Origin of the sequence: Streptococcus halotolerans (assembly GCF_001598035.1) — a bacterium.
Taxonomy (GTDB): Bacteria; Bacillota; Bacilli; order Lactobacillales; family Streptococcaceae; genus Streptococcus; species Streptococcus halotolerans.
On record NZ_CP014835.1, the window covers coordinates 1,755,687 to 1,813,357 of the forward strand.

Consider the following 57,671-nt stretch of genomic DNA (forward strand, 5'->3'; position numbering starts at 1 on the left):
AAACCAGTAACGTTAGGGTCAAATATTTGGGTCGGGGGAAATGTGGTGATCAATCCAGGTGTGACGATTGGAGATAATGTTGTTATTGGTTCAGGTTCTGTTGTGACCAAAGATATTCCAAGCAATGTTGTAGCTGCAGGGAATCCTTGCCGTGTGATACGCTCGATTACGGATGCAGATAGAGACTACTGGCATAAACAGTATCAAGACTATCTTAAAGACCAGTGATGCTTATGAGAAGCATGGATGTGTGAGTTTTAGAAAGGACTTATATGGCAATCGACAAACGTAAGGTTGTTTATCAAATTTACCCAAAATCATTTAAAGACACCACAGGTAGTGGTACTGGTGACCTCAATGGGGTGACTGAAAACTTACCTTATCTGAACGAATTGGGGATTGATATGATCTGGCTCAATCCTTTTTACCCAAGCCCCCAACGTGATAATGGCTATGATGTGGCTGACTACACCGCTGTCAATCCAGATTTTGGCACGATGGCAGACTTTGAAGCTATGGTGGCGCGTGGTAAAGAGTTGGGTATTGATTTTATGTTGGATATGGTGTTAAACCACTGTTCAACGGAACATGAATGGTTCCAGAAAGCTCTAGCTGGTGATCCCTATTACCAAGATTTCTTTATCTTGCGTGATGAGCCGACTGACTGGGTTTCTAAGTTCGGTGGCAATGCTTGGGCACCGTTTGGTGATACTGGAAAATACTATCTCCACCTCTTTGATGTGACACAAGCTGACCTAAACTGGCGCAATCCCAATGTCCGTGAAGAACTCTTTAAAGTGGTTAAATTCTGGCAAAACAAAGGGGTTAAAGGTTTTCGTTTCGATGTGATTAATTTGATTGGTAAGGATGAGGTTCTTGAAGACTGTCCTATCAATGATGGAAAACCAGCTTATACTGACCGCCCTATTACGCATGATTACCTTCATGAACTCAACCAAGCTAGCTTTGGACAGGATGATTCTTTCATGACCGTTGGGGAAATGTCAGCGACAACCGTTGAAAACTGCATCCTGTACACCGCTCCAGATCGCGAAGAATTGTCAATGGCCTTTAACTTCCATCACTTAAAAGTAGATTACCAAGATGGGCAAAAATGGACTATTATGGATTTTGACTTTGTCGCACTTCGTGATCTCTTTCATTCATGGGGTGAGGGCATGAGCCAAGGCAACGGCTGGAATGCTCTGTTCTACAACAACCATGACCAACCACGTGCCCTTAATCGTTTTGTGGACATTAAGCGTTTCCGCAATGAAGGTGCAACCATGCTGGCAGCTTCTATTCACCTATCACGCGGGACACCGTACATCTACATGGGTGAAGAAATCGGGATGATTGATCCAGATTTTGAGTCAATGGCTGATTATGTGGATGTTGAGAGTCTCAATGCCTATCAAATTATGCTAGATGAGGGTAAGACACCAGAAGAAGCTTTCGCGATTATCAAAGCCAAGTCGCGTGATAATTCTCGCACACCGATGCAATGGGATGCCAGTGATAATGCTGGATTCACCACAGATACACCATGGCTCAAGGCAGGCAAATCTTACGAAACGATTAATGTGGCTAATGAAAAAAACGGTGTTATCTTCAAGTTTTATCAAGATCTTATCCGACTTCGTAAAGACATGCCGATTATTTCCGAAGGGGATTATAAGGCAGCCTATCAAGATAGCGAGTCTGTTTACGCCTTTGAGCGTGAGTTAGACGGTCAAAAACTACTTGTCCTTAACAACTTCTACGACAAGGAGGTTGAATTAGACCTGTCAGCTGATTACCAAAATGCTCAAGTCCTAATCAGCAACTATGATACTGAAACGATCGGTGAAACCGTAACCCTAAAACCCTACCAAACGATTGCGATATTGGCAAACTAGAGCTATCGATTTTGTTCAAGAAGGGATAGACCCCAGCTCAGATTGGAGAAAAATATCCAAAATGGACTTTTTCTTCAATCTTTTTTCTTTGCAACTAAAAATAAAAGGTTCCCCGAAATGTTGAAAGAAGAGTGTTTCTAAAAATTTATACTCTTCGAAAATCAAAATCAGACGTTGTTGACTTGATTCGATAAACTTCAGTTCTATCTGCATTGGCGTCGCATAATCTGCTTTTGCTTTTCATTGAGTGTTAATTATTATTTATCCTCTTGGAAAAATTCTCAAATGCCCAAATTTTTAGGGGTGGTTGACATTTAAGGCTGAGACAGAACTCAGTCTTGTGCTTTCTTGTGGCTCTTTATCAGACGCAGTGATTAAGTGGCTGATAATTCGCAGACGATATTAGCTTGTATAGCTCTGGGGCAGTGGACAGCAAAATAAAGCTCTTAGAGTAGGAGTAAGTTCTTCATTATAATCAAAGATAAGATAGACCTCTGCTAAAATAAAGTATCTATGAAACTCTTTTAAGCTTTGTAGATGACAAAGATAGTTTAATCGATTATCTTAGTTTGAAATGTTCTGCTGTTTTTTGTTCTATTGCCCTTGTCAAGTCTTGGGTAATTAAGGTATAATCTTTTTGTGAAAATAGTTACAATTTTATGAAGAGGTTTTTTATGGAAACAGATTATCAACAACAGCATCCTGAAAAGTTTGCTACATTTATTAAACGTCAACGGATTGTTTTTCTCATTTCCTTCTTTGGTTACGTCTGTGCCTATTTAGTACGCAATAATTTTAAATTGATGTCTAATAGCATAATGATTAATAATGGGTGGGACAAGGCTGATATTGCCACACTTCTGTCTTGTCTAACTGTCTCCTATGGGCTTGCTAAATTTTTCATGGGTGCCTTAGGAGATAAGGTCAGTTTACGTAAACTTTTTGCTGTTTGTTTAGGAAGCAGTGCCTTAATCTGTATTATCATTGGCTTTTTCAACACGTCCATGCTAACACTTGGTGTCCTTTTAATCCTCTGCGGTATTGTTCAAGGCGCTTTAGCACCTGCTTCACAGGCTATGATTGCTAATTTCTTCCCTAATAAAACGCGGGGAGGAGCTATTGCAGGGTGGAACATTTCTCAAAATGCAGGATCTGCTCTCCTACCAATGATGCTTGCCTTTCTAACGAGTGCTGGCTTTATCACGCCTGAAACCGGTAACATCTATATGGCCTTTTTAGTACCCGGCGTACTAGTCTTAGGGTTTGCCCTGATTTGTTGGAAACTGGGAGGTGACAATCCTGAGTCAGAAGGTCTTGATTCCTTGCGAACCATGTATGGTGATGCTGGTGAATCAAATGTGGCGACTGAGGAAGAGAAAAATTCACTCTCTTACGGTCAGTTAATTTGGAAATACGTTTTTTGTAACCCTGCCCTACTTTTGGTTGCTGCAGTCAATGTTGCCCTCTACTTTATTCGTTTTGGGATTGAAGACTGGATGCCTATTTATCTCAGTGAAGTTGCTAATTTACCAACAGAACAAGCCCAAATTGTCATATCCATTTTAGAATGGGTAGCCATCCCAGGTTCGCTTGTATTTGCTTGGTTAGCGATCAAATATCCTAATAAAATGGCGAAAATAGGAGCTATCGGTCTCTTTTCAATGACTGGTTTTGTCATTGTTTATGAACAAATGACTGCCGGTGGTCAACCCAATTACCCATTACTCCTAATCATTTCAGGGATTCTTGGCGCTTTGATCTACGGACCTCAGCTGATTGTCAATATCTTAACCATCGATTTTGTTCCTCTAAATGTTGCGGGTACTGCCATCGGTTTTGTCGGTGTTACAGCCTACCTTATTGGAAATATGGGAGCTAACTGGCTCATGCCCATTCTAGCAGATAGCTTTGGTTGGTTCTGGTCTTATATCGTTATCGCTGCTTTATCAACCTTCTCTGCTGTAGGTTACCTCATTTTGTCAAAACGTGAAGAAGAAATCATTAAAGAATAACCCCCAACATCCCAAATAGGGCAAAGTTTTTGGAAAATAATGCATCAAATCTTTACCCTACCATACAGCCTAATTTTCCTCGTCATCTGACCAATCAACAACACAGCTCCTAGAAATACTTATTTAAGTGTTTCTAGGAGTTTTTAGTTTTTGCTGAAAGAGTTGCGATGCACTATTATATGAGCTTAGCTCCAACAGTTACTTGCAAAAATGATTAAGGAAAGAATGTCTAGGATACACGACTGTTTGTGCCAAAAATCTTCTATCCTTATTTTTTGAAAAATGATGAACGATTAATTTGTGAATAACACTTAGAACTTAGAGAAGAAATTCAATTCTCTTGAAGTGGCTGAGTCACTGATGAAAAAATGGTATAATATAAACTGAGAAAAAGGCTAGAGGAGTGGATTTTGGCAGAAAGTTTAATCAAATCAAAACAGCGTGTACAACAACATGGAGAAGTTTTCACCCCTTCCTGGATGGTTCAGAAAATGTTGGATACTCCAGGTGTTAAAGAAGCTTGTGACGATATTTACGCTACTTTTTTAGAACCGGCTGCTGGAGATGGTAATTTTCTGTTAGCTATTTTAGAAAGAAAGCTCAGCGCTGTGATTGAGCAATACGACAAAAAATATTGGAAAGCCAAGTCTTTGATAGCACTGACTTCTATTTATGGCATTGAATTTCTTGAGGATAATTTAGAATTAGCGAGAGCTAAGATGTTCCTAAAGTATCTTGACTGGTTTGAGAAACATCTAGGGATTCATTTAAGCAGTAAAGATGATGTTTATCAGTCAGCAAATTACCTTATTCATAAAAATATTATCAGAGGGAATACCTTGACTAAAAAACACCCGATGACAGGTGCCCCATTAAAGTTCAGTGAATGGCATTTTAAAAATAAACAGACGACAGTGGTTGAAAAGATTGATTTTTTCTTTGCTGATTTATTTGATGAGGCTGTTAATCAGGAAGATTATATTGTGGAAGGTCAGCTAAGTTTATTTGATCTTGATGGTGACGGTACAGATGATCTCACAGTAGAGATGGAAAAAGAAGTGACATCTATCGCCATTCAAAAAGTTTACAAATTAGGAGATTAGGGTTATGGAATCAAATTTTGAATTTTTGAAATTAGATTACGATACAACAGAGCTATTTCTAACGGCTAATACTGCTGAAAAAAACTATACTCAAGAAGATTATGAGGGAGCTTTGACGAAGGCTCGCAAGTTAGCAGAAGCTCTTTCTCGAATGGTAGCGGATCAAGAATATATAGAGATTGACGAACGGGCGACCTTTCATAAGGTTCTTCAAACGGTAAAATATACGATTGATGATACCAAGGTTGTAGATTGCTTTTTTGCCATTAAAGATTTAGGAAATGACTCAGCTCATAATATTAACCCTCGATATGCTACAAAGGATAATGCTTTAAAAGCCTTAAAGCAGCTATTTTTTATCCTGGTGTGGTACATGCGAAAATACGTTGATCCTGAAATAAAGTCCTATCTTTATCAACGCTTTTTAGAACCTCAAGCTCAAGCCTTGTACCATGCGACAGAACGAAAGTTTATCTATGTTCAAACGGTCAACAATGACAGTGGCCTATTTCCAGCCTACGAAGGCACGCAAAAAATTGGGGAAGGCTCAGTAGCAGAAGATGATCTTGAAGCTGACTGGACAGCTAATAGTGATTTTTTAAGAACGGTTGCTCCAAAACGAATTAAGCAATACATGACAACCGCTGGACTCAAATTTGAGTTGGGATGGGTGGAGTTGGCTTATCGAAAAGCCAACAAAACTTGGTTTCATGATTATGATGTGCACAATATTCTTAAACGATCCGGTATCAAACAATCAGATGTTTTAGAAGGAAATGAGTGGTATCAAACGGATCTCGAAACTGCCAAAAGTGCTATAAAAGCAGTCAAGGAAGGACGAGAGTATCTTCACAGTTTGGCAGAATTGGATAAAGAAGAAGAGATTATCCTACGTCCTGAGCAGTTAGCTGCCGTTAAACAGACAGAAAAAACCTTTAAAAAGCACCAGCGGATGTTATGGAATGCCAAAATGAGATTTGGTAAAACCTTGACAGCTCTACAATTGATCAAAAATCAAGGGTTTCAAAAAGTCTTGATTATGACCCATAGACCAGTAGTAAAAGATTCCTGGTTTAAAGATTTTCAAAAAATGAAGATGTCTGATGCAAGGTATGAGTATGGCTCGGATTCTCAAGGGGCTTCATTGGCATCGCTCAAGACGGCTGACAGACCATTTTTATACTTTGCTTCCATTCAAAAACTTCGTTATAATAACGGACAAACCAATTTAAAAGACTTTTCAGAAGTTGACTGGGATTTGATCATCGTCGATGAAGCTCATGAAGGAACACAGACGGAGTTGAGTGACCGCGTTATGTCTCAGTTGATTAATGACAAGACCAAGATTTTGGAATTGTCAGGAACACCGTTTAATCTCTTAGACCAATTTGAAGATGAGCAAGTCTACACATGGGATTACACCATGGAGCAACACGCTAAAACGGAGTGGAAATACAAGCACCCTAACGAAACCAATCCCTATGAAAAATTACCGCAAGTCAATATGTTTACCTTTGACATGCGACACAAAGAAAAATTCTCAGACGAGTCGAGGTCCTTTAATTTTAGAGAATTTTTCAAGGTAAATGAAGCTGGTGAACTCGTTTATCAACAAGATGTCAATGCCTTTTTGGATAACATCACTAATTACGATAGTGAAAACCATTATCCTTTTTCAACACAAGAATACCGTAACGAACTGAGACATACGCTGTGGCTCATGCCTGGTGTCAAAGAAGCCAATGCTTTTGAAAAATTGTTAAAACAACATGCCATTTTTGGTCAAGAATATAAGATTGTGAATGTTGTTAAAGATTCGAAAAGTGATGATGGCATTGCTAGTCAAGCGGATATAGACATGGTTAGGAATGCTATTTCAGATGATCCGTCACAAACAAAAACCATCACCCTAACGGTTCGAAAGTTAACAACAGGTGTTAATATTCCTGAGTGGACGGCGGTACTCTTTTTATCAAATACGAACAGTGCCATGAATTATCTTCAAGCAGCCTTTCGTGCGCAAACCCCTTTCTCTCATGAGAAATTAGGACGCAAAGAGAACTGTTATATCTTTGATTTTGCACCGGACCGAGCCTTGTCAGTAATGGCAGAAAGTGCGCAAATCAACTCCGGTGTTGGTAAGAAGAATACGCAAGAGCAAAAGGATGCGATGACGCGTCTGTTAAACTTCATGCCTATTCTAGGGGCTTCTGGTAACGAGATGAAGCCTTACAATGTTGATAAGCTCCTAACGCAACTCAAAAAAGTTTATGCAGAAAAAGCGGTTAGATCTGGCTTTGAAGACGATAGTCTTTACAATGATAGTTTATTGACACTTGAGTCAGATGAGGTTGAAAAATTCAAAGATTTGAATGCGATTGTTGGCTCTACTTCTAAGGCTGAGGTCAAAAAAATTGTCGTCAATGAAAATGGTCTAACAGATGAGGAATATGAAAAAGGTGAGCGAGCTAAGAAGAAAAAGAAAAAAGAGCGAACTAAAGAAGAGCAAGAACTAATTGATAAGATTAGTGAGGCTAAAAAGCAACGCAAGGCGATGATTTCTATTTTACGAGGCGTATCAATCCGTATTCCAATGATGATTTACGGAATGGCTATGGATATTAGCACAGATATTACGATTAACGATTTTATCAAAGCAGTTGATGATCAGTCATGGAAAGAGTTTATGCCTAAAGGCTTCACCAAAGGGATGTTTAAAGACATCACTAAATACTATGATGCCGAAGTCTTTGTAGAAGCCGGTCGTATTATTCGTCAAAAAGCTAAATCTTTTGACAGCTTAGACTTTATTGATCGTGCCGAAGCCATAGCAGACCTTTTTGGAACCTTTAAAAATCCAGATAAGGAGACTGTTTTAACGCCTTGGCGTGTGGTTAATATGCAGTTATCAAAAGGTATCGGTGGGCTTAATTTCTTTGATGATGACTTTACATCCACAACAAATGGTGCCACCTCAAATCTTCATTGGGTAGAGCGGGATGCTACGGATGAGGTCTATAAAGACGATACGCATCTATTAGAAATTAACTCAAAAACGGGTCTATACCCCCTTCATGCAGCCATGAGTCTCTATTATAAGAAATTGATTGATAATCAGGATTATCATTTCGAAGCCGATAACGTTTATCGTGAGATTCTGGAAAAAAATATCTATGCCATCGCCAAAACACCGATGGCAAAGACGATTACCGAGCGAACATTGGCAGGTTATCGAAATTACAAGACCAATGTGACCTATATTGAAAACCTAACCGATACCCTAAAAACAGACATCGAAAAAGGTAAAAAGCTAGTTGAGGAGGCATTTAAAGACGTGAAATTTGATGTAGTGATAGGAAATCCTCCTTATCAAGAAGCGGCGAAGGGAACATCTACTAGCGATGATCCAATCTATCATTCTTTTATGGAATTGTCCTATGAGTTAGCAGATAAAGTAGTGTTAATCACACCAGCAAGATTTTTATTTAATGCAGGTAAGACTCCGAAATCATGGAATAAGAAGATGCTAGAAGATGAGCATCTTAAAGTAATTTATTTTACGCAAAAGTCAGACCAAGTATTCCCTAATACCGATATTAAAGGTGGTGTAGTAGTTACATACCATGATGGAAACGAAAAATTTGGAGCTATTGGTACGTTTACTTCCCATGAGGAATTGAGTAAAGCTTTAAAACTAGTTGAGAATAAATCAACGTTTGTGTCAATTACAGAAATAATTTACACTCAAACAAAATTTAACCTCGAAAAATTATATGAAGATTATCCTGAGTATAGAAAAATTATTGGAAGTAAAGGAAAAGATAAACGGTTAAGGAAACCTATTTTAGGTCGTCTGGATGTCTTCTCAGAAAAGGAACTTCCCGATAGTTATAAAATACTAGGTCGTTTGAATAATGAACGTGTTTACCGTTATATTCCTAGAAAGTATATAGCAGAACATGAGAACTTAATGAAATACAAAGTTATTGTGCCAGCTGCTAATGGCAGTGGGGCGATTGGCGAAGTCCTATCGACCCCCGTTATCGGGTACCCCGTTATCGGGTACACAGATACTTTCATTTCCTTTGGAGCATTTGATACAGAGAAAGAAGCACAAGCGTGTTTAAGATATATAAAAGGTAGATTTGCTCGTGGTATGCTGGGTATCTTAAAAATTACTCAAGATAATACTGCTGAAAAATGGGAGAAAGTACCTCTTTGGAATTTTTCTGATAATTCTATTATTGATTGGACAAAATCAACTGATGAGATTGACCAACAGTTATATGACTATTATGAATTTGATGATGAATTAAGAATGTTCTTTACAGAGAAAATTCAGAAGATGGATTAGAATTTGTAATTTTTCAAAATTTCACATCAAACTCTGACATTGACTGGTCACAGTCAGTGGCGGAGATTGACGTGCAGCTTTACCGAAAATATGGACTTTCTCAGGAAGAAATTGCCTTTATTGAGAGCAAGGTCAAAGCGATGGTGTAAGTGATGCTCTTCGAAAATCAAATTCAGACCGTGTTGCCTTGGTTTTATGAGTGTCGGTTATGTCTGCGTCTATGCCGTCTAGTATAAGTTGATTTTCGTTGGGGATCGTGGGGCAAGTTAGTATGGAAAGATAGATTATTAGTATATGGATAATAAAAGTAACAATAAATTTAAATTATGGTCCGATCGACTGTTAGATTTATCAAAACGAAATAGTTTACTTTCGTATAGAGAGAAAAAAGTAGGCTCAGTAATCATTGATAGGATATCTTCAGATTCGGAGAATTATGATGAGTTCTATTCACTTTACAACTCCTTTCAAGATGAGACATTCAAACTGCATTTTGCTTCTTCAAATGAAGCATCGGAAAATCAGAGAATTCTTATAAAAAAAGAGCTTACGTCACTTGAAAAAATTCGAAAAACGGATGATTCTCAATTCGAAGAATATGGCTTTCATATCACCTATCTTGTATTTGGTAGTTTAATTTGGAATGAATTTGAGTCAGACGAACTTTTAAGGACTCCTCTTGTTTTGTTACCGGTAAAAGTCGAAACGCAATTACGGAATTTGTCTTATACTGTCACTTCTAGAGACGATGACAGTATACAATTGAATCCTGTTATCTTAAAAGTATTAAAAGATCAATTTGACATTGAAATTGATGAGGAGATTGCTGATAAAAGTCTATCAACGATACTTGAAGAAATAGGGGAAAAAATTCATGGTAGGGATTGGTTTATTCAATATGAAATTATCTTAGATAATTTCAATTATCAAAACTTCGTCATTTATAAAGATATTGAGAAAAATGAAGAAAAATTTTCTGAGAACAAATTTGTAAAGTTACTACTAAATAACGGAACAAATTCTGAAGAAATGAGACAAAATTTTCTAAAAGAAATAAGTCTTGACGGTGTAGATTCTGAACAAAATTTACAGATTTTAGATGCTGATTCTAGTCAAATGGAAGCTATCTTAAGAGCACAAAGAGGGGATAGTTTTGTTTTGCAAGGACCTCCAGGAACAGGAAAAAGTCAGACTATCACTAATATAATCGCACAGTCATTAGGACTTGGAAAAAAAGTTCTATTCGTATCTGAAAAACAGGCTGCTTTGAATGTCGTTTACAATAAGTTAAAGAGTCACGGCCTTGCGCCCTTTATTCTTACCTTACATAATGCTAAAAAAAGTAAAACTACAATGAATAAGCAGTTAGGGGATAGTGTATTCTTGTTTAAAGACTTGAAATCAGTGAACAGGAACATATATTCTGAACTTGATAACATAAAGAGCGATTTATTAGATAAGACTTCTACTTTACACGATATTATTCCAGGAATTGAAACCTCTTTTTTCGATGTTCAAAGCCATTTATCAGAATTTTTAGATGTTGAGACATTAGTTTTTGATATTCCCAAAGAATTACTTAATAAGCCGATAACCTCTGCAGCAGAACTATTCTCAGAAATTTATCAATTTTCAATAGCCTGTATCGATGGCTCGCAGCATTTTTTGCATTCTTCGTGGCAGCATTTAAAGGATAATTTGAGTTTAAGCGATAGAGATCATTTAAATGTATCTATAAATAATTTGAATGGTGTGAATGATGCGTTAGAAGATACTATACAAATTATTCAAATCGAAAAAATAAAAAATCTGAAAAACAAAGAGATTAAAGAGTTTTATGTTAAATTATTAGATCTAAAGAGTAAAATGCCGGATGAGATGGCACAAGAAGTTCTTGATAGTGATTTTATTCAATTATTTGAGGTTTATGAGAGTTACCAAAAATCAGACTCTGAGTTTTCAGAACTTAGTAATCAAAAAAAATTGTTAATCCAAGACAATGATGATCTTCGTCATCAAATTTTGAACGACTTCGACGAAGCTATCTTTCAAATGTCAAATTTTGAAACCATAAATAAACGATTGAAGTTTGAATACTCGTCCAAGTTAAAACGAATCTTCAGTAAAGAATATAAAGCTATTGAAAAAGAATTTAAGCCACTTTCATCTACTTACCAAGTAGACTACGAAAGAATAGTATCCGTAGTTGACAAAATGGTTAACTATAATAAAAATAAAAAAGCTATTTCAATAATGCTACAGCAGTTGGATATGATTAATTCACAATTATCAAAACTTGAGACAAAATTGTCATCAATATTAGTTGGGGATTACCATGATAGTATTGGAATTGTTTCATGGCTAAGACAATTTGATTTATTAAAACATACTTTCAACGAGGTTCCTATTTCCTTTATTGCGGATATAATCTTTTTAAACAATAACGATTTTAAACAGTATGTGGATAGCCTAGAAAAATATTGCTCAGCTATTGAAAAACATGATTATCTAGCCGAAACGGTAGAAAAATACTTTAATATTCCTGATGGTAATTGGTATATCTTAAGTAAATTTATTAATACAATTGATTTTGATGAATATGAAGACTATATAAATTACTCTGTCTTGAAAAATAAGTTAATACGTAATTACCATTTAGAAGATTTCGTCGAAAAAATTGAATCTAAAAATTTTTCAAACGAAGAAGTGTTTAATGTTTTTAGAAAAAGATTTTACACTGCACAACTGGATGCTCTTTCCTATAATAATGAAATCCTGCAAAAAAATAGAAGTTTAAAAGATAATGAAGTAAAACGATTTAAAGAATTAGATCAGTCATATATAAAATTCTCATCTAATGATATTTACAATAGCTTGTGCCAGAGATTGCCAGATATAAATAGATTAGAAAATAATGTAGAGAAGAAAATTCTTATCAAAGAATTAAAGAAAAAGACAAAATTCCTACCAGTAAGAAAACTATTTGAGAAACTCCCTAATTTAATACCTGCCTATAAACCATGTATTATGATGTCACCTTTGACAGTTTCAAGCTATTTCTCATCAAATGATAGTTGGGATTTTGATTTAGTTATTTTTGATGAAGCGTCTCAGGTTAAAACAGAATATGCTGTTGGATCGATTGGAAGAGCAAAACAAATAATAATATCAGGAGACAGCAAGCAAATGCCACCGACATCATTTTTTGGAGTTTCAGAAGTGGTGGAAGAAGTAATTGAAGATGATGATACGAGCGATTTAGAGTCTATTTTGGATGAGCTAAGTGTTAGTTTACCTCAAATACATTTGGAGTGGCATTACAGAAGTAGTGACGAATCACTTATAGCATTTTCTAATGAGAAATTTTATAGTAATAGGCTCTTAACATTTCCTTCGGAGACTATCTCTAAACATAGCAATATTAAACATACTTATGTTGATGATGCGGTGTGGGAGAATACCCAAGGAAATAAAAAAGAGGCTCGTCAAATTGTGCAATTAGTCATTGAATATTTTAAAAATTATCCTGATAGCTCAATTGGAGTGGTTGCATTTGGGATAAGTCAATCAAGGGCAATTGAAAGTGAAATTGAGCGCTATAGAAAAGAACACCCAGAGGTAGATAACTATTTTGACGAAAACAAAAAAGAACCTTTCTTCATTAAAAATTTAGAAAATGTACAAGGAGACGAAAGAGACATCATTATCTTGAGTGTTGGATATGGAAAGCAAGAGAACGGTAAACTCTATATGAATTTTGGTCCTCTTACAAAAACAGGGGGAGAACGAAGATTAAACGTTGCTATTTCTCGTTCTAGAAAAATCATGCACGTTGTTTCATCAATTTATGGAAATGATATTAAAACTGAGGGATCGGCAAATCAGAATAGGATACTTTTTAGAGATTTTCTTTTATATGCGCAGGATGGCTCTCTAGCACAAACCGATCAAAAAATAGATGATATTGTATTTGATACTAAACTAGAACAAAGTATTTATAACTTTTTAATTGATGAAGGATATCAGGTTAAAACTAAAATTGGTACTTCTGGTTTTAAGATAGATTTAGCTGTTGTGAATCCAAATAATCCAGGAAAATATATACTAGCTATTGAATGTGATGGAAGCAACTATGCTTCTGCGAGAACGGTTAGAGATAGAGAACGGTTACGACAAGATATCTTAGAAAATAAAGGATGGAATTACTATAGAATTTGGTCGACTAACTGGGTTTATGATTATGCTAATGAAAAATCAAAATTAAAAGGACATATTGAAAAGTTATTAGAGCTTGAGCGAAATCCTGATACATCAAGAGTCGTTGAAGAAAAAAATGATACGGATTTTAGCCAGGTTTCAAAATGCGAAAGCTATAATGGATATGCAACTGCAGTACCAGTATATGATGGCTATACGCCTTATGACTTTGATACGACTGAAAATATAGTGACATTAGCTGAAATCATGTTAGCTGCTGGACATCTTTTTGTCGATGATGAAATAAAAAATTGGATGAGATACGTTAATGAAAACACCTTTAATAAAAAACGATTAACAACGGGGTATCAGGAAGTCTATTTAAAAGCTGTTGATTTACTTGAAAAAATTGGTGCAATTGATTTAAAGGGCTTTAAATTGGGACGTATTAATAAAATTGATGATGAGGAATAAAACAACTTTCTGTGAATCAGATTTTGTCTTGTATTAGAGCTTCTTAAATAGTCTATCTTCATTTTTTTATCATAATTTTATTGTTTTTAACATCCATTTATACTTTTTTCTGTTAGAATAGTTTTTAGCAATCGCTTGCTAGTAAGTGATTGACGTAAAAAAGGAGACGCATATGACACGTTTACAAGATGACTTTTTTGAAGCCGTTAATGGTGAATGGGAAAAAACAGCTGTTATCCCTGAGGACAAACCTCGTACAGGTGGTTTCTCAGATTTGGCTGATGAGATTGAAGACCTCATGTTAGAAACGACTGATGAGTGGCTAGCAGGAAACAATCTTCCAGACGATGCTATTTTGGCTAATTTTGTTAAATTCCACAAATTAGTGGCTGACTACGATGCGCGTGAAGCAGCAGGAACAGAACCTGTTCAAGCGCTCATTGAGGAGTATCACGGCTTAACTTCGTTTGCGGAGTTTGCCAAACAAATGGGTACCTACGAGATGGAAGGCAAACCCAATCTCTTGCCATTTGGTGTAGCCCCAGACTTCATGGATGCCCAAACCAATGCTCTTTGGGCACAAGCGCCAAGTCTTATCTTACCAGATACAACCTACTACACTGAAGGTAATGAAAAAGGCAAAGAGTTGTTAGCCCTATGGCGCCAATCACAAGAAGCTTTGCTACCTAAATTTGGCTTCTCAGCTGATGCCATCAAAGATATGCTCGACAAGATGCTTGATTTGGATGCCAAATTAGCCAAGTATGTTCTTTCAAGCGAGGAGTCAGCTGAGTATGTGAAACTCTATCATCCTTATGACTGGGAGGAGTTCACTAAATTAGCTCCAGAATTGCCTTTAGATAAGATCTTTACAGAGATTCTTGGTCAAGTTCCAGATAAGGTTATCGTACCAGAAGAGCGTTTCTGGACCGAATTTGCTGCGACGTATTATTCTGAAGAAAATTGGGAATGGCTCAAGGCAGAGTTGGTGTATAGCGCAGCTAACGCCTTCAATTCTTACTTAACCGATGAGATTCGTGTGCTTTCAGGTGTTTACAGTCGTGCTTTGTCAGGGACTCCACAAGCAATGGATAAGAAAAAAGCCGCTTACTATCTCGCTCAAGGATCATTCAACCAAGCCTTAGGACTTTGGTATGCTGGAGAGAAATTCTCACCAGAAGCTAAAGCAGATGTGGAAGCTAAAGTGGCAACCATGATTGATGTTTACAAAGATCGTTTATCCAACAACACTTGGTTGCAAAAAGAAACCATTGATAAGGCTATTACCAAGTTAAACGTCATTACGCCACACATCGGTTATCCAGAAAAATTACCAGAAACCTATGCTAAAAAAGTGATTGATGAAAACCTATCATTAGTGGAAAATGCTGAGAACTTGGCGAAAATTTCAATCGCACATTCTTGGAGTAAGTGGAATAAGCCTGTTGACCGCGACGAATGGCACATGCCAGCTCACATGGTGAATGCCTACTACGATCCACAACAGAACCAAATTGTCTTTCCAGCAGCCATTTTACAAGCGCCGTTTTATAGCTTAGAGCAATCCTCATCAGCTAACTATGGAGGGATTGGAGCGGTTATCGCTCACGAAATTTCACACGCTTTTGATACCAATGGTGCTTCCTTTGATGAACACGGTAGTCTCAACAATTGGTGGACTGAAGAAGATTATGCAGCCTTTAAAGAGCGTACGGATAAAGTCGTTGAGCAGTTTGATGGCATTGATTTCGCTGGTGGTAAGACCAATGGGAAATTAACCGTATCTGAAAATGTGGCAGACCTTGGTGGACTTGCAGCCGCACTTGAAGCAGCTAAGAAAGACAATGACTTCTCAGCTGAAGACTACTTCACTAACTTTGCGACTATCTGGCGCATGAAGGCTCGCGAAGAGTACATGCAACTTTTACTGTCAATTGACGTACACGCTCCAGGGAAACTCCGCACCAATGTCCAATTACCAAACTTTGACGACTTCTTTACAACATTTGATGTCAAAGAAGGCGATGGCATGTGGCGTGAGCCAGCAGACCGTGTAGTGATTTGGTAAATCATTAGCTTACAAATCAGCACCCTAATCTTATGATTAAGGTGCTTTTTGCACGACAAAAAACCAGACATGACTGTCTGGCTTAGGAGATTATGAAAAAGTTTTAGGATGGCTATATTGTAGGACACGATGCTTAAAAAAAGCTTAACTGCCCAAAAATCTTAACAAATTAGCTTTCCGGATGTTTTCAGTAATCGTATCAGGAGTTTTCTAACGTATTATGGTATGATGAGAATAAGAAAACGAGTGAGGTGATGTTATGAAAAAAGCTTTGTTGGTTGTCAACCCAAGTGCAGGTGGTGAAAAAGCCCAAGAATTTCAAGAAGCTGCCCTAAAAAAATTAGAATCCTACTTTGATGAGGTAGAGGTTAAAGAGACCCAAAAGGGTGGTGATGCGCGTGATTTTGCAACAGCAGCTGCCAAAGAAAAGATAGACAGTGTGTTTGTCATGGGTGGGGATGGTACGGTTAACGAAGGCATTAGTGGTTTGGCAGAGCAAGACTACCGTCCAAAATTTGGCTTTTTCCCACTAGGTACGGTCAATGATTTAGCACGCGCTTTGAATATGCCCATCGATCCTCAAGAGGCTATCGATAAACTTGATTTTGAGCAAACTAAATCTTTGGACATTGGCAAAATCAATGATCACTACTTTATGAATGTTATTGCTATCGGGTCGATTCCTGAAGCTGTTCGTGATGTTTCAGTTGAAGAAAAGACGAAATTCGGCAAGATGGCCTACCTTATCTCAGGACTTAAGAGGATTGCTCAAAATGAGAACTATGATTTTGAACTTGATGTTGATGGTGAACATATCTCAGTTAAGTCGACAACACTTTTAGTTGGATTGACAAATTCTATCGGTGGTCATGAGAATTTCCTACCCGATGCGAAAGTTGATGATGGTCTTTTGCACCTGGTCTATCTCAAAGATACTAATATGTTAGAATCTTTTCAGGCAGTCCCTGGTCTAGCCAAGGGAGTTACCGACTCTAATCAAAGCATTGGCTATCGTACCTTTACTGAGGCTCACATTGCTTTGAAAAATGCAGCGTCTTTGGGAACCAATGTTGATGGAGATGAGGGTAGCGACTTACCAGTTGATGTTACCATTTTGCCATCACACTTAACCGTTTATAGCGGAAAATAACAAAAAAACTCATTTGGTTTCGCTGAAACCAGATGAGTTTTTTTAGGCTTGAAAAGCAAAAGCAGATTAGGCGATGCCGACACAGATAAAACTGACGGTCATCAAATCCAGTCAATAAGGTCTGTTTTTGATTTTCGAAGCGTATGAAGCGTATTGAGTATCTTAGTGTACATCAAAGGGCGATCCTTGGGTAAGGATGGCTCCATCTTCCGTAGTTGCAGCATCCTTTTGTTCTAGTAGGTATTGGTAATACACTGACCGAGTCGTCGTGAAGTAAGGCAAGAGGTAGATTGAAATCAGACCAAAAGTGAGTATCCCAAGGAAAAACCAACCGATAAAACTCAAATAAAGTTTGAATAGTTCAAAAATATGACCTTTCATCAGTTGCTTGCTTTCTTTGATAGCTGCTAACGGTCCTTGGTAACGATTTTGAGCCACTTGGTCATAAATGATAAATTCTGTTTGCGAGTATTGCATAGATTTCCAGATGCTGAGAACAGCACCTAAGAGGAACAAAATGAAGCCAACTAGGATGATGACCAGTTCTACGCCGCCCATGTTAGTACGGTTAGAAACTGCTGCAAGAGGAATACCTATCATTAGCCCTAAGCCTAATCCCAAAAGGATTGCCCATGGTAGTAGTAATAGGTTACGAACAAGAAGTGTTATCAATAATTTAGGGAAACGACTGCCAGAAAAACTTTGCGTTAAATCCCCAAATTCAACAGATTTGCGTTGTTGACGAACCACTTCCAGCATCGTATAGAGAGCTGAGATGGTAAAGAAGGCCAATAAAAAAGTTACTAAAGTGGGAAACGTCACAGCAATACTCGATTCTGATCCGCTAGTGTCACTGAAACTTTCTCTAAAAGAAACACTAATGTTAACGATGGATAAAATAATCGGTAGTGTAAAGAGAGCGTACTTACCAGGCAGATTTTTCAAGAGTGCCTTAGCTTGTTGTTTGATACTTGTTATCATAAAAGACTCCAATCTAAAAGGGTGTTATGGAACTGTTGAGCACATTATAACATAAGATAAAATACGTGAAAAATGTTTTCATCAGAAAATCCCTGAGCATTAGATCAAAAAGCAGATTTTTTAGTAGAAGTAACTGACACAAAACGCTTTATTTGGTAAAATAGCATAGCTGACTTGTTATGGTGCAGGGTGAGAGGATTGCGATCGCCATTTTGGGCATTCTAAATCATAGCTCATCCCTAGGACTGTCTTTTCTAGTAAATTAATACTCAATGAGTAACACAATAAGGAGTCAATATGACAGAACATCCAATTAAATACCGTCTCATTAAGACGGAAAAACACACCGGTGCCCGTCTGGGAGAAATCGAAACCCCACACGGAACCTTCTCAACGCCTATGTTTATGCCAGTTGGTACGCAGGCTACGGTCAAAACGCAGTCTCCAGAAGAACTCAAGCAAATGGGTTCAGGTATTATCCTTTCTAATACTTATCACCTCTGGTTGCGCCCTGGTGATGAGCTGATTGCTCGAGCGGGTGGCCTTCATAAGTTTATGAATTGGGACCAAGCTATCCTGACGGATTCAGGTGGATTTCAGGTTTATTCATTGGCTGATAGTCGCAATATCACTGAAGAAGGAGTAACCTTTAAAAACCACTTGAACGGCTCAAAAATGTTCCTTTCTCCAGAGAAAGCAATCTCAATTCAGAACAACCTTGGGTCAGACATTATGATGAGTTTTGATGAATGTCCTCAATTTTACCAACCTTACGATTACGTTAAACATTCTATTGAACGGACTAGCCGCTGGGCAGAGCGGGGGCTAAAAGCCCACCGCCGCCCTCACGATCAAGGGCTCTTTGGGATTGTACAAGGTGCTGGCTTTGAAGACCTCCGTCGTCAGTCGGCTGCGGATTTGGTAGCCATGGATTTCGCTGGTTACTCTGTTGGCGGTTTGGCTGTTGGTGAATCCCACGCAGAAATGAATGCTGTCTTGGACTTTACCACACCGCTCTTGCCTGAAAATAAGCCTCGCTATTTAATGGGAGTGGGAGCGCCAGATAGCTTGATTGATGGGGTGATTCGTGGGATTGATATGTTTGACTGTGTCCTTCCAACACGCATCGCTCGTAACGGAACTTGCATGACCAGTGAAGGTCGTCTAGTGGTTAAAAATGCCAAGTATGCCGAAGATTTCACACCGCTCGATCATGACTGTGATTGTTATACTTGTCAACATTACACGCGTGCTTACCTCCGTCACCTACTCAAAGCTGATGAAACCTTTGGTATGCGCTTGACCTCTTACCATAATCTCTACTTCTTGGTCAATCTAATGAAGAAGGTACGCCAAGCCATCATGGATGATAATTTACTTGAATTCCGTGAAGACTTTGTAGAGCGTTATGGTTACAATCAGTCAAATCGTAATTTCTAACAGTGGCAGCAAGCCCTGTAAAGGGGGCAGGTTGAAGAGGAAATCCTTTTAGGACGATCGTCTTCAGCCTTTTTTGGTGTTAAAAAATAAAAAGGCTCAGAAAGATTATGAAAACAACATTTCTAAGCCTTGCTTTCTTGGTAATTTAATGTAACAGTTTTCTTCTCTTTGTCCCTTAAAGGGCTTGGTCGATACTCTGGATTTTAGTAGCTGGTGTTTGGATTATCAAAAGAACACAAAAAGTGTAAACTTGTTCATTGAAAACAGTTGACACAAATAAAAGACTGAGCTAAACTAGTCGGTAGAAGCCTAGGAAAGGGACACTATGCTATTTAAGGGGATCAATCTAGATGAGAATAGCCGTTGCCAACACTATCACTCTGAACTAGATATTGTTGCTTTGAAGTGTGCGACTTGTCAGTCTTATTATGCTTGTTATAAGTGCCATAATGCCATGGAAAGTCATCCCTTTGAAGCTACTTCAAGTGACGAAAGCTATCCTGTTATTTGTGGCGCTTGTCAAACTTATCTGCCCCTTATAGGCTACAAGTCTGGGTCTTGTCCACACTGTGGATCTGCTTTTAATCCTAACTGTCAGCTTCATGATCATCTCTATTTTACAAAGGAGTCTCACTATGACGAGCACTAAATCGCTTATTCAAATAGCCCTAATGGCAACCTTGATTGTTATTTTAGGACTAATGCCACCATTACCATTAGGATTTATCCCTGTTCCGATTGTTCTTCAAAATATGGGAGTTATGTTAGCTGCTATTCTCTTAGGACCTAAAAAAGGAACCTTGTCCATTCTTGTTTTTTTCATTCTTGGTTTGTTCTTACCAGTATTTACAGGTGGTAACACGACTTTGGTTGTGTTTGCTGGTCCAACGGCAGGTTATGTGATGGGATGGTTAATTGTGCCTCTTGTGTTGGCTGGTCTACGTCGACTACTTCCTTTTGATCAACCGTTGGTTAGTTTTGCTCTTGTCTGGTTATCAGGTGTTTTGGTCGTGGATGTCATCGGTGCTATCTACTTAGCACACTATACTCATGCAGCGCTGCTTCCCTCACTTTTGTCAAACTTGGTTTTCATTCCAGGAGATACCATCAAAGCTGTTATAGCGACTATGATTGGAATACGATATAGGAAACAGATCGGGTTAGATTAGGATAACGAACAATTTAGGCTGGTTCACCAGCTTTTTTTTAATGGTCGTCCTCCTCGATTTTGTGTTAAAATAGTAGCAGTTATTATCAAGGAGAAATCATGTCAGACTTGTTTGAAAAACTCATGGAACAAATCGAAATGCCGCTTGAACATCGTCGTTCAAGGGCCTTTTCGTCTGCCGATATTATCGAGGTTAAGGTACATTCTCTCAGTCGTCGTTGGGAGTTTCATTTTTCATTTGAGCACATTCTTCCAATCGCGCTTTACCGTGAACTAGAGATGCGATTGGTGTCAACCTTTAAGAATGCTGACATCAAGGCTTCTTTTGATATTAAAGTACCCAATCCTGAATTTGATCGAGAGCTCTTGCAGGCTTATTATCAAGAAGCTTTTGAACATCCTCTTTGTGCCAGTGCCGGTTTTAAAGCTACCTTTTCAAAATTGCAAGTCGCCTACGATGGGCAAAAAGTTATCATTACAGGACCAGAATACGCTGACAAGGATCATTTTAAAAAGAATCATATCCCAAAACTAGCCCAACAATTTGCCTTGTTCGGCTTTGGTGATCTGACATTTGAAGTGGTGTCTGACCAAGCTATGACAGAGGAGTTGAAGTCCTCTTTTGAAAGTAATCGTGAGGCCCTCTTAGAGCAAGCTGCGCAGGAAAATCTTGAGGCACAGAAGGCTTTAGAAGCTGCAGGTCCTCCACCAGAGGAACCAAAAGCCTCTCCAGCTTTTGACTACAAAGAAAGAGCAGCTAAACGCCAAGCTGGATTTGAAAAAGCTGTCATCACGCCAATGATTGATATTCAGACTGAAGAAAATCGTATTACCTTTGAGGGGATGGTTTTTGATGTTGAGAAGAAAACGACACGCACTGGCCGTCATATCATCAATTTCAAAATGACAGACTATACGTCAAGTTTTGCTATGCAAAAATGGGCTAGAGATGACGATGAGCTCAAAAAATACGACATGATTGCCAAGGGAGCCTGGCTCCGTGTCCAAGGAGATATCGAAAATAACCGCTTTACCAATAGTTTGACGATGACTGTTCAGCAGGTTAAGGAAATTGCTCATACACCACGCAAAGACTTAATGCCAGACGACCAAAAACGTGTGGAATTTCATGCTCACACCAATATGTCAACAATGGATGCTTTGCCAACGGTGGAATCGCTTATTGATAAAGCAGCGGAGTGGGGCCATCCTGCCGTTGCTATCACTGATCATGCTAATGTACAGAGTTTCCCTCATGGCTATCATCGCGCTCGTAAGTTAGGCATTAAAGCCATCTTTGGGATGGAAGCTAATATCGTAGAAGATAGTGTGCCCATTACATATAATGAAGTCTCTATGCCGCTTAAAGAAGCTACTTATGTTGTTTTTGATGTGGAGACAACAGGATTGTCAGCGGTTAACAATGACTTAATTCAGATTGCAGCCTCAAAAATGCATAAGGGTAATATCATCGAGCAGTTTGATGAATTTATCGATCCAGGTCATCCCCTCTCTGCCTTTACAACCGAATTAACAGGGATTACTGACCAGCATGTCCAAGGCTCTAAGCCATTAAAACAAGTTTTGGAAGAATTTCAAGCTTTCTGTCAGGATACCGTCTTGGTTGCCCACAATGCCACCTTCGACGTTGGCTTTATGAATGCCAATTACGACCGTCATGATTTGCCATTGATTACGCAACCTGTCATTGATACCTTGGAATTTGCTCGTAATCTCTATCCAGAATACAAACGTCATGGTTTGGGCCCCTTAACCAAACGATTCCAAGTAGCCCTTGAACACCATCACATGGCCAATTATGATGCGGAAGCAACGGGTCGTTTACTCTTTATTTTTATCAATGATGTCTTGGACCGCCACGGCATCACCGATATGACTGATTTGAATACCAAATTGGTGGCAGAGGATTCTTATAAAAAGGCCAGGGTCAAACATGCGACTATATACGTGCAAAACCAAGTTGGCCTCAAAAATATCTTCAAATTGGTATCTCTATCTAATGTTAAGTATTTTGAGGGAGTGGCCCGCATCCCCAGAACAGTCTTAAACGACCACCGAGAGGGCTTGTTGCTTGGCTCAGCTTGTTCGGAAGGTGAAGTTTTTGACGCTGTCTTGACCAAGGGGGTCGATGCGGCTGTTGAGGTTGCTAAATATTATGATTTTATTGAAATCATGCCGCCGGCTATCTACGCACCTCTCCTAGCGCAAGGAACCATCAAGGATGAGACAGGTATTCAAGAAGCCATTCAAAATCTCATCGAAGTTGGTAGGCGTCTAGACAAGCCAGTTCTCGCTACTGGAAATGTTCATTATATCGAGCCTGAAGAAGAGATTTACCGTGAAATTATTGTTCGTAGCCTTGGTCAGGGGGCTATGATCAACCGTACCATCGGACGTGGTGAGGGCGCGATGCCAGCACCGCTCCCCAAGGCTCACTTCAGAACAACCAATGAGATGTTGGATGAGTTTGCCTTTTTAGGTAAAGAATTAGCTTACCAGGTGGTTGTCGCCAATACTCAAGCTTTTGCGGAGCGTTTTGAGGAGATTGAGGTCGTTAAAGGGGACCTCTACACTCCTTACCTTGATCGGGCTGAGGAGACGGTCGCTGAGTTGACTTATGAAAAAGCCTTTGAGGTTTATGGCAATCCTCTGCCTGATATTATCGATCTGCGCATTGAAAAAGAACTATCCTCTATTTTGGGGAATGGTTTCGCGGTGATTTATCTGGCCTCCCAGATGTTGGTTAACCGTTCTAACGAACGGGGTTACCTTGTTGGTTCTAGGGGTTCTGTCGGTTCTTCCTTTGTTGCGACCATGATTGGGATTACCGAGGTTAACCCTATGCCGCCGCACTATGTCTGTCCTAACTGTCAACACAGTGAATTTATCACAGACGGTTCCTATGGTTCAGGTTATGACCTGCCCAATAAAGACTGTCCTGAATGTGGTACTTTGTATAAAAAAGACGGTCAGGATATCCCCTTTGAAACCTTTCTTGGCTTTGATGGGGACAAGGTTCCTGATATCGATCTCAACTTCTCAGGTGATGACCAACCCTCTGCTCATTTGGATGTTCGTGATATTTTTGGAGAAGAGTATGCTTTTCGTGCCGGAACCGTTGGTACTGTAGCAGACAAGACGGCTTATGGATTTGTTAAGGGATACGAACGTGATTATGGAAAATTCTACCGAGATGCAGAAGTGGATCGGCTAGCCAAAGGGGCAGCTGGCGTTAAGCGAACCACTGGTCAGCACCCAGGAGGTATCGTTGTTATTCCTAATTATATGGATGTTTATGATTTTACTCCTGTTCAGTACCCTGCTGATGATACGTCAGCCGAATGGCAAACCACCCACTTTAACTTCCATGATATTGATGAAAATATCTTGAAACTCGATATTCTCGGACACGATGATCCGACCATGATTCGAAAACTCCAAGATTTGTCTGGTATTGACCCGTCGGAAATCCTACCCGATGATCCTGGGGTAATGGCACTCTTTTCAGGGACCGAAATCCTTGGAGTGACTGAGGAGCAAATTGGTACCCCTACTGGGATGCTTGGGATTCCAGAATTTGGAACGAACTTCGTTCGAGGCATGGTCAATGAAACACGCCCGACAACCTTTGCGGAATTGCTTCAGCTGTCAGGATTATCCCATGGAACAGACGTTTGGCTGGGAAATGCGCAAGACTTGATTAAACAAGGGATAGCTGACCTTTCGACTGTTATCGGGTGTCGAGATGATATCATGGTTTATCTCATGCACCAAGGGCTCGAGCCTAAGATGGCCTTTACGATTATGGAGCGGGTGCGTAAGGGCTTGTGGCTGAAGATTCCTGAGGAAGAGCGCAATGGTTATATCCAGGCTATGCGCGATAATAATGTGCCAGATTGGTATATTGAATCTTGTGGAAAAATCAAGTACATGTTCCCTAAAGCCCATGCGGCAGCCTACGTGCTGATGGCGCTTCGTGTGGCCTACTTCAAAGTTCATCATCCTCTTTATTATTACTGTGCTTATTTCTCTATTCGTGCCAAAGCTTTTGAACTCAAGACTATGAGCGGGGGATTGACAGCTGTTAAAGCTCGCATGAAGGATATTACTGAGAAGAAACAGCGTAATGAAGCAAGCAATGTCGAAAATGACCTTTTCACAACGCTTGAATTGGTCAACGAGATGTTAGAACGCGGTTACCAGTTTGGTAAGTTAGACCTCTATCGCAGTGACGCTACTGAGTTCATCATTGATGGAGACACTTTAATTCCGCCATTTGTAGCTCTTGAGGGTCTCGGCGAGAACGTTGCTAGACAAGTTGTACGTGCTCGTAAGGACGGGGAATTCCTTTCTAAAACCGAACTTCGCAAACGCGGTGGTCTATCATCTACTTTAGTAGAAAAAATGTCTGATATGGGCATTCTTGGTAATCTTCCAGAAGATAACCAGCTAAGTTTATTTGATGATTTCTTTGCTTAGAATAATCAGATGATATCCAAAGATTAAAAAACGTTATCAGAACAGGGGTTTGAAGTCTTTCAACTCCTGTTTTTTCTTGACCAAATAGGTCTTCTGATGATATGATGGCACTAACTAGCCTAGGAAAAATATTAAAGGAGATTATGATGAGTAGACTGGATAGTAATACAGCCCTGAAGGCCATGGTCGTTTTCCGTAAGGCGGAGAGAACTCTAGATGCCTTTGGTTCAAGTGTTTTTAAGAAACACCAGATCACACCGACACAATTTAGCGTGCTAGATGTGCTTCACACTAAGGGGGAGATGAATATCAGCAAGTTGATTGACTCTATCCTTGCTACATCAGGAAATATGACCGTGGTGTTAAAAAACATGGGCCGAAATGGCTGGATTTATCGTCGTCGAGATGATAATGACAAACGCGCCTATGTGATTGGTCTGACGGACGAGGGGCGCCAGTTGATTGAAACGGTGTTACCCGAGCATATTGCGCGTGTGGAAGAGTCATTTTCAGTGTTAACAGAAAAAGAGCAGCTACAACTCATAGACCTTTTGAAGAAATTTAAAAATTTGTAATAGATAGTACTTTTTTCTTTACATAGGAAAAATGGTCTGGTATTATAACGACATAGTAATATTTTGTTACTAACTAGAAGTAATCGTTGCGATTATCATGACTAATACTAAAAACATTTTTCAAAGGGGAAAAAAGACATGAAAAACATTTTATTTGTCGTTGGTTCACTACGTCAAGGATCATTTAACCACCAAATGGCTGAATTGGCTGAAAAAGCTCTTGAAGGTAAGGCAACTGTGACTTACCTTAACTACTCCGATGTTCCTGTTTTCTCACAAGATTTAGAAGCGGCAGTGCCAGCTGCAGTTGCTAAAGCACGTGAGGCTGTTCAAGATTCAGATGCTATCTGGTTCTTCTCACCTGTTTATAATTTTGCTATGCCAGGTACAGTGAAAAATCTTCTTGACTGGTTGTCACGTTCGTTAGATCCAGCAAATCCTGCTGCAGAATCTGTGCTTCACGATAAAGTAACAACTGTTTCATTGGTTGCTAATGGTGGACATGAGCAAGCTGGTGACCAATACCGTTCCCTTCTTCCATTCATCCGTACGAACCTTGTGGATCACTTTACAACGGCAACCGTTAACGATTCAGCATGGGTGGACGGTAAATTCCTTGCAACAGAAGAAGTTTTAGCAGCATTGGACAAACAAATCGAAGCCCTTCTTGCTGCCATCAATTCATAATCTCTGGCAGTCTCATATAAAACGAAACCAAGGTTAAAGAAAATATCCATTTTGGGTGTTTTCTTTAACCTTTTTTATTTGGGACATTAAAAGTCATCAAAAGATTATTACGTTGATTGTTCAAGGGCTTCAGTGACCTTATCCAGTCTGATAGGATTTCTTTCAGATTATTGGAAAATAAAAAGCAGACGTCCTTGACTTGATTTGGTGAACTTTAGGTCGATCTGCATCAGAGTCGCCTAGTCTGCTTTTGACTTTCATTAAATATCACTATCGTTTTGAAGCGTTCTCTGTCGTCTGAGTCTCATGAAAACGAGGCTTTATTTGTCATTAATAGAGTATAGAATAGGAATAAAAAAGTTTGTGAAATCACTAACTTAAAATAAGTCAAAAGTGGACTGTTATAGGATAGAAAGCGGTTCATTTTCTTGCAAATTGTGAATAATTGCGTTAGTATGAAGGATGATAAATATATTATTGGAGGACAGTATGGTTACTTTGTCTAAAGAACAACATATGGATATGTTTTTGAAAATGGAACGTATTCGTGAATTTGATATGCGTATCAACAAACTCGTTCGTCGCGGTTTTGTTCAAGGGATGACTCACTTTTCAGTTGGTGAAGAAGCAGCCAATGTTGGCGCTGTTGCCCACTTGAGTTACGACGATCTTATCTTCTCTAATCACCGTGGTCATGGTCAATCAATTGCTAAAGATATGGACCTTAAAGGGATGATGGCTGAACTTGCTGGTAAAGCGACAGGTGTTTCAAAAGGTCGTGGTGGATCAATGCACTTGGCAGACTTTGAAAAAGGTAACTACGGAACCAATGGTATCGTTGGTGGTGGATTTGCTCTAGCTACTGGCGCAGCCCTTACACAACAATATAAAGAAACTGGCAACATTGCTGTTGCTTTCTCAGGGGATGGTGCTACTAACGAAGGTTCATTCCATGAGTCAGTTAACATGGCAGCGACATGGAAATTACCTGTTATCTTCTTTATCATTAACAACCGTTATGGTATCTCTATGGATATCACTAAAGCAACCAACACGCCTCACCTCTATACTCGTGCCGAAGCCTATGGCATTCCAGGATTCTACTGTGAAGACGGTAACGATGTTTTAGCTGTCTACGAAACAATGGGCAAAGCCGTAGAACACGTACGTGGCGGCAATGGTCCTGCTATCGTTGAGGTTGAATCTTACCGTTGGTTTGGTCACTCTACTTCTGATGCTGGTAAATACCGTTCTAAAGAAGAAGTTGCTGAGTGGAAAGAAAAAGACCCAATGCTTAAATACCGTGCTTATTTGACTGAAGAAGGTATTGCGACAGATGAAGAATTAGATGCTATCCAAGAGCAAGTTAAAGCAGAAGTTGATGAAGCTTACGAATTTGCTGAAAACAGCCCATTCCCAGAGCTTTCGGTAGCCTTTGAAGATGTATGGGTAGACTAAGGATAGAAAGGTAGAGGAAATAAATAATGACTGAAACAAAATTAATGGCATTACGTGAAGCCGTAAACCTTGCTATGTCTGAAGAAATGCGTAAAGACGACAACATCTTCCTTATTGGTGAAGACGTTGGTATTTATGGTGGTGACTTCGGGACTTCGGTTGGAATGCTTGAAGAATTCGGTGCGAAACGTGTTAAAGATACACCAATCTCAGAAGCTGCTATTTCAGGTGCGGCAATTGGAGCAGCCATCACTGGTCTGCGCCCAATCGTTGACGTTACCTTCATGGACTTTATCACTATCATGATGGATGCTATCGTCAATAACGGTGCTAAAAACAATTACATGTTTGGTGGTGGACTTAAAACACCGGTGACTTTCCGTGTAGCATCAGGTTCAGGTATCGGCTCTGCAGCGCAACACTCACAATCACTAGAAGCTTGGTTGACTCACATCCCAGGGATTAAGGTTGTTGCTCCAGGAAATGCTAACGAAGCAAAAGGACTTTTGAAATCTTCTATTCAAGATAACAATATTGTTATCTTTATGGAGCCAAAAGCACTTTATGGTAAAAAAGAAGAAGTTAATCAAGATCCAGACTTTTATATTCCACTTGGAAAAGGTGACATCAAACGTGAAGGTAAAGACCTTACCATCGTTTCTTATGGACGTATGTTAGAACGCGTTCTCCAAGCAGCAGAGGAAGTTGCAGAAGAAGGTATTGATGTTGAAGTGGTTGACCCACGTACTTTGATTCCACTTGATTTGGATATGATTGTTGATTCTGTTAAGAAAACCGGCAAATTGATGCTTGTTAACGATGCTTATAAGACTGGTGGCTTCATTGGTGAAATCGCTACTAAAGTAACTGAAAGCGAAGCTTTTGATTACCTTGATCATCCAATCGTTCGTTTGGCTTCAGAAGATGTGCCTGTGCCTTATGCGCGTGTTCTTGAACAAGCAATCTTACCAGATGTCGAGAAAATCAAAGAAGCTATTCGCAAGATGGCTAACAACGGTAACTAATCACGATAATTTGTTAAGATAAGAAGGGAAATGAGGAATGATTCCCGGTCCCTCTTATCTATTTTTACGAAATAAGGGACTAATTCCCAAATATTCTAGGAAAGGAATACTATGGCTGTCGAAATTATTATGCCGAAACTCGGTGTTGACATGGCTGAAGGTGAAATCATCGAATGGAAAAAAGCCGAAGGTGATACGGTCGCCGAAGGTGATGTTCTCCTTGAGATTATGTCAGACAAGACGAACATGGAAATCGAAGCAGAAGATTCAGGTGTTCTCTTGAAAATTACTCGCCAAGCTGGTGAAACGGTACCTGTAACCGAAACAATTGGTTATATTGGTGAAGCCGGTGAAGAAATTACAGAGGCTGCAGAAACAACTTCTGCACCCGCAGAGGAAGCAAGTTCAACAAAAGAAGCGCAAGCATCTGCTCCAGCAGCTAGTCCAACTCCAGCCCCTGTGGCTGCACCCCAAGGAAAAGGAGCTAAAGTTCGGGCAACACCTGCAGCTCGTAAAGCAGCTCGTGAACAAGGTGTTGACTTAGGACTTGTTCCTGGTTCTGGTCCTAAAGGACGTGTTCATGCCCAAGATGTTGAAAACTTCAAAGATGCCCAACCAAAAGCGACACCACTGGCTCGCAAGATGGCTGAAGCAGAAGGACTTGATTTGGCTACTATCACAGGTTCTGGATTTGCCGGTAAGGTTAAGAAAGCAGACGTATTAGCGGCACTTGCTGCTGCTAAGCCAGCTAAAGCCGAGGAGTCAGCACCTGCTAAAGAAGAAAAAGTGGTTGAACTTCCTGAAGGTGTTGAACACAAACCAATGTCAGCTATGCGTAAGGCAATCTCGAAAGGTATGACAAACTCTTACCTCACAGCGCCTACGTTTACGCTTAACTATGACATTGACATGACTGAAATGATGGCGCTTCGTAAGAAACTCATCGACCCAATCATGGCTAAGACAGGACTTAAAGTCAGCTTTACCGACTTGATTGGTATGGCAGTGGTTAAAACATTGATGAAACCTGAGCATGAATACTTGAATGCCTCTCTTATCAATGATGCTAACGATATTGAACTTCACCGTTTTGTTAACCTTGGTATTGCCGTAGGTCTTGACGATGGTCTTATCGTCCCAGTTGTTCATGGTGCAGATAAGATGAGCTTGTCAGACTTTGTTCTTGCTTCAAAAGACGTTATCAAGAAAGCTCAAAGCGGTAAATTAAAAGCGGCTGAAATGTCTGGCTCAACCTTCTCAATCACAAACTTGGGTATGTTTGGAACCAAGACTTTTAACCCAATCATTAACCAACCTAACTCAGCGATCCTTGGTGTCGGTGCTACCATCCCAACACCAACTGTTGTTGATGGGGAAATTGTTGCGCGCCCAATCATGGCAATGTGTTTGACAATTGACCACCGTTTGGTTGATGGTATGAATGGGGCTAAATTCATGGTTGACCTCAAGAACTTGATGGAAAATCCATTTGAATTGCTTATCTGATCAGGTCAATAGCGTTCATTCATTTAATCTACTTTGAACTAAAACTAAAATGGGTTGAAAAGAGAGTCGGGCGTTCTAGCTTTGCAGACTTATTGGTCTCAGTGAGACTAATAAGCGATCGCTTCTCTCACATACCCCAATGTATCTTACGAAAGGAAATCAATAATGGCTGTTGAAATTATTATGCCAAAACTCGGTGTTGATATGGCCGAGGGTGAAATCATCGAGTGGAAAAAAGCTGAAGGTGACACTGTCGCTGAAGGTGATGTTCTTCTTGAAATCATGTCTGATAAAACAAACATGGAAATCGAAGCAGAAGACTCAGGTGTTCTCTTGAAAATCACTCGTCAAGCTGGCGAAACAGTACCTGTAACAGAAACAATCGGTTACATTGGTGAGGCTGGTGAGGAAGTTGAAGTAGCTTCATCAGCGGCATCGGATGTTGACGTTGCTCGTACTACTGAAGATCTTGAAGCTGCAGGTCTTGAAGTGCCAAAAGCACCAGCTCAAGAAGCTTCTCCAGCTGCTGAAAAAGCACCGCTCGCTGATAACGAATACGATATTATCGTTGTTGGTGGTGGCCCTGCAGGTTACTATGCGGCTATTCGAGGTGCTCAACTTGGTGGCAAAATTGCCATCGTTGAAAAATCAGAATTTGGTGGAACTTGCTTGAATGTAGGATGTATCCCAACTAAGACTTACCTCAAAAATGCTGAAATCCTTGATGGCATCAAACATGCAGCAGGTCGTGGTATTAACCTTGCTTCAACCAACTACACTATCGACATGGATAAAACTGTTGATTTCAAAAACTCTGTTGTTAAGAAATTAACAGGTGGTGTGGCAGGTCTTCTTAAGGCCAACAAAGTAACCATGTTCAACGGACTTGGACAAGTTAATCCTGATAAAACTGTTACTATTGGTTCAGAAACAATCAAAGGACGTAACATTATCCTAGCAACAGGATCAAAAGTTTCACGTATCAATATTCCAGGAATTGATTCTAAACTTGTTTTAACATCTGATGATATTCTTGATCTTCGTGAAATGCCAAAATCACTTGCTGTTATGGGTGGTGGTGTTGTTGGTATCGAACTTGGTCTTGTATGGGCTTCATACGGTGTTGAAGTAACTGTTATTGAAATGGCTGACCGTATTATCCCTGCTATGGATAAAGAAGTTTCACTTGAACTTCAAAAAATCCTTACTAAGAAGGGCATGAACATCAAGACATCTGTTGGTGTTGAAGAAATTGTTGAAGCTAACAACCAATTGACATTGAAACTTAATGATGGTTCAGAAGTTGTTGCTGAGAAAGCTCTTCTTTCAATTGGTCGCGTGCCACAAATGAATGGACTTGAAAACCTTAACCTTGAAATGGAACGCAACCGTATCAAAGTTGATGAGTATCAAGAAACATCCATTTCTGGTATCTATGCCCCAGGTGATATTAACGGAACTAAAATGCTTGCACACGCTGCCTATCGTATGGGTGAAGTTGCCGCTGAAAATGCCATCCATGGTAAAGTTCGTAAAGCAAACCTTGAGTTCACACCAGCTGCTGTTTACACCCATCCAGAAGTTGCCATGGTTGGTATAACTGAAGAAGATGCTCGTGCTAAATATGGTGACATTCTTATCGGTAAAAACAGCTTTACTGGTAACGGACGTGCTATTGCTTCTAACGAAGACCAAGGTTTTGTTAAAGTTATCGCAGACGCTAAGTACCATGAAATTCTTGGTGTTCATATCATTGGTCCAGCAGCAGCTGAAATGATTAATGAAGCGGCTACTATCATGGAAAATGAATTGACAGTAGATGAACTTCTTCTTTCCATTCATGGACACCCAACCTTCTCAGAAGTGATGTACGAAGCCTTTGCTGACGTATTGGGCGAAGCTATTCATAACCCACCAAAACGTAAATAAGCCTATTCTTATCTAATTACTGAAGTAATTGACAAAAAAGGCGACTACATAGTGTTTCGTCTAAATCATAAATGGCTCTTTATCAACTGGAGTGGCTAGATGAAAAGCTAATATATAGAGAAGATCAGATTGATCTTCTCTTTTTTCATGCTGTCAAAGTTCTGAAAATCAAAAGCATTGCCCTTCATGAGTTTGATGAGGTTGTTGGTTGTCTCTAGTTTAGTGTTTGAGTAAGAAAGTTCAAGGATATTAAGGCTCTCTGTCAATTGCAGTGGGTTGACTTATAGCTAACAACGAGCGAGAATCGGCTTGGCTCTATCGTGTGTTTTCTTCAAAGCAAGATAAATCCATTTTTGAGGTTTTCATCTTCCTAAAGTCAAAAGCATTTCGCTTAATGACTTTAATAAGTTGTTAAGTCATTCATGTATGAGTTCGTTAGTTTCATAAGTCCATGATCAGTTAGTGTTTGATTTCTTTAGAGTATGAATGACTCAAAAATCTTAGTAAGAAGAGGGATAACCCCAATCGAGGACAATCGTGATAAAATCGTTTGGTGTTAGAAGAACTATTTTTACTCACCTGGATTTTTTAAGAAAATATAGCGTGCATTGATCATTGTGGTAATCAGTAAGTAATATAGCCGAGGAATCGGTATTATAAAGAGCATCAAAAGGGTGAGAAAATATCAACTAAATCATGGTTGATTTGTCTAATGATTTTTTTAATAACCAGTGTTCTTGCTGACTAGCATCTGTTATTGTATAGTTTTCTGGCATAAGGAAATCAAAATCTTGTTATTTGCTAGCGTTTGCATTATACTAAAAAGGTATATTTTTGCACACGCAAATTAGCTAACATAAAGGAGTTTTTCGATGAAATATATTGTCAATACCAGTAACAACCCACATTACAATATTGCTCTTGAAGCTTATGCTTTTCGCGAATTAGTTGATGAGGATGAATTGTTCATTCTCTGGATCAATGAGCCAGCTATTATCATCGGTCGTCATCAAAATGCTATCGAAGAAATCAACAAAGAATACACTGATGCAAACGGTATTCATATTGCTCGCCGTTTGTCAGGTGGAGGTGCTGTTTACCACGACTTAAATAACCTTAACTACACTATTATTTCTAACAAAGTTGGGGAAGGCTCTTTTGATTTCGAGACATTTTCAAAACCAGTTATTGATACCTTGGCAAAATTAGGGGTAAAAGCTGAATTTTCAGGTCGCAATGATCTTGAGATTGATGGTAAAAAAATCGCTGGAAATGCTCAAGCCTACCACAAAGGTCGCATGATGCACCACGGTTGCCTTCTTTTTGATGTCGACATGACGGTCTTGGGAGATGCTCTAAAAGTAAGTAAGGATAAAATTGAGTCTAAAGGTGTTAAGTCAGTTCGTTCTCGTGTGACAAATATTAATAATGAATTGCCAGAAAAAATGACTATTTTGGAATTCCAAGAGGCTCTTTTGGATCAAATGAAAGAAGAATACCCTGACATGACAGAGTATGTCTTTTCAGATGAAGAATTGGCAGCTATCCAAAAATCGTATGAGGAGCAGTTCAATACATGGGAATGGATCTTTGGATCATCACCAGAATACACTGTTTCACGCGCTGTCCGTTATCCAGCTGGTAAAATCACAACTTATGCAAACGTTCAAAACTCAATCATTGAAGGGTTAACGATTTACGGAGATTTCTTTGGTGTTAAACCAGCTAAAGACATCGAAGAACTTCTAGTCGGCACTCGCTACGAGTACAAAGATATTCTAGCAAAATTGCAAACCATTGATACGACACAATACTTCTCACGCATGACAACTGAAGAAGTCGCTAAAGCGATTGTGGCTTAATCATCAAAAAAATCATCTCCGAAAAAGGAGATGATTTTTTTTATTCAAGAATCAACATATCGTCTTTGACAGCAAATGGATTATCTGGGTTGATACGATCGTAGAACATGATGCCGTTGATATGGTCTATTTCGTGTTGTACAACGATAGAATTGTAACCTCTGAGTTTGACTTTATGTTTTTGACCATCTTTATCAAAATATTCCACAGTGACACGGGAATGACGAACGACATAACCTTCAACAGCTCGGTCAACAGATAGACAACCTTCACCATCCGCCAGCGCAGCGTCCTGAACAGAATGTGAGACAATTTTAGGATTGTACATCACTTCTTGGAGACTGTAGGCTTCCTTAGGAGGATTGCCCTCTTCATCTTCTGGATTTGGTACTAAAACAGCGATGATACGTTTAGAAATGTCCAATTGTGGTGCGGCCAAACCAACACCAGCACGAAGTCCTAGTTTTTCAGCCATAACAGGATCTTGTGAGTGTTTCAAAAATTGCATCATCTTTTCACCAAGAATAACCTCTTGGTCTGATAATGGAAACGTAACACTTTCGGCTTTTGCACGAAGCGTGGGGTTTCCTTCACGGATAATATCATTCATATCAATCAAATGAGGGGCTTTAGTTATTTTTTCAATAGGTGACATAAGATTTCCTTTACTAGATTTATAGATAGATTTCGCACCTTTTACTATATCATAAAATGAAAGTCAATTAAAGTTTTGGTCACACGCAGAAAAAAAGCGGCTTTAGATAAAATGATTGGCCATTAAACTTAACAAGTCACGATGGCTTTATTAAAATGAGTTATTATTGTTAGGGAAACAGGATACTTATCTTTCCATAGTTATGGCTAGCTTGCTTTTACCATTCTGGGTATTTTTGAAATAGTAGCATTACTTGCTATCATGCCACAGCCAGAGCTAAGTGATGCTAGGGATTTTGCTGGGATTAGCTGCCGCATCGAGAATGAAAACTCTTGTGACAGTCAAAAGTTGGGACCGAAAATGGTTGGTCACATCTCTTGCCCTCGTTTTAGGGATTGGGTTAGGGGCATTTCGAACCCATTTAATACTCAATGACAATCAGACTAGGCGACGCCGATGCAGATAGAAGGGAAGGTCATCAAATCAAGTCAACCAATGTCTGCTTTTGAGTTTCGAAGAGTGTAAGTTTGCTAACGGCAATCTCAATGCTCCTTTCATCAGGAATCTCAATCAAAAAACCTTAGCAGCTTTGACCTGAAACATTACCTGATAAGAGACCTTCCAACTGCGCACTCGTTCAGTTTAATGAGTTTATTTTAGAAAAAATGGTAGCTTTTTAAATGAGCTTATGCTAAAATACTTAAAGCGTAGGTTTTTAAATTCATCCCGTGAGGTGAAAAAGACATCAAAGAAAACTCGAAAATCATTCAACTACCATGACGGATGTGTTTTTAGAGTATAATATTTGAGGGCCTATGACTATATTAGATAGCTGGGTCCTTTTGTGTAGGCAAAAGGAGTTGTATTCGTCAAGGATATGACTTTTTGTATACCCAGAGAAAGAGGAAATATGTCACACAATCATTCCGTCGCTGACGATCATTCCGTCATCGATGTAGACCTTCATAAAGTTGATTTACTGTTAGATGTTAATGAGAGTCCAGCCTTTGGAAAAGGGCTTCTTCTCAGTTTCCAGCACGTTTTTGCGATGTTTGGCGCCACGATATTGGTTCCCCTAATCTTAGGTATGCCAGTCTCTGTAGCTCTTTTTGCATCAGGGGTTGGGACCTTGATTTACCAAGTGGCTACCCAATTTAAGGTACCAGTTTATTTGGGGTCGTCATTTGCCTACATCACCGCAATGGCCACAGCCATGAAGGCTATGGGAGGCGATATTTCCGCAGCACAAACAGGTGTCTTCTTTGTTGGTCTCATTTACGTGCTTATAGCAGGTTTGGTTCGACTCGTTGGAACCTCTTGGATTGACAAGCTCTTGCCACCTATTGTTATTGGTCCGATGATTATTGTTATCGGTCTTGGCTTGGCGAGTTCGGCAGTTACTAATGCCGGTTTTGTTGATGACGCAGATTGGCGCCATATCTTGGTTGCATTTGTCACTTTCTTGATTGCAGCGTTCATCAATACCAGCGGTAGAGGTTTTATCAAAATCATTCCCTTTCTCTTCGCGATTATCGGCGGTTACATTTTAGCAGCGCTACTTGGTCTGGTTGACTTTAAGCCAGTGACAGATGCGGCTTGGTTTGAAGTGCCACAATTCTACCTCCCTTTTAAAACAGGTGTCTTCAAATCTTATGAGATGTACTTTGGTCCTGAAATGTTAGCTATTCTTCCGATTGCAGTTGTAACTATTGCGGAGCATATTGGAGACCATACCGTGCTTGGTCAAATTACGGGTCGTCAATACCTTAAAGAGCCAGGCCTCAAACGGACCTTGGTTGGTGATGGTGTAGCGACAGCAGTATCTGCCTTTATCGGTGGACCAGCCAATACGACTTACGGTGAGAATACTGGCGTTATCGGGATGACTCGGATTGCTTCAGTGTCTGTTATTCGAAATGCAGCCCTTATCGCTATCGCCTTTTCATTCTTTGGGAAATTCACAGCCTTGATCTCAACAATTCCCAATGCAGTTCTTGGTGGGATGTCAATCCTTCTCTATGGCGTTATTGCTAGCAACGGATTGAAAGTTCTAATCGAGCGTCGCGTGGATTTTGGCCAAGTACGTAACCTTATCATTGCGAGTGCCATGCTTGTTCTTGGACTTGGTGGTGCGGTGCTTGATTTAGGCTCTTTAACCTTATCAGGAACAGCTCTCAGTGCTATTGTTGGTGTTGTGCTCAATTTAGTCTTACCAGCAGCGTCTAAAGAAAACTAAGCTTTATATCAAAAATCCTCAGCTAGTCATCATTCTAACTGAGGATTTTGCTGTATTAGGGTAAGGTTGTTGATAGTTATTCTTGAATGGCTAACTGTTCAAGTTCTTTTCTATTGATTATTTCATAATGTTTGAAAGTTGTTTTAGAAATGAGTTCATCTGTAATCAGTTGCTTAACCACTCGCCCCAAATGTCTGTATGAAGTTCCAAAGGAATCAGCCAGAAGTGTTAATTCCAAGTTAAATTCTCCCTCATTTTCCATGCTAAGGATATGACTGGCCAAGAGCTCTTTGACGGAATAGGTGATATTGGCAGACGAACTGATACTTTGCTGGTAACATTTTTGAGCGATTTCACGACCTACTTGATAGAGAAACAGTGGGTCTGAGAGCAGCTCTGTTTTGTCAAAGAGTGGCAGTTGTATCAAAGTGCATTCTTCCAGAGCAATAACAGAAGAAACTGCTGGTCTTTTCGTCATCAACTCGATATCACCGATAATGGTGGCTTTCTCTACTGTTTCTAGCAAATGGTCTTTGCCATTGGCAGATTGACGGATAACCTTAGCTTTTCCAGCAAAGAAATAAGCGATGTAATCCAAATTGTCACCTTGAGAGCAAATGGCTTGTCCCTTGTCATAGGTGACTACCTGGAGTTGTTTGTGATAATTTTTGGGAAAGAAGTGAGCTAAAGTGGAATCTTTCAAGTAGTGGTCTAGTGGCTTTGCCTTTGAAATCATTTTCAACATCCTTTTTAGGACATAGGTCCTATTGATATGAGTCTAGTTTCATTATACTGAGCATAGTTTAATTGTGCAAGAAAGGTTCCCTATGAAATCAATCCTTGAAAGAGCTAGTTTGCTCTCCTTATCCTTAATGATGGTCTCAACTTTTGCAGTTTCGCCGGCTCTCCCTCAAATGATCAGTCATTTTGAGAAAGATGGTTTTACCGCCTCACAAGTCGAGCAGCTAATCCCCTTGTCGTCTTTTGCTATTATCGCCATCCTTCTATTAACACCTGTTATTAACCGTTTTTTGAAAGAGAGAGCGGTGATTATCATTGGGCTCTTGTTGCTGTCTATTGGTGGCAGTTTGCCAGTCTGTTTTCAGGCCTATCCTCTTATTTTCCTGTCAAGAATCCTTTTAGGAGCTGGGATTGGTATGCTCAATGCGCGTGCTATTAATATTATCAGTGAGCGTTTCACAGGTAATGAGCGAACCCGTATGCTGGGTCTCAGAGGGTCTATGGAAGTGCTAGGGTCGGCTTTGTTGACCTTCTTGGCTGGGCAACTCTTAAGCATTTCCTGGTCAGCGTCTTTCGCCATTTATGGATTGGGGCTGCTTATCTTGCTTCTTTATCTAGCTTTTGTTCCTGATATGCCTCATCAGAAAGAATTGGCTGAGGATCATGAAAATCCTGCTAGACTCTCTAGTCGGCAGCTGCTGTATAGTCTTGGCACCGCCTTTTATGCGGGCTTTATTATCTTGGTTAACTCCTCTGTTACTATCCGGATTCCTCAGGTCGTTGAGCAGCTAGGTCTTGGCACGGCCTCTCAGTCTAGCATTCTTCTAAGCGCCATGATGATTATGGGGATTTTAGCTGGGATGTTTTATTCATCTTTGCTGAGTTTTTTTGGAAAATATTTTCAAGTTGGTGTTAGTCTGATTTTTGGTTTAGCTTGTTTAATGCTTTGGCAGGCTGATAGTTGGTTTCTTCTAGCTATTGGTGCTCTAACGTCAGGATTCTTCTACTCCTTAGCGGTCACCTATGCCTTTCACACCATCGCAGAAAAAATACCAGCTCATTTGCTTGCTACGGCAACTATACTGGTTCTCTTAGGGTGTAATTTAGGAGGTGGTTCGACAGCTTTAGCTCTACAATTATTAACCAGCTTAGCACCAGCACCGACAGCAGTCTTTGGTTTATATAGCCTCCTTATCCTAAGTATGACGGCTATCTTGGTAGTTGCTCTGCTATTTTCCAAAAAGAAAAAAATTGACGGCAAGTCAGGAATTTGATAGAATGGATAAAGCTGGGAACAGCTAAACCAACTTTTTCTTGGTTTTAGGAGTGCCAATCCTAAGACTCGGATAAAGCAAAAAAAGGAGAACATATTATGGCAATCTCAAAAGAGAAAAAAAATGAAATCATTTCACAATACGCTCGTCACGAAGGCGATACAGGTTCTGTTGAAGTTCAAGTAGCTGTGCTTACTTGGGAAATCAACCACCTTAACTCACACATCAAAGAACACAAAAAAGACCACGCTACTTACCGTGGTTTGATGAAAAAAATCGGTCACCGTCGTAACTTGTTGGCATACCTACGCCGCACAGACGTAAACCGTTACCGTGAGCTTATCCAATCTCTTGGTCTTCGCCGTTAAGACAAAAGGTCTAAGACTGATGAGAAGACAAGCGCTTTAAATCATCGCTTTAGAAGCTGACTTAATGACGCTATTTGTCTTTAATCGAGATGATCGAAAAACTCCCCTATTTTCAGGGGAGTTTTTTTGCTGATAAGAAGAATTACTTTTTTTCCTGAACCGCAACCTGCATTTTAATGAACATGTCTCTTTGTTGTTCGAGCAGGTTTGGTTGCTCGTGGATGACCTCGCAGATGTAAGGACCAGTTGGTTCTAACCCTTTAGCCTCTAGTGCTTGGAAAAAAAGAGGCAGCCGTGAAATCTCTTCCTCAAAGGAATGACAGTAGCTGATGGCATATTGTCCGGCAGCGAGGGTGACCTTTTGGATGTGAGGTGATTGGAAGTAAGGATTGTGAAAGAGAACAAATTGTGTTGATAGCCAATGTTGTTGTCTAAACTGCTTGTTTTGCATGAGGGATCCGATTTTACCAAAGTGTTCATAAAAGGGATTATGCGAAAAAATCTCTTGCTTTAAATAGCGCAAATAAATCTCATACTCTTCACTAGTCATTTGATAGATGTTCTGTGATAGCTCAAAGGTCCAAATAAGGCGCTCAGGCATTGTCACAATAGCGAGTTCTTGGTTGGATTGATGCTCAGTATAAAGCAGAGCCCCTCTACGAAAGGCATCAATCTCTGCGATGCGATGTTCCAAGGCTTCTTTTTCTTGAAGCAACTCCCGATAGCGGTTTTCGATTAATTGATGAAGATGCGGATCTCTTTTATCTGACAAGATTTTTTTAATGTCTTCTAAGGAGAAGTCAAGTTGTCTTAGATATTGAATAGCATCCACAATAGAAGATTGCTTGAGATGATAGTAGCGATAATTGGTTTCCTCATCAATCTGGTAGGGACGAAGCAATCCAATCTTATCGTAAAAGCGTAAGGTACGAATAGAAATATTGTTTAATTTGGAGAACTCTCCGATGCGTAAAATAGTTTTCATGTTTTTTTAGACTCTCTATTGACTCTCTAGTTACTAGAGACATTATACTATAATTGTGAAAACAATAACAAATAAAAAGGAGGGTTTACAATGAAAAACTCTAAAGTACGTGTCGTTCAATATGGTTGTGGAAAAATGTCGAAAGTATTGCTTCGCTACTTGTTGGATCATGGAGCTGAGATTGTCGGTGCTATTGATAATAATCCAGCAGTTGTCGGACAAGACATTGGTGATTTTGCAGATTTAGGTTACAAAACAGGCGTTACCATCTCAAGTGACGCTGAAGCAGTCTTTTCAAGCTGTGATGCTGATATCGCCATTGTTACTATTTTCTCCTATATGCCGGAAATGTACGAGTTTTACGAAACAGCCATCAAACATGGCGTTAACGTCATTTCAACCTGTGAAGAGGCGATTTACCCTTGGACAACTTCCCCATCAGAAACCAACCGTTTGGATAAATTGGCTAAACAACATGGTGTAACGATTATGGGATCTGGTATGCAAGATATTTACTGGATTAATATGCCATGTCTAATGATGGCAGGAGTCAACAAAATTACTAAGATCAAAGGGGCAGTCAGCTACAATGTTGAAGATTACGGCCTTGCACTGGCAGAAGCGCATGGTGCAGGATATGATGTGGAGCGTTTTGACAAAGAAATCGCCGCTGCTGAAAGCTTGCCATCTTACATGTGGAATGCTGCTGAGGGAATTTGTTCGAAAATGAACTGGACTATCAAAGATATTTCTCAAAAGAGTGTTCCTTATATTTTAGATGAAGCTATTTATTCTGAGACGCTTGGTCGCTCTATCCCAGCAGGCGATGTAACCGGGATGTCAGCAGTAACAACCATTCACACGCATCAAGGAATTACCTTAGAAGTTGAATGTATTGGAAAAGTCTATCGTGAAGACGATGGAGACATGTGTGATTGGGAAATCATTGGAGAACCAGATTTGGTCTTTTCTGTCAGCAAGCCTGATACAGTCGCACATACCTGCGCAACTATCGTCAATCGTATCCCGACTGTGATTGATGCTCCAGCAGGATTCGTAACCTGTGAAAAAGCGCGTGATGTAGAATACTTAACCTATCCTATGCACACTTATCTTGATTAGAAATGTCATAATGAAGACATAATCATTAAAAAATAATAATAAAACCACAGCAAAATCATTTGTTAGCTACAAGTGTTAAACAATGAGAGTTGTGGTTTTTAGTATGTCCTGAACTGGTGACAAGACGACCAGCACCTGAAAAAGAGTTTCTTATAAGGCGTTTAATAATATCACTAACTTAGTAATAACAGAAGCAAGGACGTCTTTCTCAACATTATGGGATTTTGAAGAAGAGTGATGAGATAAGATGATAATTATCTGACAATATTGTTTGACTTGTCAGATTGATCTTTATAGGCATTAAAGAAGTGAATTCTAAACAATAAACAAGTTATTTTTTAAGAATGTTTTAAGCATTAAGCACTATTCTTAAAAAAGAATCCGATTTAGTTGTCGGTTTTCCCATTTAGATCACCAAAGAAAGTCATCTAAGAGGTGTAGTTACTAGTTATGCTAAAAAAAGAACACAAAAATAACATTTAAATATTGTTTTTATAATGTAAATATTATATTATAAAAATGCCGTTTAAAGTTTATTAAAGGATGGCTAATTTTTTTCAAGGAAATCAGGAGGTAACGATGTTTTTAAATCAAAAACAACGCTTTTCTATTCGTAAATATTCATTTGGAGCAGCATCTGTTCTTTTAGGGACTGTTCTTTTAGGTCTAGCTGGCCCTGAGGTGTCAGCTGATAATGTACAGCAGGAGACTGTTGAACAATTCTCTAGCGCGGATAATGTAGCTCAATCAAAATCAGGAAGCTCTGCGATGGAAGCGGTTGCCAAAGAACCGGTTTCCGAAACAGCCCCAGAAACTACTACCCCAGTTGATACAGTAGCAGAAACTACTGAGATGTCAGAAATTCAAAACCAAGAAATGGCGAGGGCTGCACTAGCTGACGAAGAAATGGCTAACTCTTTTTCTAGCCCAAATGCTTTGCAAGGTGAGAGAGCGGCTTTAGAAGAAGAACAACAAGCACTTACAGCTGCAATAGAAGCTGTTGAGGCTGCAGAAGGTGCATTAGAAAACCTTAAACATAGGTTAGTTGAACTTAAAAGAGATGGTGTAATTAATCCAACAGAGAAAAGTGAAGTAGACCGCATGAATGAAGAGGTAAAATCTTTAAAACAAGGGGCTCTTCCATTGGTTGAAAAATTGCCACAAGACGAACGTAGAAATGGACTGCAAATGCGTCTGGATAATATAATTCCAATTGAAGTGGAAGTCAATGATAAAAATTACAATTATCGTCCGGATGATATAGAGGCTGCGCTTGACGAGGCTGAAAATGCAATAGTTTCTGCAGAAACAGCGGAGAAAACGGGTGATGCCGAGCAAATAAAAGAAAAAAAAGACTTAGCCACTTCGTTGGTAAAAAAAGTAGAAGCATCGGTTAACAATGATATAGAAAACTATCCCGAAATAAAGAACTTTAATGAACGTTTGAATGTTATCAAAACACCTGAAGTAAGCGACGCTGACAAAGAAATGAGCGACGAACCCGAACTTTCGGATGAATCTAAGACGGATAAGGAAGAAATAGATTGGGAGGCCGAAAATAATGCGTTTCAGGCAGCAAAGGACGCTATCAGAGATGCCGAAGCAGCATTGAAAGCTGTTGAAACTAAAATAGCTGAATTAAAAGCTGCTGATGGTCCTATTAGTCCTGCTGATAAAAAAGAAGTAGAACGATTAAATAATGAACTTACGAAGACGAAAAAAGCTGCTTGGGATTTGGTTCAAGAGTTGAAAAATGATTCGTTTAAAAATTCGCTCATGGAAGCACTTAACGGAATTAATCTGACTGAAAGGCCTGAAATGGGCGATGCTAAAAAAGAACAAAACGACCAACCAATTGATGACGATTCAGTCGCAAAGGTTGTCCCTGAGACAGATAAAGAAGATGCTAACAAAGTTGCTGAAGCAGAAAAAGCAGTTCAAGCAGCAGAAGCTGCGGCTAAAGCGGCAGAAGCTAAGAAAGCAAGATTATCTGAAGGAAAAATTATCAAAGAATCAGACAAAAGGGAGGTTGACAGATTAAATACTGAAACAACAACTAAGAAAACACTAGCTAAGCTAAAAATCGATGATGTAAAAGATCCTGATAAAAAGAAACCATTAGAAGATCGACTCAATCAAATCCAAATTACATCTGTAGATGTTAATGATGAAAATGACAACGGTATTCTTGATAGTGTAGAAAAAGCTAAGGAAGAGGCTACAGCTAAAGCAGCTGTTTCGGCAGCAGAAGAAGCAATTCAAAAATTAAAGGCTAAATTGCAAGAAGATAAGGCAATTAGCAAAGCAGATAAAAAAGAATTTGAAGCACTAAATGAAGAAATAACAACTAAGAAAAAAATTGCAGAACCATTGGTAGAAAAATTATCAGAAGGAACGATAAAAGAAGATTTGAAAGAGCGTCTTCAAAAAGTTCAACCGATTGATATAACCGTTAATGATGCTGATAATAACGGTGTACCTGATTTACAAGATCAACAAGTAACGGCTGCTAAAGAGGTTGTTAAATCTGTTGAAAAACTTGGTAAGGATGCTGAAACTAAGAAGAACGACATTGCATCAGATAAAATCGTCACTCAAGCTGAAAAGGATCAATTAGACAAGTTAAATGCACTTATTACTGAACAAAAGAGAGTGGTGTCATCATTCATTGACAAATTACCACATGAAAAAACCAGAGCTGAACTTCAAAAACGTCTTGATGCAGTGACAACACAAATAGTGCAAGTTACTGATAAAAAAGATGCCGCAGAGATCGAAAAAGGCACTGATGAAGACATCAAACAAGATGATAACAAAGATAATGGAAAAGGTGCAGAACCAGGAACTAGAAAAGATTCCGAATCAAATACCGGCAATAACGATGACGAAGGTATCAGTTCAAATACCGAACAAGATATTAAAAAAGATGTAGCTCCAGACGTTACCCCCGATACTGGAAAAGTCCCTCAAATAGATTCTAAAGAAGGCAGTGAAGTAGCCCCAGAACAAGGTTCTGAAGATAGTACATCAAAAGACACCGAAAAAGATGTCGCCCCAGAAATCAAACAAGATTCCGAATCAGAATCTGGCAATACCAGTGAAGAAGGTACTGAGTCAAATGTTGAAAAAGATTCTAAGAAAGATGTAGTTCCAGACACTAAACCTGAAGTTGGTAAAGACATTCAGAAAGATTCCGAAGAAGCAAATACCAAACCAGATGGTGAAGATGCGTCTAAGCAAGCAGACCTTGCTGCAGCTGAAGCAGCTGTTAAAGCTGCGGAAGAAGCAGCGCAAGTAGGTCTAGCCAAGAAAGCAACCGTAGAAGCTGATAAAGCAGTTTCTCAAGTAGAAAAAGATGCTCTTGATAAGTTAAATTCCGATACCAAAGGTAAGAAAGATAAAGCTACTCTAATGGTTGAAGATTTGCCTACAAGTCCAAAGAAAACAGAACTTGAAAAACGTCTCGCTGCAGTGCAAGAATCTAAAGTTGAAGTTAATGACCGCAATAATAATGGCAAACCAGACGACGAAGACAAGGCTGCTGAAGAAGCTGCTGCAGAAAAAGCTGTTCAAGTGGCCGAAGGCGCTGCAAGATTAGCTGAAGCTAAGAAAATTGAAGCATTAACAGACAAAAAAGTCACTCAACAAGAGAAAGATGAGGTTGATCAATTAAGTGCTGACGCAATGGCTAAAAAAGAAGCTGCAACTCCATTGGTAGAAACATTATCTGAAGGCGATAAAAAGGCAGAATTGGTAAAACGTCTGGCTGCAGTAAAACCCGTCACTGTTGAAGCCACTAAAGAAGATGATGACGCTAATCAGGAAAAACCACAACAACCAGAAGTACCGCAAGTCCCAGACATGCCAAATGTTCCAGGGGCACCAAATGTTCCGGAAGCACCACAAAAACCAGAAATGCCAGAGCAACAGCCAGAACAACCGCAAGTCCCAGAAACACCGAAGGCACCAGAAGCACCAAAAGTGCCAGAAACACCGAAAGCGCCCGAAGCACCGAAGGCACCAGAAGCACCAGAAGCACCGGAGCAACCGCAAGTGCCAGAACAACAGCCAGAAGCGCCGGAAAAACCTGAGATGCCAGAAACACCGAAAGCGCCCGAAGCACCGAAGGCACCAGAAGCACCGGAGCAACCGCAAGTGCCAGAACAACAGCCAGAAGCGCCGGAAAAACCTGAGATGCCAGAAACACCGAAAGCGCCCGAAGCACCGAAGGCACCGGAAGTACCAGAAGTACCAGAGACACCGGAAGCACCGAAGGTCCCAGACATGCCAAATGTTCCGGAAGTACCACAAAAGCCTGAAATGCCAGAGCAACAACCGGAGCAACCGCAAGTGCCAGAACAACAACCAGAAGTGCCCGAAGCACCGAAGGCACCGGAAGTACCAGAAGTACCAGAGACACCGGAAGCACCGAAGGTCCCAGACATGCCAAAAGTTCCGGAAGTACCACAAAAGCCTGAAAAGCCAGAGCAACAACCGGAGCAACCGCAAGTGCCAGAACAACAACCAGAAGTGCCCGAAGCACCGAAGGCGCCGCAGCAACCAGAAGCACCAAAAGTGCCGGAGCAACCGGAAACACCAGACGCACCGCAAGTCCCAGAAACACCGGAGGCACCGGAGCAACCGCAACAACCAGAAGTACCGGAAATACCGAAGGCACCGGAAGCACCGAAGGTCCCAGACATGCCAAAAGTTCCGGAAGTACCACAAAAGCCTGAAATGCCAGAGCAACAACCGGAGCAACCGGAAACTGATAAGTCTCAAGCGGAACCAAAAGTTGCCGGAAGACCTGATGTCAAGAAGCCTGAAATGAATCCAAAAGTTGATGATTCAGAAAAAGTCCGTTCAGCTAAGAGAGGTCAAACAGTCCTCCCAACAGGAACGAAATCTCCTGAACGAGTGACGTCACCACAATTAGTTAAGAAATCAATACCATCTCAAACAAGGAGTGAAGAGAGCCTACCAAGGACAGGTGAGAGAGGTAATCAATTAGCAGCCGTTTATGGTGGTACAGCCATTGCCTTAGCTGCCTTGTTTAGTTCTAGAAAACGTAAAAGAGATCGTGAAGAATGATGACTGACTATTTTACAAGCTAGATTTTGAAGAATTGACATAATCAAAATGAAACAGGTCAAGAAGTCTGGTTAAAGCTGCAAAAGCACCTCAACGTTAGGTATTCCTAGCTATTGAGGTGTTTTTCATTATACTGGCCTTTTGACAACTTCGTCGGGTGATTTATAACGTAAGTGCCTAGCAACAGGCTTCGTTTGTCCTCTCTCTACCAATATACTGTTAGTGGATCATGGCTTTGGTGGGTACTATCCTGTCACAATCGCTTGTTCCTTTGGAAGTTTCGTAGTCTCATCACTTTAAGAAGAAGGAAAATAGGGACCATTTTATCTACATCGATGTTGCCTTATCTGATTTTGGTTTCAATGAGTATCTCACATTGAATATTTTAAGTTACCCATTCTTTGATTGCTCTCTGTTATTGGCAATTTGAGCCGATTGCTTTGACGAGTGAAACATGTCTTATGCTATAATTAATTTATGTGTATTTTTAATGCTAATCAGTTAGCTTATCAAGTCGGTGATAAGTTAATTCTGAAAGATATTTCGTTCTCCGTTCAAGAGGGTGAGCGGGTAACGTTAGTGGGTCCTTCTGGGAGCGGTAAGAGCAGTCTATTGAAACTCTTATCAACGTTGGTGACGCCATCTTCTGGTGATATTAGTTTTGAAGGTCGCTCGGTGATGACATTGAATCCTGTGGAGTATCGTCGTCAGGTTTCCTATTGCTTTCAGCAGCCTACCTTGTTTGGCAATACTGTTCGGGATAATATGGCCTTTCCTTTTGAGATTCGCCAGCTTCCATTTGATGAAAAGAAGGTCTTGAGTCAGCTTCCTCGAGTCAATTTAACGCCTAATCATCTAGAACAAGACATCAAGGACTTGTCAGGTGGTGAAAAACAGCGTATTGCTCTATTGCGCAACCTACTTTTTGAACCAAAGGTCCTGTTACTTGATGAGGTGACTGCTGGTTTAGACAGTGCTACCAAGCGTCTAGTTAACAAGGTGATTGCCGATTATCACGCCAAGGGTCATACGATCATCGAAGTTACTCATGATGAGGAGGCAATTCAATCAGCTAGTCGTATCATTACCATCGAGAAAGGGGGATTAGTTGATGACAAGCGTATCCGTCAGTAATCTATCACTCGTTCTAGCCTTTGGCTTAGTGCTTTTAGCGGTTGGGCTCAGCGCTAAAGAAAAATTGGGTTTGGGTAAAGAGATTGCTATCGCTGTTGTGCGCACCGTTATCCAACTGGTCGTGGTTGGCTTTGTCTTGCAATACATTTTCCGAGTTAACAATATCTTGTTAACTGTTGCCATGGTCATGGTCATTATTTTTAATGCCAGTCGTCAAGCACACTCACGCAATCCTAATAGCAATAAACACTTATGGCAATCTTGGCTGGCGATTTTACTATCGACTACTATAACTTTAGGAATTCTGATAGCTTCAGGTGCCATCAAGGTTATACCCTCCCAGATCATCCCTATTTCGGGGATGATTGCCAGCAACTCCATGGTTGCCATCGGTCTAAGCTATCGAGCCGTGTACAGTCTGTTTACCGACCAACGTCAACAAGTTTTGGAAAAATTGGCTCTTGGTGCACCTGTCAAAATGGCTTCACTCTCTATTTTGCGACAAGCTATCAAAACAGGAGTACAGCCGACCGTCGACTCTGCTAAAACGGTTGGCCTAGTTAGCTTGCCAGGGATGATGTCAGGTTTGATGTTCGCAGGAGTAGACCCAGTCTATGCCATCAAATACCAAATCATGGTTATGTTTATGCTGCTATCAGCCACGAGTTTGGGTTCTGTGATTGCCTCGTATTTTGCTTACAAAACTTATTTTAATGAACGTATGCAGCTTGAATTTTAATTTATCATGTCGCACCAAAAATACTAACGGAAGACACGGCGATGGCCGTGTTTTTTTGTTTGATTTATGATAAAATGATACGGATACTACAGTTTTGTACAAAATTGAGTTTGGTTCTTTGATAATCAGATTGAGTTTTGTAAAAAACAAGGTATCTAAAGATTCATGAGATGAGGTAAACAAATGAGTAAACACGTTTTTGAAACGACTTTTGCTGGCAAACCTTTAGTGGTCGAAGTTGGCCAAGTGGCTAAGCAAGCTAATGGGGCTACAGTTGTTCGTTATGGTGAGTCAACAGTGCTAACAGCAGCTGTTATGTCTAAAAAAATGGCAACAGGTGATTTCTTCCCCCTTCAAGTCAACTACGAGGAAAAGATGTATGCTGCTGGGAAATTCCCGGGTGGTTTCAATAAGCGTGAGGGACGTCCATCAACAGATGCAACCCTAACGGCGCGTCTCATTGACCGTCCTATCCGTCCCATGTTTGCAGAAGGGTTCCGTAACGAAGTTCAAGTGATCAACACGGTCCTTTCTTATGATGAGAATGCTAGCGCGCCGATGGCTGCGATGTTTGGGTCTTCATTGGCACTTGCTATTTCAGATATTCCTTTCAAACGTCCCATCGCAGGTGTGCAAGTGGCTTATATTGATGGAGAATTTATCATCAATCCCGATAAGGCTCAAAAAGAAGCTTCTGCTCTTGAGTTGACGGTGGCTGGTACTAAAGAAGCCATCAATATGGTAGAGTCTGGTGCCAAAGAATTATCAGAAGACATCATGCTTGAGGCTCTTTTGAAAGGTCACCAAGCGATTCAAGAGTTAATCGCCTTCCAAGAAGAAATTGTCGCCGCAATCGGTAAAGAAAAAGCAGATGTGGAATTGCTTCAAGTTGACCCCGAAATCTTCAAGGAAATTAACGAGAAGTACTATGATGACTTGGCGCGTGCCGTCCAAGTGGAAGAAAAATTAGCGCGTCAAGAGGCAACTCATGAGGTCAAAGAGCAAGTTTTTGGAGAGTACACTACTCGTTACGCTGAAGATCCAGAATTTGAACGCATTTATCGTGATGTGGCTGAAACTTTGGAGCAAATGGAGCATGCGGAAGTTCGTCGTTTGATTACTGAAGACAAGATTCGTCCGGATGGTCGTCGCGTTGATGAAATCCGTCCATTGGAAGCGGAAATTGACTTCTTGCCAAAAGTTCATGGCTCAGGTCTCTTTACACGTGGACAAACCCAAGCACTGTCAGTTTTGACGCTTGCACCGATGGGAGAAACACAGATTGTTGATGGTTTAGATCCTGAGTACAAAAAACGCTTCTTACACCACTATAATTTCCCTCAATATTCTGTTGGAGAAACGGGCCGTTATGGAGCCGCAGGACGTCGCGAGATTGGCCATGGTGCCCTTGGCGAGCGTGCGCTGGAGCAGGTCTTGCCAAGTTTGGAGGACTTTCCATACGCGATTCGCTTGGTAGCAGAAGTCTTGGAGTCAAATGGTTCATCATCGCAAGCTTCCATTACAGCTGGTACCTTAGCCCTCATGGCCGGTGGTGTTCCCATTAAAGCTCCGGTTGCGGGGATTGCCATGGGTCTCATCTCAGATGGTACTAACTATACAGTCCTAACCGATATTCAAGGTTTGGAAGACCATTTTGGTGACATGGACTTTAAAGTGGCTGGAACTCGTGACGGTATTACAGCTCTTCAAATGGATATTAAAATCGAAGGTATTACGCCGCAAATCCTTGAAGAAGCTTTGGCGCAAGCCAAAAAAGCGCGCTTTGAAATCCTTGACGTTATCGAAGGAGCTATTGCTGCACCACGTCCACATTTGGCACCGACAGCACCCAAGATTGATACCATCAAGATTGATGTGGATAAAATCAAGGTTGTTATCGGTAAAGGTGGCGAAACGATTGATAAAATCATCGCTGAAACAGGTGTTAAGATTGATATCGACGAAGAAGGAAATGTTTCCATCTACTCTTCAGACCAAGATGCTATTGATAAAGCCAAAGAAATCATCGCTGGTTTAGTTCGTGAAGCTAAAGTTGGCGAACTCTATCATGCCAAAGTGGTTCGTATTGAAAAATTTGGTGCTTTTGTTAACCTTTTTGACAAGACAGATGCTCTTGTTCACATTTCAGAGATTGCTTGGACACGTACCAATCGTGTAGAAGACGTGCTTGAAGTTGGTGAAGAAGTGGATGTCAAGATCATTAAAGTTGACGAAAAAGGTCGCATTGATGCCTCTATGAAGGCTTTGGTGCCACGTCCGAAACCAGTCAAAAAACCTGAAGAAAAGTCTTCAGATAAAAAGGAAAGCTAATCATGGAAAGATTTAACATTGAGTTGGGCTTGGCCCTTCGTCAATTCATTGACGAACCAGATAATTTTCTGCGTAGCATTGCCCTAGTCAATAGTATGCATCTGTATCCTGTTCTGGCTAGTTCAGAACCCTATGCCATTGCTATCGATGGGCAAAAGTTGACCCCTGTATTTACGAGTAAAGAGGACCTCGAGACATTTTGCCATGAACATCCGTCAGCTTCAAAACAGGCTTGGATTGAACGTTCAGCCTTAGATATTCTTGAAGAAGTGATTTTACATCAGTTGACAGGTTTGATTTTCAATGTTAAGAAAACAGGCGATTTTAGTAACTCAACGATTTTCCAATCGAGTGAGATGATTCAGTTTGTCAATACTTTTACAGAATTGATTAATGACATCATGAGTGATGACAATCAAGCTGCTGACTTGTTAGAAAAAGTCTATTTGGTACCAGTCTTTATTTATCCCAAAGCGGATGGGACACATGAGCGACGTTTTCCGACGATGGCAAATGAACTGGACCAAAGTTTTGTGCCCGTCTTTTCAAGCCTGCCTCATTTTGCGGACTGGTATAACAATGAAGAATTCGGCTTGCCATTTAGAGAAATGGGTGGTTCAGTCTTTGTTTGGAAATTAGAAGAGATTCTTCAAAAAGATCGTCAAGAAGCTGGTGACACTTTAGGTGTTGTGGTTAATCCTTTAGCAGAACAGCAAGCGATTGTTGAGTGGGCAGGTATCACTCAATAAGAAGGATATAAAAACGGCTAGGCTAATAAGGGTTTAGGATGAGATAAAAAAGGAAAAGGAGGACTGCTATGGGCTGGTGGCGAAAATCAATCGATATTGTTAAAGAGTTAGACCCAGCGGCTCGTACGTCTTTAGAAGTGGTTCTTACTTATCCTGGTATCAAGGCTCTTGCAGCACATCGCCTTTCCCATTATTTATGGCGACACGGGTTTAAATTGATTGCGCGGATGCACAGCCAATTTTGGCGATTTTGGACCAATATTGAAATCCATCCAGGGGCTGAGATCGCTCCTGGGGTTTTCATTGATCACGGAGCTGGCTTGGTGATTGGTGAAACGGCACTGGTAGAGGAAGGTGTTATGCTCTATCATGGGGTGACGCTTGGCGGGACTGGAAAAGATACTGGTAAAAGGCATCCAACCGTCCGCCGTGGTGCGCTGGTCTCTGCCCACTCTCAGGTTATTGGACCAGTTGAGATTGGCGAAAATGCTAAGGTCGGGGCTGGTGCCGTTGTGGTATCAGATGTCCCTGCAGATGTGACGGTGGTAGGTGTTCCTGCTAAGGTGGTTCGTGTGCACGGGAAAAAAGATGAATTAGTCAACCATGCAGTTGAAGAGGACCGCAAGAGTCATTACTATGCTTCCAAAATGGAAGAAGCGGCGGATAAGAGTCATCAGTCATCCCACCTTTAAGTCGCCTAATCCACCGTAGCTAGTACATAGAAGGTGATTAAAAAAGGAGTATTAAAGATGAAACGTTTTTTGAAGCTCAATGGTTTGTTTTTGCTTGCTTGTAGTTATCTTACCATCTTACTGTTACGCTTATTAACGAAACCATCAGTTGAAAAGGGCGATTTGTTTTTAACTGTTGTCTGTTTACTAGGGCTTGTATCAGGTGTTTGGACCATGTACCGTAGAACCGCTATGCGAAAAAATAACAAGGAGAACTAAGTGATTAAAATTTACGATACCATGACGCGCAGTCTCCGTGACTTCGTGCCTTTAGAAGAAGGTAGAGTCAAGATGTATGTCTGCGGGCCAACGGTGTATAACTATATCCACATTGGAAATGCTCGCTCAACGGTGGCCTTTGATACGATTCGTCGTTATTTTGAATACCGTGGCTATCATGTTGATTACATTTCTAATTTCACTGATGTGGATGACAAAATCATCAAAGCGGCTAAGGAAGCGGGGATTTCTACCAAAGAGCTGTCTGATAAGTTCATTGCGGCTTTTATGGAAGATACCGCTAAGCTAGGTGTTAAACCGGCTACCAAAAATCCTCGCGTTATCAACTACATGGAGCAGATTATCGCCTTTGTGGAAACTCTTGTGGAAAAAGGCTTTGCTTACGAGTCACAGGGTGATGTGTATTTCCGTGTGGAAAAGTCGGAGAATTATGCTAAATTAGCGAATAAAACGTTAGCTGATTTGGAAATCGGTGCTTCAGGTCGTACTGATGAGGAGACAGCCCGTAAGGAAAATCCAGTTGATTTTGCCCTTTGGAAATCTGCTAAAGATGGCGAAGTTTCTTGGGAAAGTCCTTGGGGAGCGGGTCGTCCAGGTTGGCATATCGAGTGTTCGGTGATGGCAACAGAGATCTTAGGTGATACGATCGACATTCATGGTGGTGGGGCTGATTTGGAGTTTCCACACCATACTAATGAAATTGCCCAGTCTGAAGCTAAAACTGGTCATACCTTTGCAAACTACTGGATGCACAATGGCTTTGTCAATGTGGATAACGAAAAAATGTCCAAGTCACTAGGCAACTTTGTGACAGTTCACGACATGTTGAAAACAGTGGATGGTCAGGTGCTTCGTTTCTTCTTAGCGACGCAGCAGTACCGCAAGCCGGTTAACTTCACTGAAAAAGCCATCCATGATGCAGAAGTTAATCTTAAATATTTGAAGAATGCTTATCAACAGCCTATCCAAGAATCTGTGGATAAGAATGATTTTGAAACCTTCAAATCACAGTTTGTAGCAGCTATGGATGATGATTTCAACAGTGCCAATGGCATTACGGTACTCTTTGATTTAGCCAAGTGGATTAATTCTGGTCATTACACTGTGACGATTAAAGAAGAATTTGCAGCTATGCTGGCCGTTTTTGGCATTGTTTTCCGAGAAGAGGAAGACGAGGTTCTGGATGCTGATATCGAAGCTTTGATTGCAGAGCGGCAAGAAGCACGTGCCCATAAAAATTTTGCGCGTGCAGATGCGATTCGTGATCAGTTGGCTGAGCAAGGGATAAAACTGTTAGATACTAAGGATGGTGTGAGGTGGACGCGTGACTAAAGCCAGCCAAGTGGATGTCCATTTGATTAATGGGATTGCCCTTGCTTTTGAAGGAGATGCCGTTTATTCTTACTATATTCGTCGTCACCTGATTTTTACAGGACAGACCAAGCCTAACCAACTTCACCGTTTGGCAACGCGCTATGTATCAGCCAAGGCACAAGCCAGCCTTATCACGGCGATGTTAGAAGTGCAGCTTTTGACCGAAAAAGAAGAAGATATCTACCGTCGTGGGCGCAATACTAATAGTCACACCAAAGCTAAGAATGCGGATGTCGTGACTTACCGAATGTCGACGGGTTTTGAAGCTGTGATGGGGTATTTGGATATGACTGATCAAACTGAGCGTTTGGAAGAATTGATTGCTTGGTGTATTGATTGGGTCGATCAGCAAGTTTAAAAAGAAGGAAGTTGGGATACAAGTACCCAGCTTCCTTCTTTGTTATGGTAGTTGTTGACGGCATTGTGACCATGGTTGGCTCGGCTTTGGTTTTTGAGCTCAATGTGTAGCGTTTAAGCGGCAATAGTAACTGTTTGCCTGTTCTCCTTTACAGTTGTTGATGCTCTTCATTATTGTTGTCATGGAGGATGGCTCATTGGCTAATGAAGGTTATTTTGATGGAAACCAAGATGCCTTCAGAACTATAACCTAGCCATAAAAAAAGCTGGAGTACTCATTAAGAAAATCCTCCAGTTTTTATGTATCGTTAGGACGCAAATGCCTTAATTTTAAGAACAGCATTGCAATTAGGAAGTGCCTTTCTAAACTGTTTTACGACAATCGAGTGAGTATGTCATGTCAATTTTATATTATAGTGGCGCTGGTTTGTTTCATGTCACGGTATCCATAAGGCATAAAGGTAGGAAAGGCAGCTGAAACTAAAAATAAGGTAAAACAGACCGATACGAATACTCTGGAATGGTTTATGAAGTCGAATTAGTGTCAATAACGTCCAAACGATTAGGACTGTGACGAACCAGCCGGAGATGAGACGTCGTGGCGTCAATCCAAAAAGGTAGATGTAAATACCAAAGAGTTTCCAAGCAGCAAGAAGGGCAAAGATAAAAGAGAAGGTGAAAAAGATAGTTAGAAGGAATCTACCCACCTTTTGATCCCAGATGGGAGAAGATACTAAAAAGTAGCTTGCAGCAAGTGTCGTAAAATTCAAGAGGGCTACGCGGACCAATTGCCAAAAACCAGAGACAGCAGTTTCAGAAGCTGCTTGTGGGCTAATCGTTTGCGCTTGAAACAGTGTTTGTAGATCAGCAAAAGCAAGTATTAGAAAAAGAGCATAAATAAGGCACAAGCTACCAATGATAATATAGCTGCTGAAGGTGGGAAGAATCCTGCTGCTATCAAGTTTTTCTTGGAGAACTTGGTAGTTTTCATCAGTTTGTGATCCTTTGATGAGTGGAGCAAAAAGCAGTCCATAGAGGTAGGCTCCTATCGGTAGAGATAAAATGCCGTAGCGAAGAAAGTCGATGACATAATCGTACCAGCTGAACTGGAAGAAGGTAGCATTCAACTGAGTAAACCAGTGATCAGTGACTAGTTTAAAATGCTGAGAGACGGCTTGAAGCTGGCTGATTGCAAAGGCAACTAGTAAAACTGCGACACCAATCGAGCCTAAGAGTGTCAAGGTAAATTGGGGATTTAGTTTGGACTTGTTAGACTGTTGAAGACGAGGGTGACTAAGTATTTGAGAGCGAAGGCGAATGCTTTTGATAGGGATAGTCCAAAAGCCTCGCCAGGCATCTCTCAAAAAGAAAACACCAAATCGCCCTTGAATAAATTGCTTGTTGCGAGCTAGGACATAGTAGACGAAGGTTAGATGGAGTCCAAATAGTCGAAAGAAATCAAATTGGGCTTGAATCCCCCAAATGGCAAATCCCAGTAATTGGAGAAAGAGAGAGCCGAGCAGCAACCTATCTTCTGGTGATTTTTGTTTGACGCTATCCAGATACACTTGGTTTGGCTGGTTCCACTCGGTGATGATAATCGTCAAAAGCGCCGCTAAAATTAGGTAACTAGGATTGTGATTAAAGAGATTGACAATGTAAAAATAGGCTGGAAGATAGGTGAGTTGTGCTCCGATTTTATAATGATTAAATTCTGAATCAGAGAGTTTTTTAAGGTAGAGAGGGATAAGAGGTTTCTTGAAAGAGGAAGATTTTGTCACGTTTTGGTTACTCGCTTTCTGTATCAGGAATATACTCTATGATGTCACCTGGTTGACAGCCCAATTCGCGACAAAGAGCATTCAAGGTTGAAAAGCGAATCGCTTTGGCCTTGTTATTTTTTAAAATCGATAGATTGGCTGGGGTTAGGTCAATTAGTTCAGCTAAGCGCCCTGAACTGATGTGTTTTTGTGCCATGACTAGGTCTAAGTTGATACGAATCATAAATGCCTTTTCCCCTTTCTTATATGGTGTAATCAACATCATTTTGTAATTCAACAGCTTTGCCAAAGGCATTTCGGATAACCCGGATAACCAAAGTCAGCGCGATGCCAGCTGCCGTAATTAAGAGCATGGGAATGTAGCAAGTTACGCCCATCAGAAAAGAAATGGCAGTGATGGCGGCAGCCTCCCATCCTAAGATTTGAAGACTGCGAACATTTAGCTCAATAAAAATAAGGTCTTTTCCAATTCTGTTGATCAATTGAAATAAATGGTATAAGAAAATTAAGGAAAGAAAGCCAATGCTATACCCTAAACATAGCATGGTCAGGTAGCGCTGCGTGCCTTCCAGAAGCGGTGAGGGATAAATAATTGCTAAATCAACGACCCAAGTTCCCGTTGAAAGGAGAATAATAGCTCCTATAAAAAGAACAATTAAGCAAATTTTGGTTAAAACAATACTGAAATCTTCATAACTGTTATGATTCATGATGACATCTCCTGATTAATGTTGACATTAGTATACCATAATTTTATCGAATATCAATAAAAAAATATCGTTTTTTAATAATTAATAATTGAATAACGATAAAAAGATAACCGATTACCCTTACGTTCAGATAAGCTGTCAAGAGATCAGCTTATCAAGACGCTGTTGCAGGAGTTATTGTAGGCGTCTTTGATTATCATTCTTAGGGCTGATGTCATCACTTTTGTTATCTGTCATAATAAGTTGAATGGAGGATGTAATTATGGCAGATCAACGAATGGCTTATCATATAGATAGTAATATGCAATTTCCTTTAGTGGAGATTGATTTGGAAGCAGGAGAATCCGTGTATTTGCAAAAGGGTAGTATGGTTTATCATACCCCGGGTGTTCAGCTAAATACTCGACTAAATGGACGCGGAGAAGGCCTAGGAAAAATGTTGGGTGCTCTTGGACGGTCTGTGACGTCGGGAGAATCTATCTTTATTACCCAGGCTATTTCGACAGAAGACCATGGACGATTGGCTCTAGCGCCTTCTATGCCAGGCCAAGTCATAGCGCTTGAATTAGGCGAAAAGCAATACCGTCTCAATGATGGTGCTTTCTTGGCTTTAGATGGATCGGCCCAGTATCGAATGGAAAGACAAGCAGTCGGTAAAGCTTTCTT

The 57,671-nt window shown here is 40.2% G+C and carries 39 protein-coding genes and 3 pseudogenes (2 of these 42 cut by a window edge); 34 read left to right on the forward strand and 8 right to left on the reverse strand.

Features of this window, described 5'->3' with window-relative positions:
- The 8 genes from A2G56_RS08075 to A2G56_RS08115 all read left to right on the forward strand — a co-directional run.
- Positions 1–228: the 3' end of a sugar O-acetyltransferase gene (locus tag A2G56_RS08075; RefSeq protein ID WP_082785130.1), read on the forward strand. 387 nt of this gene lie to the left of the window's left edge; the window shows 228 of its 615 coding nt (coding positions 388–615); its start codon lies off the left edge, out of view; the stop codon is at positions 226–228.
- A 44-nt stretch (positions 229–272) separates the two neighbouring features.
- On the forward strand, positions 273–1,898 hold the full coding sequence (gene treC, locus A2G56_RS08080; RefSeq protein ID WP_062711275.1) for an alpha,alpha-phosphotrehalase: 1,626 nt from the start codon (positions 273–275) through the stop codon (positions 1,896–1,898).
- A gap of 674 nt (positions 1,899–2,572) precedes the next feature.
- Positions 2,573–3,910 carry an MFS transporter gene (locus tag A2G56_RS08090; protein ID WP_062711281.1) on the forward strand — a complete coding sequence of 446 codons (1,338 nt, stop codon included), beginning with the start codon at positions 2,573–2,575 and terminating at the stop codon, positions 3,908–3,910.
- 410 nt (positions 3,911–4,320) lie between these two features.
- Entirely contained in the window at positions 4,321–5,013 is a 693-nt protein-coding gene (locus tag A2G56_RS08095; RefSeq protein WP_062711284.1) for a DNA methyltransferase family protein, read from the forward strand.
- 4 nt (positions 5,014–5,017) lie between these two features.
- Positions 5,018–9,367, forward strand: coding sequence for an Eco57I restriction-modification methylase domain-containing protein (locus A2G56_RS08100; RefSeq protein ID WP_062711289.1), 4,350 nt, complete (start codon positions 5,018–5,020; stop codon positions 9,365–9,367).
- Positions 9,368–9,661: 294 nt separating this feature from the next.
- Positions 9,662–14,038, forward strand: coding sequence for an AAA domain-containing protein (locus A2G56_RS08105; RefSeq protein ID WP_062711292.1), 4,377 nt, complete (start codon positions 9,662–9,664; stop codon positions 14,036–14,038).
- 172 nt (positions 14,039–14,210) lie between these two features.
- Entirely contained in the window at positions 14,211–16,106 is a 1,896-nt protein-coding gene (locus A2G56_RS08110; protein WP_062711295.1) for a M13 family metallopeptidase, read from the forward strand.
- 259 nt (positions 16,107–16,365) lie between these two features.
- Positions 16,366–17,256 carry a diacylglycerol/lipid kinase family protein gene (locus tag A2G56_RS08115; protein WP_062711298.1) on the forward strand — a complete coding sequence of 297 codons (891 nt, stop codon included), beginning with the start codon at positions 16,366–16,368 and terminating at the stop codon, positions 17,254–17,256.
- Between the two features lie 162 nt (positions 17,257–17,418).
- Here the strand turns inward: A2G56_RS08115 and A2G56_RS08120 are convergent, their stop codons facing one another.
- Positions 17,419–18,237, reverse strand: coding sequence for a DUF975 family protein (locus A2G56_RS08120; RefSeq protein ID WP_062711301.1), 819 nt, complete (start codon positions 18,235–18,237; stop codon positions 17,419–17,421).
- A 297-nt stretch (positions 18,238–18,534) separates the two neighbouring features.
- Between A2G56_RS08120 and tgt the strand changes: the two genes are divergently transcribed.
- The 11 genes and pseudogenes from tgt (at position 18,535) to lpdA (ending at position 32,525) form a co-directional block, all read left to right on the forward strand.
- Positions 18,535–19,677, forward strand: a complete 1,143-nt coding sequence (tgt, locus tag A2G56_RS08125; protein WP_062711304.1) for a tRNA guanosine(34) transglycosylase Tgt — start codon at positions 18,535–18,537, stop codon at positions 19,675–19,677.
- 325 nt (positions 19,678–20,002) lie between these two features.
- Positions 20,003–20,326, forward strand: coding sequence for a CHY zinc finger protein (locus A2G56_RS10350; protein WP_082785131.1), 324 nt, complete (start codon positions 20,003–20,005; stop codon positions 20,324–20,326).
- Positions 20,313–20,846 carry a biotin transporter BioY gene (locus A2G56_RS08130; RefSeq protein ID WP_062711307.1) on the forward strand — a complete coding sequence of 178 codons (534 nt, stop codon included), beginning with the start codon at positions 20,313–20,315 and terminating at the stop codon, positions 20,844–20,846. The genes A2G56_RS10350 and A2G56_RS08130 overlap by 14 nt, the downstream gene beginning before the upstream one ends.
- Before the next feature lie 98 nt (positions 20,847–20,944).
- Positions 20,945–25,345, forward strand: coding sequence for a PolC-type DNA polymerase III (locus A2G56_RS08135; protein WP_062711310.1), 4,401 nt, complete (start codon positions 20,945–20,947; stop codon positions 25,343–25,345).
- 146 nt (positions 25,346–25,491) lie between these two features.
- The gene (locus tag A2G56_RS08140) at positions 25,492–25,920 is read left to right on the forward strand and encodes a MarR family winged helix-turn-helix transcriptional regulator (RefSeq protein WP_062711313.1); all 429 of its coding nucleotides are present in this window, start codon (positions 25,492–25,494) and stop codon (positions 25,918–25,920) included.
- 138 nt (positions 25,921–26,058) lie between these two features.
- Complete coding sequence (locus A2G56_RS08145) at positions 26,059–26,607, forward strand: NADPH-dependent FMN reductase (protein WP_062711316.1); 549 nt, start codon at positions 26,059–26,061, stop codon at positions 26,605–26,607.
- A gap of 489 nt (positions 26,608–27,096) precedes the next feature.
- Complete coding sequence (locus tag A2G56_RS08150) at positions 27,097–28,065, forward strand: thiamine pyrophosphate-dependent dehydrogenase E1 component subunit alpha (protein ID WP_062711320.1); 969 nt, start codon at positions 27,097–27,099, stop codon at positions 28,063–28,065.
- A 26-nt stretch (positions 28,066–28,091) separates the two neighbouring features.
- Complete coding sequence (locus A2G56_RS08155) at positions 28,092–29,090, forward strand: alpha-ketoacid dehydrogenase subunit beta (RefSeq protein ID WP_062711322.1); 999 nt, start codon at positions 28,092–28,094, stop codon at positions 29,088–29,090.
- Between the two features lie 111 nt (positions 29,091–29,201).
- Positions 29,202–29,445, forward strand: a pseudogene (locus A2G56_RS11205) (biotin/lipoyl-containing protein); the annotation flags it as partial.
- A gap of 80 nt (positions 29,446–29,525) precedes the next feature.
- Positions 29,526–30,596 (forward strand): annotated as a pseudogene (locus tag A2G56_RS08160) (dihydrolipoamide acetyltransferase); the annotation flags it as partial.
- Between the two features lie 165 nt (positions 30,597–30,761).
- On the forward strand, positions 30,762–32,525 hold the full coding sequence (gene lpdA, locus A2G56_RS08165) for a dihydrolipoyl dehydrogenase (RefSeq protein WP_062711329.1): 1,764 nt from the start codon (positions 30,762–30,764) through the stop codon (positions 32,523–32,525).
- A gap of 107 nt (positions 32,526–32,632) precedes the next feature.
- On the opposite strand, the pseudogene A2G56_RS10695 reads toward lpdA, so the two are convergent.
- Positions 32,633–32,779: pseudogene (locus tag A2G56_RS10695) on the reverse strand (ISL3 family transposase); the annotation flags it as partial.
- Positions 32,780–33,397: 618 nt separating this feature from the next.
- Here A2G56_RS10695 and A2G56_RS08170 point away from each other — a divergent pair.
- Positions 33,398–34,387, forward strand: a complete 990-nt coding sequence (locus tag A2G56_RS08170) for a lipoate--protein ligase (protein ID WP_062711332.1) — start codon at positions 33,398–33,400, stop codon at positions 34,385–34,387.
- Positions 34,388–34,427: 40 nt separating this feature from the next.
- On the opposite strand, the gene def is transcribed toward A2G56_RS08170, so the two are convergent.
- The gene (gene def, locus A2G56_RS08175) at positions 34,428–35,042 is read right to left on the reverse strand and encodes a peptide deformylase (protein WP_062711335.1); all 615 of its coding nucleotides are present in this window, start codon (positions 35,040–35,042) and stop codon (positions 34,428–34,430) included.
- Between the two features lie 910 nt (positions 35,043–35,952).
- Between def and A2G56_RS08180 the strand changes: the two genes are divergently transcribed.
- Complete coding sequence (locus A2G56_RS08180; protein ID WP_062711338.1) at positions 35,953–37,278, forward strand: uracil-xanthine permease family protein; 1,326 nt, start codon at positions 35,953–35,955, stop codon at positions 37,276–37,278.
- A 76-nt stretch (positions 37,279–37,354) separates the two neighbouring features.
- Here the strand turns inward: A2G56_RS08180 and A2G56_RS08185 are convergent, their stop codons facing one another.
- The gene (locus A2G56_RS08185; RefSeq protein WP_082785132.1) at positions 37,355–38,014 is read right to left on the reverse strand and encodes a cyclic nucleotide-binding domain-containing protein; all 660 of its coding nucleotides are present in this window, start codon (positions 38,012–38,014) and stop codon (positions 37,355–37,357) included.
- 91 nt (positions 38,015–38,105) lie between these two features.
- On the opposite strand from A2G56_RS08185, the gene A2G56_RS08190 reads away from it, so the two are divergent.
- Together A2G56_RS08190 and rpsO are read left to right on the forward strand one after the other, a co-directional pair.
- Entirely contained in the window at positions 38,106–39,293 is a 1,188-nt protein-coding gene (locus A2G56_RS08190; RefSeq protein WP_062711343.1) for an MFS transporter, read from the forward strand.
- Between the two features lie 98 nt (positions 39,294–39,391).
- On the forward strand, positions 39,392–39,661 hold the full coding sequence (rpsO, locus tag A2G56_RS08195) for a 30S ribosomal protein S15 (RefSeq protein WP_062711346.1): 270 nt from the start codon (positions 39,392–39,394) through the stop codon (positions 39,659–39,661).
- Between the two features lie 142 nt (positions 39,662–39,803).
- Here the strand turns inward: rpsO and A2G56_RS08200 are convergent, their stop codons facing one another.
- Positions 39,804–40,646 (reverse strand): MerR family transcriptional regulator, encoded by an 843-nt coding sequence (locus A2G56_RS08200; RefSeq protein WP_062711350.1) that lies wholly within the window; start codon positions 40,644–40,646, stop codon positions 39,804–39,806.
- Between the two features lie 90 nt (positions 40,647–40,736).
- On the opposite strand from A2G56_RS08200, the gene A2G56_RS08205 reads away from it, so the two are divergent.
- The 10 genes from A2G56_RS08205 (at position 40,737) to A2G56_RS08250 (ending at position 54,515) form a co-directional block, all read left to right on the forward strand.
- Positions 40,737–41,768 carry an NAD(P)H-dependent amine dehydrogenase family protein gene (locus A2G56_RS08205; RefSeq protein ID WP_062711351.1) on the forward strand — a complete coding sequence of 344 codons (1,032 nt, stop codon included), beginning with the start codon at positions 40,737–40,739 and terminating at the stop codon, positions 41,766–41,768.
- A 579-nt stretch (positions 41,769–42,347) separates the two neighbouring features.
- A complete protein-coding gene (locus A2G56_RS08210) occupies positions 42,348–46,859 on the forward strand; it encodes a GA-like domain-containing protein (protein WP_062711354.1) in 4,512 nt (1,503 codons plus the stop codon).
- A gap of 477 nt (positions 46,860–47,336) precedes the next feature.
- Positions 47,337–47,993 carry an ABC transporter ATP-binding protein gene (locus A2G56_RS08215; protein WP_062711356.1) on the forward strand — a complete coding sequence of 219 codons (657 nt, stop codon included), beginning with the start codon at positions 47,337–47,339 and terminating at the stop codon, positions 47,991–47,993.
- On the forward strand, positions 47,971–48,732 hold the full coding sequence (locus A2G56_RS08220; protein ID WP_062711358.1) for an ABC transporter permease: 762 nt from the start codon (positions 47,971–47,973) through the stop codon (positions 48,730–48,732). Before A2G56_RS08215 ends, A2G56_RS08220 begins: the two co-directional genes overlap by 23 nt.
- Before the next feature lie 183 nt (positions 48,733–48,915).
- Complete coding sequence (gene pnp / locus A2G56_RS08225; protein ID WP_062711361.1) at positions 48,916–51,063, forward strand: polyribonucleotide nucleotidyltransferase; 2,148 nt, start codon at positions 48,916–48,918, stop codon at positions 51,061–51,063.
- Positions 51,064–51,065: 2 nt separating this feature from the next.
- Positions 51,066–51,812 (forward strand): hypothetical protein, encoded by a 747-nt coding sequence (locus A2G56_RS08230; protein ID WP_082785134.1) that lies wholly within the window; start codon positions 51,066–51,068, stop codon positions 51,810–51,812.
- A gap of 68 nt (positions 51,813–51,880) precedes the next feature.
- Positions 51,881–52,504, forward strand: a complete 624-nt coding sequence (gene cysE, locus A2G56_RS08235) for a serine O-acetyltransferase (RefSeq protein ID WP_062711366.1) — start codon at positions 51,881–51,883, stop codon at positions 52,502–52,504.
- A gap of 57 nt (positions 52,505–52,561) precedes the next feature.
- Positions 52,562–52,762, forward strand: a complete 201-nt coding sequence (locus A2G56_RS08240; protein ID WP_062711369.1) for a hypothetical protein — start codon at positions 52,562–52,564, stop codon at positions 52,760–52,762.
- Positions 52,763–54,115 carry a cysteine--tRNA ligase gene (gene cysS, locus A2G56_RS08245; protein ID WP_062711372.1) on the forward strand — a complete coding sequence of 451 codons (1,353 nt, stop codon included), beginning with the start codon at positions 52,763–52,765 and terminating at the stop codon, positions 54,113–54,115.
- On the forward strand, positions 54,108–54,515 hold the full coding sequence (locus A2G56_RS08250) for a Mini-ribonuclease 3 (protein ID WP_062711375.1): 408 nt from the start codon (positions 54,108–54,110) through the stop codon (positions 54,513–54,515). Before cysS ends, A2G56_RS08250 begins: the two co-directional genes overlap by 8 nt.
- 436 nt (positions 54,516–54,951) lie before the next feature.
- Here A2G56_RS08250 and A2G56_RS08255 read toward each other — a convergent pair whose 3' ends face one another.
- Genes A2G56_RS08255 through A2G56_RS08265 form a run of 3 tightly spaced genes read right to left on the reverse strand, consistent with a single transcriptional unit; the run spans position 54,952 to position 57,005 of the window.
- On the reverse strand, positions 54,952–56,295 hold the full coding sequence (locus tag A2G56_RS08255) for a DUF4153 domain-containing protein (RefSeq protein WP_062711379.1): 1,344 nt from the start codon (positions 56,293–56,295) through the stop codon (positions 54,952–54,954).
- A gap of 7 nt (positions 56,296–56,302) precedes the next feature.
- The gene (locus A2G56_RS08260; protein ID WP_062711381.1) at positions 56,303–56,518 is read right to left on the reverse strand and encodes a helix-turn-helix domain-containing protein; all 216 of its coding nucleotides are present in this window, start codon (positions 56,516–56,518) and stop codon (positions 56,303–56,305) included.
- A gap of 19 nt (positions 56,519–56,537) precedes the next feature.
- Positions 56,538–57,005, reverse strand: coding sequence for a DUF2975 domain-containing protein (locus A2G56_RS08265; protein WP_062711383.1), 468 nt, complete (start codon positions 57,003–57,005; stop codon positions 56,538–56,540).
- 262 nt (positions 57,006–57,267) lie between these two features.
- Here A2G56_RS08265 and A2G56_RS08270 point away from each other — a divergent pair, with 262 nt between their 5' ends.
- A protein-coding gene (locus A2G56_RS08270) for a TIGR00266 family protein (RefSeq protein ID WP_062711385.1) crosses the window boundary here: on the forward strand, positions 57,268–57,671 show its 5' portion. 349 nt of this gene lie beyond the right edge of the window; the window shows 404 of its 753 coding nt (coding positions 1–404); its start codon is at positions 57,268–57,270; its stop codon lies off the right edge, out of view.

Excerpts from the sequence above, each read along its gene's own strand:
- treC (WP_062711275.1), top strand. The coding sequence starts at position 273 with ATGGCAATCGACAAACGTAAGGTTGTTTATCAAATTTACCCAAAATCA.
- A2G56_RS08205 (WP_062711351.1), top strand. The coding sequence starts at position 40,737 with ATGAAAAACTCTAAAGTACGTGTCGTTCAATATGGTTGTGGAAAAATG.
- A2G56_RS08100 (WP_062711289.1), top strand. The coding sequence starts at position 5,018 with ATGGAATCAAATTTTGAATTTTTGAAATTAGATTACGATACAACAGAG.
- A2G56_RS08185 (WP_082785132.1), bottom strand. The coding sequence starts at position 38,014 with ATGATTTCAAAGGCAAAGCCACTAGACCACTACTTGAAAGATTCCACT.
- rpsO (WP_062711346.1), top strand. The coding sequence starts at position 39,392 with ATGGCAATCTCAAAAGAGAAAAAAAATGAAATCATTTCACAATACGCT.
- A2G56_RS08265 (WP_062711383.1), bottom strand. The coding sequence starts at position 57,005 with ATGAATCATAACAGTTATGAAGATTTCAGTATTGTTTTAACCAAAATT.
- A2G56_RS10350 (WP_082785131.1), top strand. The coding sequence starts at position 20,003 with ATGCTATTTAAGGGGATCAATCTAGATGAGAATAGCCGTTGCCAACAC.
- A2G56_RS08170 (WP_062711332.1), top strand. The coding sequence starts at position 33,398 with ATGAAATATATTGTCAATACCAGTAACAACCCACATTACAATATTGCT.
- A2G56_RS08230 (WP_082785134.1), top strand. The coding sequence starts at position 51,066 with ATGGAAAGATTTAACATTGAGTTGGGCTTGGCCCTTCGTCAATTCATT.
- def (WP_062711335.1), bottom strand. The coding sequence starts at position 35,042 with ATGTCACCTATTGAAAAAATAACTAAAGCCCCTCATTTGATTGATATG.
- tgt (WP_062711304.1), top strand. The coding sequence starts at position 18,535 with ATGACAGAACATCCAATTAAATACCGTCTCATTAAGACGGAAAAACAC.
- A2G56_RS08210 (WP_062711354.1), top strand. The coding sequence starts at position 42,348 with ATGTTTTTAAATCAAAAACAACGCTTTTCTATTCGTAAATATTCATTT.
- A2G56_RS08105 (WP_062711292.1), top strand. The coding sequence starts at position 9,662 with ATGGATAATAAAAGTAACAATAAATTTAAATTATGGTCCGATCGACTG.
- A2G56_RS08130 (WP_062711307.1), top strand. The coding sequence starts at position 20,313 with ATGACGAGCACTAAATCGCTTATTCAAATAGCCCTAATGGCAACCTTG.
- A2G56_RS08200 (WP_062711350.1), bottom strand. The coding sequence starts at position 40,646 with ATGAAAACTATTTTACGCATCGGAGAGTTCTCCAAATTAAACAATATT.
- A2G56_RS08145 (WP_062711316.1), top strand. The coding sequence starts at position 26,059 with ATGAAAAACATTTTATTTGTCGTTGGTTCACTACGTCAAGGATCATTT.
- A2G56_RS08120 (WP_062711301.1), bottom strand. The coding sequence starts at position 18,237 with ATGATAACAAGTATCAAACAACAAGCTAAGGCACTCTTGAAAAATCTG.
- lpdA (WP_062711329.1), top strand. The coding sequence starts at position 30,762 with ATGGCTGTTGAAATTATTATGCCAAAACTCGGTGTTGATATGGCCGAG.
- A2G56_RS08135 (WP_062711310.1), top strand. The coding sequence starts at position 20,945 with ATGTCAGACTTGTTTGAAAAACTCATGGAACAAATCGAAATGCCGCTT.
- A2G56_RS08090 (WP_062711281.1), top strand. The coding sequence starts at position 2,573 with ATGGAAACAGATTATCAACAACAGCATCCTGAAAAGTTTGCTACATTT.
- A2G56_RS08220 (WP_062711358.1), top strand. The coding sequence starts at position 47,971 with ATGACAAGCGTATCCGTCAGTAATCTATCACTCGTTCTAGCCTTTGGC.
- A2G56_RS08155 (WP_062711322.1), top strand. The coding sequence starts at position 28,092 with ATGACTGAAACAAAATTAATGGCATTACGTGAAGCCGTAAACCTTGCT.
- A2G56_RS08110 (WP_062711295.1), top strand. The coding sequence starts at position 14,211 with ATGACACGTTTACAAGATGACTTTTTTGAAGCCGTTAATGGTGAATGG.
- A2G56_RS08260 (WP_062711381.1), bottom strand. The coding sequence starts at position 56,518 with ATGATTCGTATCAACTTAGACCTAGTCATGGCACAAAAACACATCAGT.
- A2G56_RS08240 (WP_062711369.1), top strand. The coding sequence starts at position 52,562 with ATGAAACGTTTTTTGAAGCTCAATGGTTTGTTTTTGCTTGCTTGTAGT.
- A2G56_RS08180 (WP_062711338.1), top strand. The coding sequence starts at position 35,953 with ATGTCACACAATCATTCCGTCGCTGACGATCATTCCGTCATCGATGTA.
- A2G56_RS08150 (WP_062711320.1), top strand. The coding sequence starts at position 27,097 with ATGGTTACTTTGTCTAAAGAACAACATATGGATATGTTTTTGAAAATG.
- A2G56_RS08190 (WP_062711343.1), top strand. The coding sequence starts at position 38,106 with ATGAAATCAATCCTTGAAAGAGCTAGTTTGCTCTCCTTATCCTTAATG.
- A2G56_RS08215 (WP_062711356.1), top strand. The coding sequence starts at position 47,337 with ATGTGTATTTTTAATGCTAATCAGTTAGCTTATCAAGTCGGTGATAAG.
- A2G56_RS08115 (WP_062711298.1), top strand. The coding sequence starts at position 16,366 with ATGAAAAAAGCTTTGTTGGTTGTCAACCCAAGTGCAGGTGGTGAAAAA.
- A2G56_RS08140 (WP_062711313.1), top strand. The coding sequence starts at position 25,492 with ATGAGTAGACTGGATAGTAATACAGCCCTGAAGGCCATGGTCGTTTTC.
- cysE (WP_062711366.1), top strand. The coding sequence starts at position 51,881 with ATGGGCTGGTGGCGAAAATCAATCGATATTGTTAAAGAGTTAGACCCA.
- pnp (WP_062711361.1), top strand. The coding sequence starts at position 48,916 with ATGAGTAAACACGTTTTTGAAACGACTTTTGCTGGCAAACCTTTAGTG.